48 protein-coding genes (1 of these 48 cut by a window edge) are annotated in these 45,374 nt (G+C 66.3%); 28 read left to right on the plus strand and 20 right to left on the minus strand.

The window, feature by feature from the left end:
• The 3 genes from VCS63_RS27180 to VCS63_RS27190 all read left to right on the plus strand — a co-directional run.
• On the plus strand, positions 1–1,471 hold the 3' portion of the coding sequence (locus VCS63_RS27180; RefSeq protein WP_323881568.1) for a PepSY-associated TM helix domain-containing protein. 59 nt of this gene lie to the left of the window's left edge; the window shows 1,471 of its 1,530 coding nt (coding positions 60–1,530); the start codon falls outside the window, past its left edge; it ends in the stop codon at positions 1,469–1,471.
• A 65-nt stretch (positions 1,472–1,536) separates the two neighbouring features.
• Positions 1,537–1,965, plus strand: a complete 429-nt coding sequence (arsC, locus tag VCS63_RS27185) for an arsenate reductase (glutaredoxin) (protein ID WP_063962234.1) — start codon at positions 1,537–1,539, stop codon at positions 1,963–1,965.
• A gap of 91 nt (positions 1,966–2,056) precedes the next feature.
• Positions 2,057–2,662 (plus strand): phosphatase PAP2 family protein, encoded by a 606-nt coding sequence (locus VCS63_RS27190; protein WP_063962233.1) that lies wholly within the window; start codon positions 2,057–2,059, stop codon positions 2,660–2,662.
• Positions 2,663–2,673: 11 nt separating this feature from the next.
• Here VCS63_RS27190 and VCS63_RS27195 read toward each other — a convergent pair whose 3' ends face one another.
• The 4 genes from VCS63_RS27195 to ogt all read right to left on the minus strand — a co-directional run bounded on the left by VCS63_RS27195 (position 2,674) and on the right by ogt (position 6,630).
• Positions 2,674–3,654: a Bug family tripartite tricarboxylate transporter substrate binding protein gene (locus VCS63_RS27195; RefSeq protein WP_042794870.1), complete on the minus strand. Its 981-nt coding sequence runs from the start codon at positions 3,652–3,654 to the stop codon at positions 2,674–2,676.
• A 96-nt stretch (positions 3,655–3,750) separates the two neighbouring features.
• Complete coding sequence (locus tag VCS63_RS27200) at positions 3,751–4,836, minus strand: tartrate dehydrogenase (protein ID WP_323881570.1); 1,086 nt, start codon at positions 4,834–4,836, stop codon at positions 3,751–3,753.
• A gap of 206 nt (positions 4,837–5,042) precedes the next feature.
• Positions 5,043–6,008: a DUF3829 domain-containing protein gene (locus tag VCS63_RS27205; protein ID WP_164793154.1), complete on the minus strand. Its 966-nt coding sequence runs from the start codon at positions 6,006–6,008 to the stop codon at positions 5,043–5,045.
• A gap of 73 nt (positions 6,009–6,081) precedes the next feature.
• On the minus strand, positions 6,082–6,630 hold the full coding sequence (gene ogt / locus VCS63_RS27210) for a methylated-DNA--[protein]-cysteine S-methyltransferase (RefSeq protein ID WP_076815177.1): 549 nt from the start codon (positions 6,628–6,630) through the stop codon (positions 6,082–6,084).
• A 150-nt stretch (positions 6,631–6,780) separates the two neighbouring features.
• Between ogt and VCS63_RS27215 the strand changes: the two genes are divergently transcribed.
• Positions 6,781–8,226, plus strand: a complete 1,446-nt coding sequence (locus VCS63_RS27215) for an AlkA N-terminal domain-containing protein (RefSeq protein ID WP_112966150.1) — start codon at positions 6,781–6,783, stop codon at positions 8,224–8,226.
• 12 nt (positions 8,227–8,238) lie between these two features.
• On the opposite strand, the gene VCS63_RS27220 is transcribed toward VCS63_RS27215, so the two are convergent.
• The 9 genes from VCS63_RS27220 to VCS63_RS27260 form a co-directional block, all read right to left on the minus strand.
• Entirely contained in the window at positions 8,239–9,144 is a 906-nt protein-coding gene (locus VCS63_RS27220) for a LysR family transcriptional regulator (RefSeq protein WP_323881572.1), read from the minus strand.
• Between the two features lie 48 nt (positions 9,145–9,192).
• A complete protein-coding gene (locus tag VCS63_RS27225) occupies positions 9,193–9,675 on the minus strand; it encodes a YajQ family cyclic di-GMP-binding protein (RefSeq protein WP_042794875.1) in 483 nt (160 codons plus the stop codon).
• Between the two features lie 68 nt (positions 9,676–9,743).
• Positions 9,744–10,532 (minus strand): heme ABC transporter ATP-binding protein, encoded by a 789-nt coding sequence (locus VCS63_RS27230; RefSeq protein ID WP_323881574.1) that lies wholly within the window; start codon positions 10,530–10,532, stop codon positions 9,744–9,746.
• Positions 10,529–11,503 (minus strand): FecCD family ABC transporter permease, encoded by a 975-nt coding sequence (locus VCS63_RS27235; RefSeq protein WP_254604472.1) that lies wholly within the window; start codon positions 11,501–11,503, stop codon positions 10,529–10,531. Before VCS63_RS27235 ends, VCS63_RS27230 begins: the two co-directional genes overlap by 4 nt.
• 22 nt (positions 11,504–11,525) lie before the next feature.
• Positions 11,526–12,359 (minus strand): hemin ABC transporter substrate-binding protein, encoded by an 834-nt coding sequence (locus tag VCS63_RS27240; protein WP_323881575.1) that lies wholly within the window; start codon positions 12,357–12,359, stop codon positions 11,526–11,528.
• A gap of 10 nt (positions 12,360–12,369) precedes the next feature.
• Entirely contained in the window at positions 12,370–13,416 is a 1,047-nt protein-coding gene (locus tag VCS63_RS27245; protein ID WP_063643464.1) for a hemin-degrading factor, read from the minus strand.
• 79 nt (positions 13,417–13,495) lie between these two features.
• Positions 13,496–16,051 (minus strand): TonB-dependent receptor, encoded by a 2,556-nt coding sequence (locus VCS63_RS27250; RefSeq protein WP_323881576.1) that lies wholly within the window; start codon positions 16,049–16,051, stop codon positions 13,496–13,498.
• A 175-nt stretch (positions 16,052–16,226) separates the two neighbouring features.
• On the minus strand, positions 16,227–17,240 hold the full coding sequence (locus VCS63_RS27255) for a FecR domain-containing protein (RefSeq protein ID WP_175200242.1): 1,014 nt from the start codon (positions 17,238–17,240) through the stop codon (positions 16,227–16,229).
• Positions 17,219–17,728, minus strand: coding sequence for a sigma-70 family RNA polymerase sigma factor (locus VCS63_RS27260; RefSeq protein ID WP_323881578.1), 510 nt, complete (start codon positions 17,726–17,728; stop codon positions 17,219–17,221). The genes VCS63_RS27255 and VCS63_RS27260 overlap by 22 nt, the downstream gene beginning before the upstream one ends.
• Before the next feature lie 136 nt (positions 17,729–17,864).
• Here VCS63_RS27260 and VCS63_RS27265 point away from each other — a divergent pair, with 136 nt between their 5' ends.
• Both VCS63_RS27265 and VCS63_RS27270 read left to right on the plus strand, forming a co-directional pair.
• A complete protein-coding gene (locus VCS63_RS27265; RefSeq protein ID WP_063643467.1) occupies positions 17,865–18,332 on the plus strand; it encodes a CopD family protein in 468 nt (155 codons plus the stop codon).
• A 143-nt stretch (positions 18,333–18,475) separates the two neighbouring features.
• Positions 18,476–19,330: a hypothetical protein gene (locus tag VCS63_RS27270; protein ID WP_253636717.1), complete on the plus strand. Its 855-nt coding sequence runs from the start codon at positions 18,476–18,478 to the stop codon at positions 19,328–19,330.
• Here VCS63_RS27270 and VCS63_RS27275 read toward each other — a convergent pair.
• Positions 19,327–20,283: a LysR family transcriptional regulator gene (locus VCS63_RS27275; protein WP_253636716.1), complete on the minus strand. Its 957-nt coding sequence runs from the start codon at positions 20,281–20,283 to the stop codon at positions 19,327–19,329. The genes VCS63_RS27270 and VCS63_RS27275 overlap by 4 nt on opposite strands.
• A gap of 163 nt (positions 20,284–20,446) precedes the next feature.
• Here VCS63_RS27275 and VCS63_RS27280 point away from each other — a divergent pair, with 163 nt between their 5' ends.
• The 4 genes from VCS63_RS27280 (at position 20,447) to VCS63_RS27295 (ending at position 23,689) form a co-directional block, all read left to right on the plus strand.
• On the plus strand, positions 20,447–21,460 hold the full coding sequence (locus tag VCS63_RS27280; protein ID WP_084738595.1) for a tripartite tricarboxylate transporter substrate binding protein: 1,014 nt from the start codon (positions 20,447–20,449) through the stop codon (positions 21,458–21,460).
• A 59-nt stretch (positions 21,461–21,519) separates the two neighbouring features.
• On the plus strand, positions 21,520–22,428 hold the full coding sequence (locus tag VCS63_RS27285) for a hypothetical protein (RefSeq protein WP_323881581.1): 909 nt from the start codon (positions 21,520–21,522) through the stop codon (positions 22,426–22,428).
• Between the two features lie 88 nt (positions 22,429–22,516).
• Positions 22,517–23,206 carry a helix-turn-helix transcriptional regulator gene (locus tag VCS63_RS27290; RefSeq protein ID WP_042794885.1) on the plus strand — a complete coding sequence of 230 codons (690 nt, stop codon included), beginning with the start codon at positions 22,517–22,519 and terminating at the stop codon, positions 23,204–23,206.
• Positions 23,207–23,275: 69 nt separating this feature from the next.
• Positions 23,276–23,689 (plus strand): VOC family protein, encoded by a 414-nt coding sequence (locus VCS63_RS27295; RefSeq protein WP_042794886.1) that lies wholly within the window; start codon positions 23,276–23,278, stop codon positions 23,687–23,689.
• 16 nt (positions 23,690–23,705) lie between these two features.
• On the opposite strand, the gene VCS63_RS27300 is transcribed toward VCS63_RS27295, so the two are convergent.
• Both VCS63_RS27300 and kynU read right to left on the minus strand, forming a co-directional pair.
• Positions 23,706–25,112 carry an amino acid permease gene (locus tag VCS63_RS27300; protein WP_323881584.1) on the minus strand — a complete coding sequence of 469 codons (1,407 nt, stop codon included), beginning with the start codon at positions 25,110–25,112 and terminating at the stop codon, positions 23,706–23,708.
• Between the two features lie 83 nt (positions 25,113–25,195).
• Positions 25,196–26,446 (minus strand): kynureninase, encoded by a 1,251-nt coding sequence (gene kynU / locus VCS63_RS27305; protein ID WP_323881586.1) that lies wholly within the window; start codon positions 26,444–26,446, stop codon positions 25,196–25,198.
• Positions 26,447–26,584: 138 nt separating this feature from the next.
• On the opposite strand from kynU, the gene VCS63_RS27310 reads away from it, so the two are divergent.
• A complete protein-coding gene (locus tag VCS63_RS27310; RefSeq protein ID WP_042797301.1) occupies positions 26,585–27,058 on the plus strand; it encodes an Lrp/AsnC family transcriptional regulator in 474 nt (157 codons plus the stop codon).
• Positions 27,059–27,070: 12 nt separating this feature from the next.
• On the opposite strand, the gene trhA is transcribed toward VCS63_RS27310, so the two are convergent.
• Both trhA and VCS63_RS27320 read right to left on the minus strand, forming a co-directional pair.
• On the minus strand, positions 27,071–27,700 hold the full coding sequence (trhA, locus tag VCS63_RS27315) for a PAQR family membrane homeostasis protein TrhA (RefSeq protein ID WP_042794888.1): 630 nt from the start codon (positions 27,698–27,700) through the stop codon (positions 27,071–27,073).
• An 85-nt stretch (positions 27,701–27,785) separates the two neighbouring features.
• A complete protein-coding gene (locus VCS63_RS27320) occupies positions 27,786–28,871 on the minus strand; it encodes a P1 family peptidase (RefSeq protein WP_175200251.1) in 1,086 nt (361 codons plus the stop codon).
• Between the two features lie 194 nt (positions 28,872–29,065).
• Here VCS63_RS27320 and VCS63_RS27325 point away from each other — a divergent pair, with 194 nt between their 5' ends.
• The 3 genes from VCS63_RS27325 to VCS63_RS27335 all read left to right on the plus strand — a co-directional run bounded on the left by VCS63_RS27325 (position 29,066) and on the right by VCS63_RS27335 (position 31,365).
• Positions 29,066–29,848 carry an amino acid ABC transporter substrate-binding protein gene (locus VCS63_RS27325; RefSeq protein WP_076815199.1) on the plus strand — a complete coding sequence of 261 codons (783 nt, stop codon included), beginning with the start codon at positions 29,066–29,068 and terminating at the stop codon, positions 29,846–29,848.
• Positions 29,849–29,932: 84 nt separating this feature from the next.
• Positions 29,933–30,613 carry an ABC transporter permease subunit gene (locus VCS63_RS27330; protein WP_042797302.1) on the plus strand — a complete coding sequence of 227 codons (681 nt, stop codon included), beginning with the start codon at positions 29,933–29,935 and terminating at the stop codon, positions 30,611–30,613.
• On the plus strand, positions 30,610–31,365 hold the full coding sequence (locus tag VCS63_RS27335) for an amino acid ABC transporter ATP-binding protein (protein WP_042794891.1): 756 nt from the start codon (positions 30,610–30,612) through the stop codon (positions 31,363–31,365). Before VCS63_RS27330 ends, VCS63_RS27335 begins: the two co-directional genes overlap by 4 nt.
• Positions 31,366–31,417: 52 nt before the next feature.
• Here VCS63_RS27335 and VCS63_RS27340 read toward each other — a convergent pair whose 3' ends face one another.
• The gene (locus VCS63_RS27340) at positions 31,418–32,095 is read right to left on the minus strand and encodes a M23 family metallopeptidase (protein ID WP_042794892.1); all 678 of its coding nucleotides are present in this window, start codon (positions 32,093–32,095) and stop codon (positions 31,418–31,420) included.
• A 221-nt stretch (positions 32,096–32,316) separates the two neighbouring features.
• On the opposite strand from VCS63_RS27340, the gene VCS63_RS27345 reads away from it, so the two are divergent.
• The 11 genes from VCS63_RS27345 (at position 32,317) to VCS63_RS27395 (ending at position 41,495) form a co-directional block, all read left to right on the plus strand.
• Positions 32,317–32,742, plus strand: a complete 426-nt coding sequence (locus tag VCS63_RS27345) for a DUF2946 family protein (RefSeq protein WP_323881589.1) — start codon at positions 32,317–32,319, stop codon at positions 32,740–32,742.
• A gap of 62 nt (positions 32,743–32,804) precedes the next feature.
• On the plus strand, positions 32,805–33,428 hold the full coding sequence (locus VCS63_RS27350; RefSeq protein WP_323881591.1) for an SCO family protein: 624 nt from the start codon (positions 32,805–32,807) through the stop codon (positions 33,426–33,428).
• A gap of 26 nt (positions 33,429–33,454) precedes the next feature.
• On the plus strand, positions 33,455–33,955 hold the full coding sequence (locus VCS63_RS27355) for a copper chaperone PCu(A)C (RefSeq protein WP_063643475.1): 501 nt from the start codon (positions 33,455–33,457) through the stop codon (positions 33,953–33,955).
• Positions 33,956–34,206: 251 nt separating this feature from the next.
• Entirely contained in the window at positions 34,207–34,566 is a 360-nt protein-coding gene (locus VCS63_RS27360; protein ID WP_063643476.1) for a DUF4148 domain-containing protein, read from the plus strand.
• Between the two features lie 234 nt (positions 34,567–34,800).
• A complete protein-coding gene (locus VCS63_RS27365) occupies positions 34,801–36,003 on the plus strand; it encodes a HAMP domain-containing histidine kinase (RefSeq protein ID WP_042794893.1) in 1,203 nt (400 codons plus the stop codon).
• Between the two features lie 5 nt (positions 36,004–36,008).
• A complete protein-coding gene (locus VCS63_RS27370) occupies positions 36,009–36,560 on the plus strand; it encodes a response regulator transcription factor (protein ID WP_042794894.1) in 552 nt (183 codons plus the stop codon).
• Positions 36,561–36,818: 258 nt separating this feature from the next.
• Entirely contained in the window at positions 36,819–37,727 is a 909-nt protein-coding gene (cyoA, locus tag VCS63_RS27375) for a ubiquinol oxidase subunit II (RefSeq protein WP_042794895.1), read from the plus strand.
• Between the two features lie 2 nt (positions 37,728–37,729).
• A complete protein-coding gene (gene cyoB / locus VCS63_RS27380; protein ID WP_042794896.1) occupies positions 37,730–39,706 on the plus strand; it encodes a cytochrome o ubiquinol oxidase subunit I in 1,977 nt (658 codons plus the stop codon).
• 3 nt (positions 39,707–39,709) lie between these two features.
• Positions 39,710–40,324, plus strand: a complete 615-nt coding sequence (gene cyoC / locus VCS63_RS27385; RefSeq protein ID WP_042794897.1) for a cytochrome o ubiquinol oxidase subunit III — start codon at positions 39,710–39,712, stop codon at positions 40,322–40,324.
• On the plus strand, positions 40,324–40,674 hold the full coding sequence (gene cyoD, locus VCS63_RS27390; RefSeq protein ID WP_042794898.1) for a cytochrome o ubiquinol oxidase subunit IV: 351 nt from the start codon (positions 40,324–40,326) through the stop codon (positions 40,672–40,674). The genes cyoC and cyoD overlap by 1 nt, the downstream gene beginning before the upstream one ends.
• Before the next feature lie 188 nt (positions 40,675–40,862).
• Complete coding sequence (locus tag VCS63_RS27395; RefSeq protein ID WP_063643477.1) at positions 40,863–41,495, plus strand: nitrogen fixation protein NifQ; 633 nt, start codon at positions 40,863–40,865, stop codon at positions 41,493–41,495.
• 9 nt (positions 41,496–41,504) lie between these two features.
• On the opposite strand, the gene VCS63_RS27400 is transcribed toward VCS63_RS27395, so the two are convergent.
• Entirely contained in the window at positions 41,505–43,589 is a 2,085-nt protein-coding gene (locus VCS63_RS27400) for a TonB-dependent receptor (protein ID WP_063962493.1), read from the minus strand.
• A 78-nt stretch (positions 43,590–43,667) separates the two neighbouring features.
• Here VCS63_RS27400 and VCS63_RS27405 point away from each other — a divergent pair, with 78 nt between their 5' ends.
• From VCS63_RS27405 to VCS63_RS27415, 3 genes are all read left to right on the plus strand, one after another.
• Positions 43,668–43,883 (plus strand): SlyX family protein, encoded by a 216-nt coding sequence (locus VCS63_RS27405; RefSeq protein ID WP_059377677.1) that lies wholly within the window; start codon positions 43,668–43,670, stop codon positions 43,881–43,883.
• 283 nt (positions 43,884–44,166) lie between these two features.
• Positions 44,167–44,523 carry a DUF4148 domain-containing protein gene (locus VCS63_RS27410; protein ID WP_042794901.1) on the plus strand — a complete coding sequence of 119 codons (357 nt, stop codon included), beginning with the start codon at positions 44,167–44,169 and terminating at the stop codon, positions 44,521–44,523.
• Between the two features lie 237 nt (positions 44,524–44,760).
• Positions 44,761–45,141 (plus strand): hypothetical protein, encoded by a 381-nt coding sequence (locus tag VCS63_RS27415; RefSeq protein WP_082884790.1) that lies wholly within the window; start codon positions 44,761–44,763, stop codon positions 45,139–45,141.
• The last annotated feature ends 233 nt before the right edge of the window (positions 45,142–45,374 follow it).

The following is a 45,374-nucleotide window of genomic DNA, read 5'->3' on the forward strand; positions in this document are numbered from 1 at the left end:
CGCCAAGCGCTGGCTGTACTTGATCCATCGCTGGGCAGGAATAGTGCTGTGCCTGTTCTTCGCCATGTGGTTCATCTCCGGCGTGGTGATGATGTACGTGGGCTATCCCAAGCTCACGCCGCAGGAACGCCTGGCGCACCTGCCCGCGCTGGATTCCGCGGCGATCACCATCACGCCCGCGCAGGCGCTGGCCGCGGCAGGCGTCCAGGACTCCGCCGGCATGATCCTGGCCGCCGCCCGCGGCGGCGCGCCGGTCTACCTGGTGCCGGGCGAGGCTCGCCGCGCTCCAAAGGTGGTGGACGCCGCCAGCGGCGTCCTGCTCCCTTCGGCCGATGCCGCGACCGCGCTGGCTACCGCGCGCGCCTGGTCCGGCGGCCAATACACCGCCCGCTACCAGGGCACGGTGGAGGAAGACGCCTACACCCATTCGCGCGCGCTCGGCCCCGACCGGCCGCTGCACCGGGTGGACCTGGACGATCCCGCGCAGACGCGGCTCTACATCTCGTCCGCCACGGGCATGGTGGTGCTGGACGCCACGCGCGCCGAACGCGTGTGGAACTATGCGGGCGCCTGGATCCACTGGCTGTATCCCTTCCGCGGCAACGCGCTGGACGGCTGGTGGCACGACATCGTGGTATGGCTGTCGGTGGCGGGCGTGCTGCTGGCGCTGACGGGCACGGTGGTCGGGATCCTGCGCTGGCGCTTCTCGCGGCCCTACGCCAGCGGCAGCCGCTCGCCCTATCGCGAGAACATGATGCGCTGGCACCACCTCAGCGGCCTGCTGTTTGCCGCCATCACGATCACCTGGATCTTCAGCGGGCTGATGTCGATGAACCCCTGGAAGGTCTTCGCAAGCGGCGCGCCGCCCTTGGCCCAGGCAGCTTATGCAGGCAAGCCCGGGACGACGCTGGCCCCGCCCCGGGACCTGATCGCGGCCTTGCCCGCCCCGCCACGCGAATTGCGCTGGGCTCGTGCCGACGGCCATGATGTGGTGCTGGCGCGCAGCGCGGCGGGCGCGCCCGGGGTGTTGTCCGCCCGCGATGCCCGCCCTCATGCCTACGACCCGGCAGCGCTGCGCGCCGCCGCGGCCCGCCTGGTTCCCGGCGCGCGGCTCGCCAGGATCGAAACACTGGACGCCTACGACTTTTATTACTACGCCCGCGATGAGCATGCGATGCTGGGCCATGTCGAAAAGCCCTTGCCGGCATGGCGGCTGATCTATGACGACCCGCACTCGACCTGGGTCTACCTGGATCCCCGCACCGGACAGATCCTGAGCCGGCAGGACAGCGGATCGCGCGCCAGCCGCTGGCTGTTCGCCTTCCTGCACAGTTGGGACTGGACCGGACTGCTGTCGCGCCGCCCGCTCTGGGACGCCCTGCTCGTGTTCCTGAGCCTGGGAGGCGCGGCGCTCAGCCTAACCGGCGCGGTGATAGGCTGGCGGCGGCTGGGCAGGAAGCTGCGCGCCTGAACCGCCGGCGCGGATGCACTATGCTCACAGCCTTGCATGACGATCTACCGGAAAGAGGAGCTTCCATGTCCGACGTAACCATTTACCACAACCCCAAGTGCGGCACGTCCCGCAATACCCTGGCGATGATCCGCAACGCCGGCATCGAACCCGAGGTCGTGCTGTACCTGGAAACGCCGCCCTCGCGCGCCACCCTGAAGGCGCTGTTCAAGAAAGCGGGCATCAGCGTGCGCGACGCCCTGCGCGAGAAGGGCACGCCCTACCAGGAACTGGGGCTGGACGACGCGTCCCTCACGGACGAGGCGCTACTGGATGCGATCGAGCAGCATCCCATCCTGCTGAACCGTCCCTTTGTCTCCACGCCCCTGGGCGCGCGCCTGTGCCGCCCGTCGGAGCTGGTGCTGGACATCCTGCCGGCCCCGCAGCAAGGCGCGTTCAGCAAGGAAGATGGCGAAGCCGTGATCGACGCGCAAGGCAAACGCATCCAGAAGTAAAAGAGCGCGCGCCGGCGCCTTTTGTAAGCGGACTGACGGCTGGGGTCATTACCATCGCGGCAATTGCTTTATTACGCGGTGATGACAAGCCATGAATTCCCTGGAAAGCCTCAACCAGTCCCTTTTTCTGCTGATCAACGCTGATCCGGCCACCCCGGTCTGGCGCATCCACGCCGCCATGCTGGTGGCCAACCGCTTGATCCTGCTGGTGCCGGCGGTGCTGGCCGCCCTGTGGCTGTGGGGGGGCCGGCCGCAGCGCGATCTGGCGCTCAAAGCGCTGGCCAGCATCGCCGTGGCGCTCTTCGCCAGCTATCTGTGCGGCGCGCTGTGGCCACATGCCCGGCCCTTCGTTCTGGGCCTGGGACAGGCGTTCTTCCCGCACAAGGCGACATCGTCGTTCCCCAGTAACCACACCATCATCATCGCCACATTCGCGTTCGCGTTGGTGTTCGACCGGCGCTGGGCGGGCTGGGGCTGGCTGGCGCTGGCCACCTCCGCCATCGTCGGCGCCTCCCGGGTCTACCTGGGCGTGCACTTTCCCATGGATATCCTGGGCGGACTCCTGCTGGCGCCCCTGGCCGCGGCCCTGACCGCCACGGCATGGCGCCGTTGCGGCGAGCCCCTGACTGGCATGGCCCAGGGCCTGTACCGCAAGATACTGGCCCTGCCCATCGCGCGCGGCTGGATCCGCGCCTGACCGCGCAGCGCTCAGTTGATCGCGACCTTGGCGTCCTTGACCAGCTTGGCGTAGTTTTCGGTGTCGGCGCCGATACGCGCCTTCATCTCGGCCGGAGTATCTCCGATCGGCACCGCGCCGATCTCCGCCATCCGCCGCGAGAAGTCGGGCGAATGGATGATCTTCACCATCTCTGCGTTCAGGCGCTGCACGACGTCCTTGGGCGTGGCCGCGGGCGCCAGCACGCCGAACCAGGTTCCCATGTTGAAGGACTTGAGGCCGGCCTCCTCCATCGTGGGCACGTCCGGCAGCGCGGCCGAGCGTTGATTGGTGGTGACGGCCAATGCGCGCAGCTTGCCGCTCTGGATATGGGCCAGCACCGGCGTCACAGTATCGAACGACATGTCGATCTGCCCGCCCAGCAGGTCGGTGGTCAATGGGCCGCTACCCTTGTAGGGCACGTGCAATAGCTGCACATGCCCTTCTTTTTCGAACTGCGCGCCGATCAGGTGCTGGCCCGTGCCCATGCCGTTCGAACCATAGGTCAGCTTGCCCGGCGCGGCCTGCGCCAGTTTCAGCAACGACTTCACGTCCTGGGCCGGCAGCTTGGGATTGACCACCAGCACATTGGGCACCAGCGCCACCGTGGTCACGGGCGCGAAATCCTTCTGGAAGTCGTAATGCAGGCTCTTATAGACGCTGGTGGCGATGGTGTGGTGCACGGCGCCCATCAGCAGCGTGTAACCGTCAGGCGCCGCCTTGGCTACGTAGTCCGCGCCCAGCGTCGAGCCCGCGCCCGGCTTGTTTTCAACCACCACCGGCTGGCCCAGGCTCTTCGCCAGTTCTTGCCCCAGCGCCCGCGCCAGCACGTCGGTGGTGCCGCCCGCCGGAAACGGCACCACCAGGTTCACCGGCCGCGCGGGATAGGTCTGCGCCAACGCGCCGCCGGCGAAGGACAGGCCCAGCAGGCCGGCAACTGCCAGTACGCGCGCGGATGTTGTTCTCTTGTGCATGCTTGTCTCCTCGGTACGAATGGAATTCGCTTCTTGTCGTCGAGCCCGCCACAGGCCGGGAGTCTGTGCCCCGGTCCTGCCACGCGCCTGCTTCGCCTAGGCGGCCTTGGCTCTCGCCGAGGCTGCCAGCTTCGCGCACACCGCCGCCGTCACCTGTTCCGTCGTGGCGTTGCCGCCCAAGTCCCTGGTGTGCAGCGAAGGATCGGCCGTCACGCTTTCGATGGCCTGCATGAGGCGCGCGGCGGCCTGGATCTCACCCAGATGCTCCAGCAGCATGACCACCGACCAGAACGTACCCACCGGGTTCGCCAGTCCTTTGCCCATGATGTCGAAGGCGGATCCGTGGATGGGCTCGAACATGGACGGATAGCGGCGTTCGGGATCGATGTTTCCCGTGGGCGCAATGCCCAGGCTGCCAGCCAGGGCGGCCGCCAGGTCGCTCAGGATATCGGCGTGCAGATTGGTGGCGACGATGGTGTCCAGGGTCGCCGGGCGGTTGACCATCCGGGCGGTAGCCGCATCGACCAGTTCCTTGTCCCAGGTAACGTCCGGGAACTCGCGGCTGACCTCCAGGGCGATCTCGTCCCACATCACCATGGCATGGCGCTGCGCATTCGACTTGGTCACTACCGTGAGCAGCTTGCGCGGGCGGGATTGCGCCAGCTTGAAGGCAAAGCGCAGGATGCGCTCCACGCCGGCCCGGGTCATCATGGACACGTCCGTCGCGGCTTCCAGCGGATGCCCCTGGTGCACCCGGCCACCCACGCCGGAGTACTCGCCTTCCGAGTTCTCGCGCACGATGACCCAGTCCAGCTGGCCCGGCGCGCAACGCTTGAGCGGTGCGTCGATGCCCGGCAGGATGCGCGTGGGACGCACGTTGGCGTACTGATCGAAGCCCTGGCAGATCTTCAGCCGCAGGCCCCACAGCGTAATGTGGTCGGGAATGTCCGGATCGCCCGCGGAACCGAACAGGATGGCATCCTTGCCGCGCAGCGCGTCCAGGCCGTCGGCCGGCATCATTCCGCCATGCCTGCGGTAATAGTCACCGCCCCAATCGAAATCCTCGAACTCGAAGCTCAGGCCGCCGTCCCGCGCCAGCTCCTGCATGATGCGCTGTCCTGCGGGGATCACTTCCTTGCCGATGCCGTCGCCAGGAATGGTTGCGATGCGATAGGTCTTCATGTGCCGACTGGCTCCTTGCTGATGAAAGTCTGTCGGCACTGTACTGACGCCCCCAAGCCGCGGGCGCAATGGAATTCAAAACATTTTTTACCTGGAGTTGAAGGTGGCGCATCCTGGCGCTACCCCGGCCGAGCATGAAAAACAGCGCCCGCATGGGGCGCTGTTTCAGGTCGCGGCCATGAACCGGCCGCAGGCGCGCGCTGGGATCAGCAGCGGCCGATGTTCAAGTCGGAGATCAGGTTGTTGAAGTTCTGGCGCAGGCTGTTGGCGTCGTCTTCGATGGTGGGACGCATCATCTTGAACGCGCCGGTGCGCGCCGCATCTTCCTTATAGCGGCCATTATCGGTGTGCTCCAGGATCTTGCGGCCGGAGGCCAGGAAGCCGTTGACGTTCATCATCATGCCCGTGCAGCCCTTGGGATCGGCTTCGCGCGTCTTCTTGTCAAAGCCCAGTGCCATTTCGTTCATCTTGTCCAGTTGCTGCTTGAACGCCTCCTGGTCGGCGCCCAGGCCCTTGCCGTCGAACACGCCCGACGCCTTGTCCATCGTGGCCTTGCCGTAATAGACCATGCCCGCGCGGTAGTAGGCGACCGTGTCCTTCTTGGCCTTCTCAAAGGCTTCCTTGGTGTTGGCCGTGTCCTTGATGGAGATGCCGCGATAGAAGCCGTTTTCCGCCTTCACGACCTCCGTCAGCGCCGCCACGTAGGCCGGGCTTTTCTCGCGCGCCAACGCGCCGTTGTCCGACAGGAAGGTCTTGGCGGCCGAATAGTTCTGCAGTTCGTTGCTCAGCGGCGCCAGCTTGCCCAGCGCATCCGAGAACTCCTTGGCCGGCGCGTCGATCTCGGCGATGGGCGTGGTCATCGCCAGCGCGCGGTCGAGTTTCTCTTTGGTGCGCAGGATCGCCGTGTCATTGCTGATGACGAAGTCCTTGAGCGGCTTGTCGCTCTTGAGCGCCGGGACGGCATAGGTTTCGTAGCGGTCCAGCGCCTGCTCGAAAGTGGTGGAGATGCTGTTGGCGGTATCGACGTACTGGTTGTACTTGACGATCTCGGCCTGGGCCGTGGTCGGCTCGGGCGCCTTCGCTTCCTTCTTGGCGCTATCGTCGCCGCACGCGGCGAGCGCCAGCGTGAAGGCCAGAACTGCGGACATGCGCAAGGGGCGCGGCATAAACATCTTTATTTCCTGTTGCGGGTTGCTCTGAAGGGGACGCATGATATGCCCTTCAGTTGCTTAACACGCTACAAAGTCATACTGCGCTGTCACAAGAGTTTTCAAGCCATCTCTGCTCGTGATCCAGCAGCCAACGCTTGCGATGCAAGCCGCCGCCGTAGCCGGTCAAGGACGCGTCCGCGCCCACGACCCGGTGGCAAGGCACGACGATGCCTATGGGATTCGCGCCATTGGCCATGCCCACGGCCCGCACCGCGGCGGGACGCGCGATGCGGTTCGCCAGCGTGCCATAGCTGATCGGCTGGCCGCCCGAGATGCCTCGCAAGGCCCGCCACACTTCGCGCTGGAAATCGGTGCCGCCGGTGGCTACGTCGAGGGTATCGATAGCGCGCACATCGCCATCGAAGTAATCCAGCAGCGCTCGCCGCGCGGGCGAGGACCGGCTCGCGTCGCGCAGTTCGACCTGCCGGCCGCGGTACTGCCTGCGCAGCAGCAGGTGCATGCGCGGCTCGAAATCCTCCCAGTCGACCGCCCGCAATCGCTGCTGCTCGTCGCTCAAGACCAGCATCAGCCCGAGGGGCGTGGGAACGCGTTCAAGAAAGAATGCCTGGGTTCGGGCGGACATGGGGAAAAGCTCCAGGGGATGTGATCGACGCCAGCAATATAGGCGGGGAAGCTGGCCTGGCGCTGGCGGTTTTCGGACAGGGATGCCGCATCCACAACACTGTCCGAAAACCGCTAGATCCGACGCCCGCCGCAGCGGTAGCATCACCCCATGGAACTGAACCACGACGCCTGCTACAGCGCCATCCAGGTGCGCGACGCCCGTTACGACGGCCGCTTCTTCACCGCCGTGAAGACCACGCGCATCTATTGCCGTCCGGTCTGCCCAGCCCGCACGCCGCTATCCAAGAACGTGACGTTCTACACCACCGCCGCGGCGGCGCAGGAGGCGGGCTATCACCCCTGCCTGCGTTGCCGGCCCGAGACCGCGCCGGAAGTGGGCCCGGGACACGAACTGCCCGACAGCGTAACCCGCGCGCTGCAGCTGATCGAGCTGGGCGCGCTGGACGAGGACGGCGTCGACGGACTGGCGCAGCGCCTGGGGGTGGGCGAACGCCAGCTGCGACGCCAGTTCCGCCAGCACCTGGGGGCCTCGCCCGTGGCCGTGGCCCAGACCCGGCGCGTGCTGCTGGCCAAGCAACTGATCCACGAAACCCGGCTGCCGATGGCGGAGATCGCCTTCGCATCGGGTTTTGGCAGCATCCGCCGCTTCAATGAAATTTTCCACGACCTGTTCGCCCGCGCCCCTGGCGAACTGCGTCGCACCGGAAAGCCTGACGTGTCCGCAGCGCAGGAAGGCGAAATCAAACTGCTATTGCGCTACCGCCCGCCCTACGACTGGACGGCCATGCTGGACTTCCTGCGGTTGCGCGCGATTCCCGGCATCGAGCAGGTCACGGACGGCTGCTATGCGCGCACGGTCCTGCTGGACGGTCATCAGGGCACGGTGACGGTCCGCCCGGCGCGCGGCGATGCGCTGGAGGCCACGGTCCGCTTTCCGCGGTTGCAGGCGCTGCCGGCCATCATCGCGCGCCTGCGCCGCGTGTTCGACCTGGCCAGCGATCCGGTCGCCATTGCCGCGCAGTTTTCCAGCGATCCCGTCATGACCGAACTGATCCGGGCCCGGCCCGGCCTGCGCGTGCCTGGCGCGTGGGACGGCTTCGAGCTGGCCATGCGCGCCGTGCTGGGGCAGCAGATCACGGTGGCGGCGGCCATCCGCCTGGCCGGCAAGCTGGTGGCGGCGCACGGCGCGCCCATGGCAAGCCCGGAAGGTCCGTTGACGCATGTGTTTCCCCTGCCCGAGGCCGTGGCTGCTGCCGAACTGGCGTCGCTGGGCATGCCTCGCAGCCGCGCGGCGACCCTCTCCGCGGTCGCCGCGGCCGCGGTCGCGGACAAGCATCTGTTCGACGCCGCCGGCGGTCTGGAGGATGCGGTGCGGCGCCTGCGCGCGATACGGGGCATCGGCGAATGGACGGCGCAGTACATTGCCCTGCGGCAATTGCGCGAGCCGGATGCGTTTCCTTGCGCGGACATCGGCTTGATACGCGCGCTGGAGCGGCTGGAATCGCGCGCCTACACGCCTGCGCAATTGCTGGCACGCGCCGAAACGTGGCGGCCCTGGCGCGCCTACGCCGCCCAGCATCTCTGGACGGCCTGAGCTACGCGGCCCTTACCACTGGCCTTCCTCACCCCGCTGGAAATAGGCGACCAGGAAATCCACGAACACCCGCACCTTGGCCGACAGGTGGTGGCGCTCCGGAAACACCGCATAGATGTCGGCCTGCGGCAAGGCATAGTCCTCCAGCACGCGCACCAGGCGTCCGCTGCGCAGATAGCGGGCCAGGTCCCATTCGGCGCGCTGCAGGATACCCAGGCCCGCCAGTCCCCAGGTCAGCGTCACTTCGCCGTCATTGCTGCTGAGGTTGCCTCGCACCTTGACGGTTTCGCTGCGTTGCCCTTTGGTAAAGCGCCATAGCCCGTACGTGGCTTCGTTCTGGCGCAGCACGATGCACTGGTGCCGCGTCAGGTCGTGCGGCGTGGCGGGAATTCCATGGATTTTGAGATAGCCCGGCGATGCGCAGACCAGGCGCCGGTTGGGCGCGATCTTGCGGGCGATCAGGCGGGTGTCGGGCAGGTCGCCGAAGCGCACTGCCACATCGAACGCGTTCTGCACGAAGTCGGCGGGGCTGTCCGTCAGCTGCAGTTGCAACGAAACTTCGGGATACTTCTGCGCGAATTCCGCGATGGCCGGCGCGATATAGCTGCGGCCGAAGCCCAATGGCGCATTGACCTTGAGCAGGCCGCGCGGGCTGTCCTGGCGGCTGGCGATGAGCTGGTCCAGGTCTTCGATTTCGCCCAGGATGCGGCGGGCGTTTTCCAGGTAGACCTCGCCTTCCGCCGTCAGGCTCAAGCGCCGTGTGCTGCGGTTGACCAATCGAACGCCCAGCCGCGCCTCGATCTGGGCCAGCCGCTTGCTGACCGCGGCCGGGGTGACGCCCAGTTCGCGCGCGGCCGCTGACATGCCGCCGGCGCGCACCAGTTCCACAACCAGCTGCAACTCATTGGAATGTCCCATGGCCCCCTCGAGATCCGCTGGGTGCCAGGCACCTTGGCGCGGAGCCGCTCAGTCGCGGAAGTTCTCGAACTGCAGGGGCAGGTCGACGTCGGTCTTCTTGAGCAGGGCGATGGCGGTCTGCAGGTCGTCGCGCTTTTTTCCGCTGATGCGCAGCTTGTCGCCGTTGATCTGCGACTCCACCTTGAGCTTCGCGTTTTTGATGGCGGCGATGAGCTTCTTGGCCACCGGTTGTTCGATGCCCTGCTTGATGGTGATCTTCTGGCGGGCGCCGCCCAGGTTTTCAAGCGGATCGGCCACGTCCAGGCAGCGCACATCGATGCCGCGCGCCGACAGGCGACCGCGCAGGATGTCCAGCATCTGCTTGAGCTGGAACGCGCTGGAGGCGACCTGGGTCACGACAAAGCCTTCCAGCTCGAACTTGGCGTCCGAACCCTTGAAATCGAAGCGGGTGGCCAGTTCGCGGTTGGCCTGGTCGACAGCGTTGGAGAGTTCGTGTTTGTCGACTTCGGAGACGACGTCAAAAGTAGGCATGACACGGGGTCCTGTAATGGATGGGAAAAATGCTTATCGACGCCATTTTACCGACCCCGCGCCCAGCGTCACGTCGTCACCACCAGCAACCGGTCCGGCCGCAGCGGATGCGCGATGACCTGCGCGTCGATCCCGTAGGCCAGATACAGATTGGCGGGTGTGAGGACCTGCTCAGGGGTGCCCGCAGCAATGGCGCGGCCCGCGCACAGCAGCAGCAGGCGGTCGCACCAGCGGGCGGCCAGGTTCATGTCGTGCAGGATCACCAGTACGCCCGTATCGCCAGCATGCGCCAGCTCCGCCGCCACCCGCAACAGGTCGCCCTGATGCTTGGGATCGAGGCTGGCGGTGGGCTCGTCCAGCAGCAGGTAGCGCGGCTCGCCCGGCGCGCGCGCCGCCTTGCATTGCACCAGCACCCGCGCGAATTGCACGCGCTGTTGCTCGCCGCCCGACAGTTCGGGATAACGCCGCGCCCGCAGATGGAATACCTCGGCCCAGCCCAGCGCCTGGTCCACCAGCGCATCCACCTCGGCTGGCGACAGCTCCGGAAAGGGATAGGCGCCCATCGCCACTACCTCGCGCACATCCAGGTCGAAGGTCAGGCCGGGCTTTTGCGGCAGCACGGCGCGCTGCCGGGCCTGCTGCCAGTGCGGCAACCGCGCCAGCGCCACGCCGTCCAGCCGCAGTTCGCCGGCATCGGCTGCCAGTTCGGCGGACAGTGCGCCCAGCAGCGTGGACTTGCCCGCGCCATTGGCGCCCAACAGCCCCACGACTTCGCCGGGCCGCAGGGCGAGCGACACGCGGTCCAGGATGCGGTTGCCGCCGCGCGTCAGTATCAGGTCGTCGGCTGCCAGCATCACCCATGCCTCCGGCCGCGCGCGAGCAGCCACAGGAAGAACGGCCCGCCCACCAGGCTCGTGACCAGTCCGATGGGCAATTCGGCCGGCACCACCGCGACGCGCGACAGCCAGTCCGCCAGGACCAGCGCCAGCGCCCCGCCCAACACGCACGCCGGCAACAGCCAGCGGTGATTCGCCCCTAACGTCATGCGAACCAGATGCGGCACCACCAGGCCCACGAACGCGATTCCGCCCGTCGCGGCCACCAGCGGACCTATCATCAGCGCGCAAGCCAGGACCAGCTGGGCGCGCACGCGCTTGAGCGCGTAGCCCAGGTGCTGGGCCTCGCGTTCGCCCAGCAACAAGGCATTCATGACCCGCCACTGCCCCATCAGCCACAACGACATCAGCAGCACCCACGGCCCAAGGAACGCCAGCAGCGTCCAGTTCGCGCCCGCCAGGCTGCCCATGCTCCAGAAAGTCAGGTCGCGTAGCTGGGCGTCGTTGGCCACGAAGGTGAACAGGCCGATCAGGGAGCCCGCCACCGCGTTGATCGCGATGCCCGCCAGCAGCAGCCCCGCCACCCCGGGCACCCTGCGGCCCAGGGCGTAGGCGCAAAAGGTGGCCAGCAGGCTGCCGGCGAAAGCCGCGGGCGCCAATATCCAGAACCCGCCCGACGTCAGGACGATGGCCCCCACCGCCCCCAACGCGCCGCCCGCGGAAATGCCGATCAGGCCGGGTTCGGCCAGGGGGTTGCGGAACAGCGCCTGCATGGAGGCGCCCGAGACCGCCAGCGCCGCGCCGGCCACCAGCGCGAACAGCACCCGCGGCAGGCGGATGTCGATCAGTACGTTGCGCCAGAGTTCATTGCCTGGAGCCGGCTGCCCCCATAGCAGGGAAGGCAGTTCGCCCAGCGGAATGCGCACCGCGCCGCTGCTGCTGGCGGCCAACGCGGCAGCCGCGAGGGCCGCGCCCAACAGCAGCAAGGCCAGCGGCGCGGCCGTGCGGCCCGCGCTAGCGCGCCATGACACCGGCTGCCTCCCGCTTGAGTTCCGTGAGCGCCTGCGGCAGCCGCGGCCCCATGCCCAGCAGCAGCAGGTCGTCCATGACGATCACGCGCTTTTGGGCGGCGGCGGGCGTGGAGGCCAGGCCCGGCAAGGCCAGCAGCTTGTCCAGGCCGCCCGAGGCTTCCAGCGACGTCTTGGTCACGACGATCACATCGGGCGCCAGCGCGCTGACGGCTTCGGCGGACAAAGGCTTGTAACCCTGCTGCTCCTTCAGCACGTTGACCAGACCCGCCATCGACATCACTTCATTGGCAGCCGTGCCGCGCCCCGCGCCTTGCATGGCACCAGTGCGGTTGAGCAGCAGGATGGCGCGGGCATTCGTGACTGGAATGGCCTCCACGGCCTTGAGCTCGCGCGCGATGCGCTCCACCAGGCGTTCGCCCGCGGGCGCCACGTCCAGCGCCTCGGCAATGTTGCGGATGCGCGCCTTGAGCGAATCGACCGAAGGCGAATCCGGCACCGTCACCACGCGCACGCCGACATCGCCCAGGCGCTTGAGGGCGTCAGGAGGCCCCGCCTGTTCGGAGGCCAGCACCAGGTCTGGCTTGAGCTCCAGCACGCCTTCAACAGGCACCGAGCGGTAGTAGCCCACGCGCGGCAGCCGGGTCGCCGCGTCGGGGTACAGGCTGGAAAGATCGTCTCCCACCAATCGCGCGCCCTGCTCCAGCTGGTAGACGATCTCGGTCACGCTGCCACCCAGCGTCACCACCCTTTCGGGCGGCGCCGCCTGGGCAGCGGCCGCCAGCGTCCATCCGATAACCACTGCCAACCATCTCTTCATCGCATCGTCCTCAGGCGGCCAGCGGCACGCTGCACAGGCTGGCCATCAGTTCGCGCCATTGCGCCAGCTCCGGCTTGCCCGGCTTGCGCTCGCCGAAGAACTGCGCAATCAGGTCGCCCGTGGAGGAATACAGCTCCAGCGACGTGACCCAGCCATCGGACGTGGGCTTGTTCACCACCCAGGCCGACGCGATGGCAGTGGTATCCAGGTGCAGGTTGAACTTCGGATCCAGCACGTTGTACCAGGGACCGGTGCGGCGCAGCTGCTGCACGGGGCCGGTGTGGATCTGGATCATGCCGCGGTTGCCCACGAAGCACATGATCGACAGCCCCGATCGGGCGGCCGATTCCAGCATGCGTTCGACGGATTCGGCAGGCACCGGCTGCGCCAGGTCTTCGCCCGCAGCGGCCAGGGCGGCCAGGCGCGACACCTTGAATTTGCGCAGCAGGGGGAAGAACTCGTGCGTATCCTGCATTCCCAGCCAGGCTTCGCGCCAGAGTGCGCTGTCCTCGACCTTGTCAGCGTCGGCCGCAGGTGCGTAGGGCTGGGTTTCGGGCCACTGCGCCTCTCCCGCGAATTTGGCTACCAGGGCGTCGTAGGCGGCCGTGTCGGTGGCCTCGGTGCGGTAGACCTTGTGCACCGCCACGCCCGCGCCATCGAAGAACTGCAAGCTGTGGCGGCCATCCTGCTCGACCGCCCAGGCCGACTTCCATGCCGTGAAAAAGACCCGCAGGTCGATGTCCGGGCCCAATACCAGGCCTACCGGACCCTCGGCCTGGATGTCCTCATACACGCCATGGCGTTCGTGCACACACCAGTCGTTGCGGGTCAACGCCATGACGTGCCCCAGCGTGCCCAGCTCGCGGAAGATCTCCTGCGGCGTGCCGTGCAGGGCCGTGGCTTTCAGGCCGCTGCATTCGGCCGCCACCCATTCGGCTTCGGACACGCCGAGCGCCTGGGCCAGGTTGCGGGCGCGCAGCTTGGGTTGCGTAGCGGCCAGGGCATCGTTGCGGGCGCGCAGTTCCTGGGCGCGGGACGTGAAATCGGTGTTGCTCATCGTGGGCCCTCCGGCCATTGCTAAAGTTCGCGTGGAACGCCGCCGCCCCGGCATGAGCCGGACCGGCGGCGGGTCTGGATCAATACTGGTATGTCAGTGAGACGCGCAGACTGCGCCCCGGTTCCGTGTACCAATCGACCGGACGCGGAATCGCTATCGCGCCGGCGGTCGGCACATTGATGGCCTCCCAATACTTCTTGTCGAACAGGTTGAACACGCCTGCCTGTAGTTGCAGCCCCTTTACGGCGGCCGGACGCCAATAGCCCATCAGGTCCACCACGCCGTAGCCCGGGGCCTGGAAATCCGCATTGGGGGCCGTGGCGCTGGCTTCCGGGTATTCGACCTTGTTGCGCTTCAGCGCGGTGGTCAGCAGCGCATCCACGCCCCACACGTCGCGGCTGTAGCCCACGCCCAGCACCGCCTTCAGCGGCGCCACCGAGTTCAGGTACTGCCCCGTGCCTTCGTCCTTGCCCACTGCCCACGCGAGCGACCCCCAGGTCCGCCAGCCAGGCGAAAACTTCCAGTGCGCGCTGGCCTCCGCGCCGTAGATGCGCACCTTGGCGCGGTTGACGTTGCCCGTCACGCCCAGCGGATACTGGCCTGTCCAGCCCGGTTGCCACTGCGGCGAAGACGCGTTGAGCGGCACGTCGCCATCGATGAAGTTCTGATAGCGGTTGTCGAACAACGATACCGCGCCGCCCAGGGAATCGGAACCGATCTTGGCCCCCAGTTCCCAGCCCTTGCTGGATTCCGGCTTCAGGTATGGGTTGCCCACGCGCAGGTAGGTGCCCGGGCCGCCATAGTTGGTATAGAGCTGGGTCGGGCTGGGCGCCTTGAAGCCGTAGGCGTACTGCGCATAGAGGCTGAGTTCGTCCGCGGCCTTCCAGGTCGCCAGCAGCTTGGGCGAAAAGCGGCTGCCGCTATTGGTCGGCGGCAACGGCCCCGCGTTCGGGTTGCTTTCGTAGCCGGGCGTGGACTGCGGCTTCTGTTCGTAGTGGTCGTAACGCAGCGCCGGCATGATGGTGTAGCGGCCATCGGCGAAGCTGAATTCGTCCTGCACCCACAGGGCCCATTGGTTGCCCTTGGACTGCGGTACGTCGGCCTGGTTGGTGTGCAGCATGTCGCAAGCGCGCGGGCCCATCGGCGCCCGTGTGCCCGGCGGAATCACCGGGCAATTGTCGTAGCCGCTGGAGTACTGCTCGGTCTTGTTGCCGTACCACTCCCCGCCCACGGTCCACAGTTGCGACACCGTTGCGCCCGTCAGGCGCCTGGTAATTTCGGCATTGGCGCCGAACATGGTCTGCCGGATGGAGTTGCTACGGCCATAAGGCCCGCTGGGATAGCCGTAACGGAACGGATCGCCCGGTATGGCGTAGGCACGGGAATCCACGCTGCGCACGCCGCTCAGCGAGCTGTCCAGCTGCAGGCGCTGCCAGTAAATGACCGCGCTGGCCGTGTCGATCAGGCTGTCTGCGTCTGGCGCCTTGTACGAATAATCGAAGGACACGCGCTCGCGCTCGGTTTCCTTGCGGGTGCTGTTTTCGCCGTAGAGATAGCTGGTGCCGGCACCCTGTTCGAACATGCTGTCGATGTCGGCGTTGCGCTTGAAGTACTCGCCCGTGAGGCCAAAACGGTGGCCGCCTTCGACGCGTTGCTGCAGCTTGAGCAGGAAACTGCGCTGATCGTAGTCTTCCGGACTGGGCTCGCTGCGCTTGGACCCATAACCGCCCACGTCACCGCGGTTGTCCAGGGCATGGCCATTGCGCACGCCGGCCTGCACCAGCCAGAACGTATTGCTGTGGATCTGGCCGGCCAGCGCCGCGTTGGCGCCCCAGCTGGAATCGGCCGTGTCGTAGTCGGTCTTGGCCAGCGCGCCGAAGGTCTTGCCATCGGTCAGCAGGTCCGACGGTTGCAGCGTGTACAGGTCGGCAATGCCGGAAATCGCGCCCGAGCCGCCGCCGCTGGCGTCCGCCCCGCGCACAATGTCCAGCCGCGACAGGCTGTTGAAATCCACCGCTTCCAGGCCGCCCTTCAGACCGCGCGCGCCGTCGTCCAGCCACGGCAAGCGGATGCCGTCCACGCGCGTCAGCACGCGGTCCTGGTCCAGGCCGCGGATGTTGATGCTGTTGGTCGTGCGGTTAAAGCTCACGCCCGGTTCAGCGCGTTTACCCAAGTCGCTCCAGTTCCTGACTTGCAGCTCATCCAGACGCTTGCGGTCGGTGCTGGTTTGCCACGCCGGCGTGACCGCCGCGCCCTCTCCTTCCACCTGGACGGGCGCCAACTGCGTGACGTCCGGGGCCGTCACTGCATGCAGCACGTAGACCCGCGGACTGCGCTCCTGCACGCCCAGGCCGCTGCCCGCCAGCAATCGCGCGAATCCCTCATGCACGGAATAGGTCCCCTGGAGTCCCGCCGTGCGGCGCTGCCCCACCAGCGCGGCATCGAACAGCACCGTCACGCCCGCGCTGTCGGCAAAGCGCGGCAACGCCTCGGCCAACGTGCCCGCCGGGATGCGGTAGCCGCGGGCCTGCGCCTGCTCCGCAGGCTGCGCCCAGGCGCCGCTTGCGGGCAGCAGGGCGGCAGGCAGGGCGGCCAGCATCAGCGCCGCATGCACGGCGGCGGCAAGGCGGGTCATTCGGCATTGCGGGCCTCGAGCGGGTCGGGAGCCGCTTGCGCGGCCGGCGGAAAAGTAAGCCATGGTCGTCCTTTCGATCCAAAAGGTGTCGGCATTCGTGTGCCTCTACTGACCATGACCCTCGTGAAATCCGAATCGGACAGCTGACCCTCCGGTTTTTTGTAACAGCGCGGATTCAGGCCTCGGCGGGCGCGCGCAAGGCGATCGTGACCCAATACGGCGTGCGGTAGCGCACCTGCACCGGCAAAGTCGCGGGCAAGGCTGCGAGCACGGCATCGGTATCGCGCACCTGGAACGCGCCGGATATGCGCAGGTGCGCGGCTTCGGGATCGCAGCGCAGGATGCCCGGCCGGTAACGGCCCAGCTCTGCCGCGAAGGCGGTCAGCGGCATGCGATTGGCGTACAGCACGCCGCGCTGCCAGTCGCTCGCATGCGGATCGGCGGCGGATGGCGCCGACGCGCCCTCGTCCATCAGGCTGCTCTGTTCGCCCGCCGCCAGGCTGACGGGGCTGCGCGGATGCGCGGCGCTGCTGACCCGCACCCGCCCTTCCTGCACGCTGACCCGGCACAACCCGCCTTCCTGCCGCACGCAGAAGCGCGACGCCTGCGCCTCGATGTCTCCCAGGCTCGTGCGCACCACGAAGGGACGCGGCTGCGGCGCCGTGTCGGCCACCGCGTGCACGGCGATCTCGCCTGCGCGTAAGCGCAGCAGGCGGACCGTGGAGCCAAACATCACATCGACCGCGCTGGCCGTGTTCAGAAGCAGCGTGGAACCGTCGGCCAGCGCCACCTCGCGCCGTTCGCCCGGCGCGCTGCGATAGTCCGCGGTCCAGTCCAACGGGTCGACGCGCCAGGCAGCCCATGCGGCAGGCCCCGCCACGACCAGCGCGATCAGCGTCTTCAGCGCGGCGCGGCGGCTGTTGAGCTCGGGGCGATTCAGCGTCGCCATCCCCAGCGCCGCCGGGATCAGGCCGAATCGTTCATTCACCCGTTGCGCGCGCTGCCAGGCGTGCTCGTGTTCGGCCTTGCTGGCGCGCCATCGTTCACAGGCGCGCAGGTCGGCGTCCGTGGCGCGGCCCGAGCCCAGCCGCAGCAGCCAGCGCGCGGCTTCGCGCGCCACGCTGCGCTCGACGGGCGGCAATTCGGGCATCGCCTCGCCCGCTCCCCTCAGATCGACGCCATGATGCATTGCTCGTATCCCTTGGCGATGTAGCGGTGCACCGTGCGCAGCGACACGTTCAACCGGGCGGCGATCTCGCCATGGCTCAGGCCTTCCAGTTGCGCCATCAGGAATGCCTGACGGGCCGGCAGGGACAGCCCCGCCAGCATCTCATCGATTTCCTGCAGCGTTTCCAGGATGATCAGGCGCTGCTCGGCCGACAGGGCCATGGCCTCCGGAACCAGGGCCAAGGCTTCCAGATAGGCCTGCTCCACCGAGCGCCGCCGGTGGTGATTCAGCAGCAGGCGCTTGGCGATGGTAGTGAGATAGGCGCGGGGTTCACGCAGGGCGTCGAGTTCATGGCGGTGCCGCAACACCCGCACGAAGGTGTCCTGCGCCAGGTCGGCCGCATCGAAGCTATTGCCCAGCTTGGCGCGCAACCAGCCATGCAGCCATCCGTGGTGAGCGCGATACAGCAGATGGACGTTGTCGCTGGCGGCGACCGCGGGATTCGGCACGGAAGGCTCCCTGTACTTTCAATCACAAATAGAAATCAATCTCATTCTAAATGCAAAACCATGATCCCGGTCAAGCCCGCGCGCAACACTTGACGGCGATATGATGGGGACGGATTCCTCCCTACAGGCCTGCCCCATGTTCTATGCCGCGCTCAAATTCATCCACGTGATGGCCGTGATCCTCTGGGTCGGGGGCATGTTGTTCGCCCACTGTTTCCTGCGGCCCGCGGCCGCCCAATTGGAACCACCGGTCCGTCTGCGGCTGATGGCGTCGGTGCTGGGCCCGTTCTTGAACGCCGTGCTGGCGGCCATCCTGCTGATCCTGGCGAGCGGCGCGGTGATGATCGGCCAGGAAGCCAGCCAGGCGGCGCAGACGGGTGGCGCCTTTTTCATGCCTCGCAGCTGGACCCTCATGGTCTCCGGCGGCCTGGTCATGACAGCCATCTATGCCTACATCCGGTTCCTGCTCTACCCGCAATTGAGAGCCGCGGTCTCCGCGTCCGACTGGCCCCGCGGCGGGCAGGCCATGGGCGGCATCCGCCGCTGGGTGGGTGTGAACCTGCTGCTGGGCATCGCCATCGTGGCCATCGTCTTTCTGGGGTAGGCGGATGCCAGCCGGCCCGTGCCAGGTATCGGGCATGCGCAGGCTGGTATCGGAATTCTTTTGCTTGGTGCAATACGCAGTACATCCGTGCTCGCCACACTGCGGATGACTTTCGCGGGCCTACACAAACAAAAGGAATTTCCATGATCAAGCGTGTCTTCCAATTGGCCGCCCTCGGCCTGTTCGCCTCCGCAGCGCATGCCGCGGGCCCCATCGACAACAGCGCCCTGGACAAGGCGGAATTCCGCGAACACAAGGCCACTTACGGCGTGGTCTACCGCCTGCCCCAGGACGTCAACGCCATCCTGGATGCCAAGGTCAACGGCACGCTGAAGGCCGACCTGCTCAAGCTCGGCCTGAAGACCGAGGCCGAAACGCCCAACATGCCGCACGTGACGGTGGTGCACATCCACAGCGCCGACCCCGAAACGCCGGCCCGCATGCTCAAGGCCCTGCCCAAGCCGCCGGCCCCGCTGCAGGTCACCCTGAAGAATTTCTATCCCACCGAGGCCGCCAAGGGCGCGGGCCATCCGTGGTGGCTGGACCTGGGCGTGGTCAAGAGCGGCCAGGGATTCGAGGACATGATGCGCTACAACACCGTGGCCACCGCCGCCCTGGCGCCGTTGCGCGACGGTCCGCTGCCGCGCGTCACCGGCCCTGTCTACGCCAAGATGGCCGATGCCGGGCGCGACCTGGTCAAGACCATGGGCGTGAGCGGCGTGAACGTCATGCAGGACGGCAAGGAAGTTCGCGCACACAATCCGCACACCACGCTGGTCTACAGCATGGCGATGTACGACGCTCGCCTGCAGGACGCCATGAAGCAGGAAGCCGACAAGTTCAACGCCGTGCTGCCCGAAGGCATCAACACCACCTTCAAGGACGTGTCCATCGTCGAGATCGGATTCGCCGGCAACGTGGTGCGCGAGATCTACCGCGTCAGCCTGGAAGACGGCTCGGCCATCGACGTGGCCAGCGGCAAGAAGGTCGGCTCCTAAGCGTCCGGCGCTGCAGGATCGCCCGCGCGCTCTTGCAGCACTTCGCGGATCTGCCCGCGCAGCCACGCCTGCAGCGGCGACGTGTGCAGACGCCGCGGCCAGACCATCACCAGCTCGATCTTGCGCAAGCTGGCGGGCAGTTCCAGGGTGGCCAGCGGGAAATGCTGGCCATGCACGCGCGCGACGCTGGCGGGCATGGTCGTGGCGTAATCGGTATCCAGCAATACATACGGCGTGATGCCGAACCCCGACAGGTAGGCCGAAAACTCCAATCGGCTGGCGTCCGGCTTCAGCGCGCGGTCGAAGTTGGTCTCCCGCCCGTACATGTGCGCGAAGGCAAACCATTTGATGGACGGCAGATCGGCCAGCGATAGCGCGCCCCGTCCGGCCCATGGATGCCTGGCCGACACCACGCACACGCGCCGGTCTTTGAGCAGCGTATCGCGGTGAAAGCGCGCCGGCACCTTGCCAAAAAGGCCGATGGCCAAGTCCAGGCGTTCCGCATCGAGATCATCCGGCATGAAATCTCCGTGCACGGACTGAAAGCGCAGGGTAATGCCCGGCGCGGTACGGTGCAGCCGTTCGATCAGCGGCGCAGCCAGCAGGATTTCGCTATGCGCGCCGGTGCCGATATTGACCACGCCGCTGGCCTTGACCGGATCAAAGGCTTCGGGCGGACGCAAGGCGGATTCGATTTGCGATAACGCGTCGTGCACCGCCGAATGCAGTTCCAGCGCGCGCTCGGTCGGAATGAAGCGGCCCTTGACCACCACCAGCAACGGGTCTTCCAGCCGGCGCCGCAAGCGCGCCAGATCGCGGCTGATGGCCGGCTGCGTCTTGTGCAGCAGGGCCGAGCTGGCCGTGGCGCTGCGGGTGCGCATCAGGACGTCGAACGTCAGCAGCAGGTTCATGTCCAGCCGGCGCAGATAGGGCAAGGGTTGGGAGTCGCTCATGCGGGCAATACTATGCCTGAAATGCATGCATCGAAAACTTCATATCGTTTTTGACATATCGCCCTTGCGCAACCGGCATTGGGCAAGGCGGCCGGCCTTGGCTACAGTCCGCGGCAGATCGGGACCTTTCGCACCCGACCCCGACTTTCCGGAGACTGCCGCAATGAACCCCTTGGGCCCGAACGCCGCGCGCTGGCGCGCCTACTCCCGCCGCTGGACGGCGGCCGCGTTGGCAGGCGCCGCGCTGTTCCTGGGTGCAGCCCAGCCGGCCGCGGCCGCCGGCTTTCCCGACCGCCCCGTCACGCTGGTGGTGCCCTTCCCTGCTGGCGGCACACCCGATATCCTGGCCCGCATTCTCAGCGACAGCCTGGCCAAACGCCTGGGCCAGCCGCTGATCGTGGAGAACCGGGCGGGCGCCGGCGGCAATATCGGCGCGCAGGCCGTGGCCCGCGCCGCGCCCGACGGCTACACGCTGCTGATGTGCGCCTTCGGCTGCACGGTCGCGCCGTCGCTCTACCAGCCCGCGCCCTACGACATCGTCAAGGACTTCGCGCCCGTCGCCATGGTCGGCACGGTTCCCAGCGTGCTGGTCGTCAACCCGAAAGTGCCGGCACGGACGGTGGCCGAACTGCTGGCCTACGCCCGCGCCAATCCGGGCAAGCTGAACTCGGCCTCGTCGGGCGTGGGCGGCTCTGCCCACCTGGCCACGGAACTGCTCAAACTGCGCACCGGCATCGATGTGGCGCACATCCCCTACAAGGGCGCCGGACAGGTCGCCGCGGACCTCCTGGGCGGCCAGGTCGACATGTACTTCGACAACCTGCCGGCGTCGCTGGCCAACATCCGCGCGGGCAAGCTGCGGGCGCTGGCCGTGGCCAGCGACAAGCGCGCGCCGGCCATTCCGGACGTGCCGACCTTCGCGCAAGCCGGGGTCCCCGACTTCCTGATCACGCCCTGGTTCGGCATCATGGCGCCGGCCCGCACGCCGGATGCCACGCTTGCCACGCTGCACGGCGCCTTCAACGAGGCCTTGCAGGCGCCCGAGGTCGCAGCCAAGATGCGCGAGCTGGGCGTGGAAACCGCGGCCGGCCCGCGCCAGGCGCTGGGCGATTTCGTGGTGGCCGAGACCGCGCGCTGGAAAGACGTGATCCAGGCCAACCATATCCGGGCCGAATGATGGCGGACGATTCCGGCCACGCCTCAGCCGACGCGCGCGCGCCCATTCGGTTGCGGGACATGGGATCCTTCCATGTGGGCGGCCGCGACGCGCGCCTGTCCGGCCTGCCGCGGCGCGAAGTGGTCATGGCCGAGGGCGGCCAACCCGTGGCCCTGGATCCCAACGGCACCTACCGCGTCGAGCAGATGTACGCGCAGTATTTCCTGGCCGAACCCGCCAGCGGCAGACCGCCACTGGCCTTCTGGCACGGCGGCGGCATGACGGGCGCCGCGTGGGAAACCACTCCCGACGGCCGCCAGGGCTGGCTGCATGCTTTCTTGCGCCGCGGCTGGGATGCCTATCTGTGCGACGCCGTGGAACGGGGCCGCTCGGGCTTTGCGCCGGTCCCCGAGATCTGGCGGGAAGCTCCCATCGTGCAGGCGCAGGAAGACTGCTACACGCGCTTTCGCATCGGACGCCCCGGCACCCGGCCCGGCCCCGACAGCGCCTATGCCAATACGCAGTTCCCGCTGGAGGCGTTCGGCGAACTGGCGGCGCAGATGGTCCCGCGCTGGGTGCATACCGACGCCGCCATTCTCCGCGGCTATCTGGCCCTGCTGGAGCGGGTCGGCCGCATGATCGTCATCTGCCACTCGCAAGCGGGGGTGTTCGGCATACGCGCGGCCGCGGCGCGGCCCGACCACGTACGCGCCGTCGTCGCGCTGGAACCGGCCAGCATCCCGGAACTGGACACCGATTACCGCACGCCCACCCTGATCCTCATGGGCGACAACATGGACACGGACCCGCGCTGGCCGCGCATGCGCGAGCGGGCCCGCGACTTCGCGCGGCGGCATCCCTGCGTCACCCTGCTGTCGCTGCCGGAACTGGGCATCGCGGGCAATTCCCACATGCTGATGATGGATCGCAACAGCCTGGACCTGGCTGCGCGCGTGCATGACTGGCTGATCGCTCTGCCCCCGGCCTGAACGACCTGCGGCGGAGCCGGCTGGGCGCCCCCCCGAATGCTGCCATTTCGTGGCAGCATTATGGATCCGCCATTCCCTGCCCCGCCCCATGTCCCGCACCGAACGCCTCCTGGGCCTGATGCAGACCTTGCGCTGCCATCGCCGCCCCGTCAGCGGCCGCCAGCTGGCCGCCGACCTTGGCGTCAGCATACGCACGCTGTATCGCGACATCGCCACCCTGCAGTCGCAGGGCGCCGAGATCGAAGGCGAGCCAGGCGTGGGCTACGTCCTGCGGCCTGGCTTCATGTTGCCGCCGCTGATGTTCAGCACCGAGGAAATCGAAGCGCTGGTGCTGGGCACCCGCTGGGTGGCGGACCGCGCCGATCCGCGCCTGGCGCAGGCTGCGAGCAACGCGCTGGCCAAGATCGGGGCCGTGCTGCCCACGGAACTGCGCGACGGGCTGGATGCGATACCGCTGCTGGTCGGCCCCAGCGCGATGCGGGTGATCGACCGCGTGGACCTGTCGCTGATCCGCCAGGCCATACGCAATGAACTGAAGATCGACATTACCTACCGGGATGACAAGGGTGCCGATTCCGCGCGCGTGATCTGGCCATTTGCATTGGGGTTTTTCGACAGTGTGCGCATCGTCATGGCCTGGTGCGAACTGCGGCAGGATTTCCGCCATTTCCGCACCGACCGCATCGCCACGCTCACGCCCGGCCCACGCTATCCCAAGCGTCGTCATGCGCTGCTCAAGGAGTGGCGCGCAATCGCCCATGCGCCCCAAAAAAACTGATGCAGGCTACTGCCAAAAACTGACAGCACCCCTGTCTAAGATGAGCGCGTCAACCACCCGGAGCGCATCATGTCAGACACCAATTTCGTCATTTTCTACGTCGAAAAGCCCGCAGCAAGCGCCGCCTTCTACAGCGCGCTGCTGCAGCGCCCGCCTCTCGAAAGCTCCCCCACCTTCGCGCTTTTCAGGCTGGATTCCGGCCTGATGCTGGGTCTGTGGTCGCGTTACACCGTGGAACCGGCCGCCGCCGGCCGCGGCGGCGCGACCGAGCTGGCCTTCACCGTCCCCGATGCCCAGGCACTGGACCGCCGCCACCTGGACTGGAGCCTGCGCGGCCTGCCCATCCTGCAGGCACCCACCGACATGGATTTCGGCCGCACCTTCGTGGCGCTGGACCCCGACGGCCACCGGCTGCGCGTGTTTGCGCCGGCGCCGCAGGAACAGTCCATCGAGCAGTCCGCGCCGGCCGTGGCCAGCGCTTGATCGCAGTCCGCCGGAATCAGGAGCGCTGACTGCGCGGGGTCAGCGCCACGGTTTCCCCACGCCGGCGAAACAGCAACTGGTACAGCGCAGCCAGCACCAGCAGGAACGGCACGCCGAACACCAGCGTCATCTTGAAGACGCTGGTGAAATAGGTCGTGGCCAGAATAGCCAGCATCGCGCCCGCGCCCAATAGCGTCAGCACCGGAAACCCCGGCATGCGGAATGACAAGTGCCCGCCGCCTTCGCGCGCCCAGCGGCGACGGAAGCAATAGTGGGTCACGAAGATCATCATCCACGTAAACAGCGCGCCAAACATCGAAATCGCCATCATCAGCGTGAACGAGGTTTCGGGATAAAGCACGTTCAGCACCGCGGCGATGGCGATGCCGCTGGTCGACAGCAGCAGCGCATTCAAGGGCGTGCCATTGCGGCTCAGCCGGCCAAGCGCGGACGGCGCATGGCCTGCGCGTGACAGGCTGAACATCATGCGCGTAGTGATGTAGAGCTGGCTGTTCATGGCCGACAGCGCCGCCACCAGCACAATGAAGTTGATAACACCGGCCGCGCCGGGAATCTCCAGCGCCTGCATCACTTTGACGAAGGGGCTGCCGCCCTTGCCCGCCTCGTCCCAGGGCACGATGGCCAGGATCAGCGCCAGCGTCAGCAGGTAGAACACCACCAGCCGCACAATGGTGGCGCGAAAGGCCTGCTTGACCGCGCGCTCTGGGTCTTCGGCCTCGCCCGCCGCCACCGCGATCATCTCCACGCTGAGATAGCTGAAGATCGAGATGACCACCGCGATCCACATGCCCCAGACGCCGTTCGGGAAGAACCCGCCGTGCGAGGTGTACAGCGCCGTGCCGTATTGCGGGTTGCCCCAGACCACGTAGGCGCCCAGGACGATGAAGGCCACGATCGCGGTGATCTTAATGGTGGAGAACCAGTATTCAACCGTACCGAATGTCTTGACGCTCATCGCGTTGATGAAGATCAGCGCCGCCGAGAACAGGCAGACCCATTGCCAGCCTGGCACGTCCGGAAACCAGAACTTCATGTATTCGGCCACGGCGGTGACCTCGGTACCCACTGCCAGCACCACGCAAGACCAGTACGCATAGCGCACCAGAAAACCCGCCAGCGGACCGACATAGTGTTCGGCATAGGCGCCGAAGGAACCCGAGGTGGAGTGCGCCACCGTCATTTCCGCCAGGCAGCCCATCAGCAATAGCGTGATCAGGCCGCCGATGGCATAGCTGATGATCACGCTGGGCCCGGCAAAGCCGATGGCGAACTTGCTGCCCAGGAACAGGCCCGTGCCAATGGCGCCCCCGATGGCGATCATGCTCATCTGTCCCGAGGTCAGCCGTCGTTTCAGGCCCTGCTCACGTTCGGCGATCTGGCCGAATCCTTTCTGTTGTTGCATTGTCTCCTCCAGGTCCTGCGCTCTCTTCTTTTATGGATATAGGGCCGTTATGGCCCGCGCAATATCGCTGTGTCGCGGCCCGCTCAGGTCACGGCGGCGCGATGCCTGAATTCCGGCTTGTCCCAGGCACGCGTGTCCAGCACGTCCTTGAGGATGTCGACGGCATCCCACACATCGGCATAGCCGAAATACAACGGCGTCAGGCCAAAGCGCAGCACCTCGGGTTCGCGGTAGTCGCCGATCACGCCGCGCGCGATCAACGCCTGCATCACTTCGAAGCCGTTGGGGTGACGGAAGCTGACGTGGCTGCCGCGGTCCGCGTGGTTGCGCGGCGTCACCAGCGTGAGCGGATGGCCCTCACAACGCTCCTCGACCAGCGCGATGAACAGGTCACCCAGCGCCAGCGACTTCTTGCGCACTTCGGCCATGTCGGCGGCATGCGCCACGTCCAATCCGCATTCCACCAGCGACAGCGACACGATGGGCTGGGTACCGCACAGGTAGCGGCGCACGCCGCCCGCCGGCTCGTAGGCCACGGCCATGTCGAACGGCCGCGAGTGGCCCCACCAGCCCGACAACGGCTGCCAGAAGTCCTTGCTGTGGCGCGGCGCCACCCAGATGAAGGCGGGCGAACCCGGGCCGCCGTTCAGGTACTTATAGGTGCAGCCCACGGCAAAGTCGGCGTCGGCGCCATTCAGGTCGACCGGCACCGCGCCCGCGGCGTGCGCCAGATCCCAGATGGCCAACGCGCCGCGCTCATGCGCGAGCGCCGTCACGGCGGCCATGTCGTGCATCTGGCCGCTGCGGTAGTTCACGTGCGACAGCAGCATGACCGCCACGGACTCGTCCAGCGCCTTGTCCAGGGGCAGGTCATCGTCGATCAGGCGCATTTCATAGCCCTGCTGCAGCAGGTCGATCATGCCCTGGATCATGTAGAGGTCAGTGGGGAAATTGTCGCGCTCGGACAGGATGACGCGGCGCTCGGGATGCTGGTGTTGCTGGATGCGCAGGGCCGCGGCCAATGCCTTGAAAATGTTCAACGAGGTCGTGTCGGTCACGACCAGCTCGCCTTCGCGCGCGCCCAGCAGGCGGCCCAGCTTGTCGCCCAGGCGGCTGGGCAAGTCGAACCAGCCAGCGGTGTTCCAGCTGCGGATCAGTCCCGTGCCCCATTCCTGGCCGATCACCGAAGCGGCGCGGGCGGCGGCGGCCTTGGGCAGCACGCCCAGCGAATTGCCGTCCATGTAGAGGACGCCCGGCGGCAGATCGAAGCGGTCCTTGAGGGTCGCCAGAGGGTCTAGGCGGTCTGCGTCCACGCAGGCTTCACGGGTGTTCATTTCCAGCTCCTTGAGGCTATATTCCGGATACATACTATCAGCGTGATCAGGCTGATAAATTGCAAATTCAGGCGCGGATTACCCTAGGTTTTCGCATTGGATTGCACATGATTAATTTTTTTGGAATTTGATTGCATCATGCAGATCGACGCGATAGACCAGCGCATTCTTTACCGGTTGCAGGAAAACGGCCACCTCAGCAACCAGGACCTGGCCGAGCAGGTGGCGCTGTCGCCCTCGGCCTGCCTGCGGCGGGTCCGCGCACTGGAAGACAGCGGCTTGATCCGCAGCTACCGCGCCGTGCTGGACGCCGAAAAGCTGGGTTTCGAACTGGAGGCCATCGTCCACGTGTCGCTGGACCAGTCACGTCCCGGCTGGCACGAGGAATTCCTGGCAGGGATCGCGCTGCATGATGAAATCACCGAGGCCAGCATCGTGACCGGCGCGTCCAACTACATTCTGATGGTGCGCACGCGCAACCTGACGGCGTTCTCGCAATTCGTCGAGGACAAGCTCAGCAAGATCCCCGGCGTGCGCGACCTCTGTTCGCATATCGTCATGCGCAAAGTGAAAAACCGCGGCGGCATGCTGCCACTGGCAAGCTGGCGCTAGGAACGGCGGCGCTCAGGCCGGGCTCAGCCGCAGGAAGCCGAATACCGTCACGAAGTGGCAGGCCGTGCCGCCCATGACGAACAGATGCCAGATGCCGTGCGCGTGGGGCCAGCGCTTGTCATTCACGTAGAAGAGCGTGCCGGCGGTGTAGACCGCCGCCCCCGCCAGCAGCCAGGCCAGCCCGGCCGCGGACAACGCGCCCGCGATCGGCGCGGCAAACATCACGCCCAGCCATCCCATCGCCAGGTACAAAGGCAATGCCGGCGCCGCGCCGCGCGCCCACCACAGTTCGCGGCTGATGCCGACCGCGGCCAGCAGCCAGATCGCCACGCCCATGGCGGCGCCCCAGCCATGTTCCACCGGCCCGTAGGCCAGCGGCGTATACGTGCCTGCGATCAACAGGTAGATGGCGCAGTGGTCAGCCTTGGCCCACGTCGCCTTGCGGCGCCCCCTTGTGCAATGGAACAGCACCGACGACGCATAGACCGCGATCATCGACGCGGCGAACACGGCGCAGGCGATGACCTGCCGCGTATCAACTTTCAGCTCCGCCGCGCGGGCAATCAGGGCGCCCGAGGCGGCCACGGCGAGGGCCAGGCCGGCCAGGTGCGTCGCGCCATTGAATCGTTCGCCCTTGTACATGCACGCCCTCCGCCCGCCGGCCACGCGCCGGCGCCCCCCATGATGGCGCCGTTGTGTGACAGTCCGAGGTCAGGACGCGAAGCCGTCAGGCGACGAAATCCACTGCGGCGGGATAGCCTTCCAGCGCGCGCGCCGACAGGATGGCGCGCTGCACCGCAATTGCCATCGCCTCCGCCGCCATGACGCCCAGCAGCATTACGTTGCCCGGCTTGCCAGAGGTGCCTGTGCCCAGCGCGAAGATGGTGTCGCCGTCCAGCATCGTGTGAATGGGATTGATGGTGCGCGCCAGCCCATCATGCGCCATGCCCGCGATCTTCTGCGCCTGCGCCTTGGTGAGCTTGGCATCCGTGGCGACCAGGCCGATGGTGGTGGCGGTGCCGGGGCGCATGGACTTGGGCAGGTCGCCCGCCAGGATGGCCGCGCGGGTATCCAGCAGCATTTTGCCGTCCGCGCTGCGGGCGCCGGCCAGGATGCGTCCGGTGGCCGGATCGACCACATCGCCCACGGCATTGACCGCGACGATGGCGCCCACCGTCACGCCCGCCACGGTCAGCGACGCGCTGCCGATGCCGCCCTTCATGGCACGCTTGGGGCCGTACAGCTTGCCCACCGTCGCGCCCGCTCCCGCGCCCACATTGCCCTCTTGCGGCGCGGCGTCCGTGGCCGACTTGCAGGCCTGATAGCCCGCGGCCGCGTCCGGCCGGATGGAGGCGTCGCCCACGCCCAGATCGAACAGAATGGCCGATGGCACGATGGGCACGTGCGCCACGCCCACGTCGAAGCCGATCTTCTTTTCCTCCAAATAGCGCATGACGCCGGAGGCCGCGTCCAGGCCAAAGGCGCTGCCGCCCGACAACACCACGGCGTGCACCTTCTCCACCATGTTCACCGGATTGAGCAGGTCGGTTTCCCGCGTGCCGGGCGCCGCGCCGCGGACGTCGACTCCGGCGGTCGCGCCGGCCTCGGCGATGATGACCGTACAGCCCGTGGGGCGGCGCGTGTCGGTGTAGTGCCCCACCCGCAACCCCGCCACCTGCGTGATGCTGCCGCTGCCCGGCATCAGCCGCGAGGCGTCCGCCGCCTGGGCGGGCATTGCGCTTGCTGCTGCCGCGCCTGCCGCAGCCATCATGAAAGCCCGCCTATTCCATTGCTGTTCCACACCGATCTCCATTGAAGTCCTGCCTGGGTGCACCCCGACGGCATCGCGCCGGAGCAGGGGTATAGCCATATGACTTGCCGCTATATTTTTACTATTCCTTATGCTTTGTGGAAAAATAGGCGCGTTGTTAGAGTGCGGCTACGCCGGAGGGCATCGCAGGCACGGATGCTCTCCCCCGAGATATCTGCCATCCGTGGAGCACCGCCATGAAACTCTTCCGTACGCTGTTCGTCGCCGGCCTCGTCCAGGTCGCCGCATTGTCCGCGGCTCATGCCCAATCCGGACTGGACCAGATCAAATCCGCCGGCGTATTCAAGATCGGCACCGAAGGCACCTACGCCCCTTTCACTTTCCATGACGCATCCGGCCAGCTTACCGGGTTTGACGTCGACATCGGCCGCGCGATCGCCGAGCGCCTGGGCGTCAAGGCGCAATTCGTCGAAGGCAAATGGGACGGCCTCATCGCCGGGCTGGACGCCAAGCGGTACGACGCGGTGATCAACCAGGTCGGCATCACCGACGCGCGGCGCGCCAAATACGATTTTTCGGATCCCTACATCTCCTCGGCCGCCGTGCTGATCGTGCGCGACGACAACACCAGCATCAAGTCCTTCGACGACCTGAAGGGCAAGAAGTCGGCCAACACGCTGACCAGCAACTTCGGCAAGCTGGCGCAAAGCCATGGCGCCGAAGTGATCGCGGTACAGGGCTTTAACGAAGCCATCGACCTGCTGACCTCGGGCCGCGTCGAAGCCACGGTGAACGACAACCTGTCGTTCCTGGACTTCAAAAAGCAAAAGCCCAACGCCCGCGTGAAAATCGCCGCCACCGACAAGACCGCCGAGTTCAGCAACTCGGGCGTGCTTATCCGCAAGGGCAATCCCGAGCTGCAGGCCGCCATCAACAAGGCGTTGGCGGACATCAAGGCGGACGGCACCTACAAGACCATCTCGGTCAAATATTTCGGCACGGACCTGTCGGCGCAATAAGCGAGCGGAGCGCACATGACGCTACCCCCCTGGCTGCAATCCGTCCTGCCTGACTGGCTGCTGGCGCAACTTGGCAACTGGGCGGTGCCTGCCTGGGTGCAGTTGATGGTGGATTCGTTCTGGCCCCTGCTGCATGCGGGGCTGATGTTCACGGTCCCCCTGACGCTGATGTCGTTCGCGCTAGGGCTGGCGCTGGCCTTCGTGGTGGCGCTGATCCGGCTGTTCGGCCCCGCCCCGCTGGTGGCGGTTGTGCGCTTCTACGTCTGGCTGATCCGCGGCACGCCGCTGCTCGTGCAGCTATTCGTGATCTTCTACGGCCTGCCCAGCGCCGGCATCGTGCTCGACCCGCTGCCCGCCGCGCTGATCGGTTTCACTCTCAATGTGGGCGCCTACAACTCGGAAGTGATACGCGGCGCCATCGAGTCCATTACCAAGGGCCAATGGGAAGCCGCCTATTCGCTCAGCATGACGCGCGCGCAGGCGCTGCGCCGTACCATCCTGCCGCAGGCGGCGCGCGTGGCGGTGCCGCCCTTGTCCAACTCCTTCATCGCGCTGGTCAAGGACACCTCGCTGGCGGCGGTGCTGACCGTGCCCGAAATCTTCCAGGCGGCGCAACGCATCGCTGCGGTCACCTATGAACCGCTGATCCTGTACACCGAGGCAGCGCTGATCTACCTGGTGTTCAGCTCCGTCCTGTCCGCCGCGCAGGTCCGCCTGGAACGGCGCTTTGGCCAGCACGCGGTCTTTAACGAGAAGAACCGATGATCCGCCTGGAAAAAATAGAGAAGGCATTCGGCGGCAACCCCGTGCTCAAGCAGGTGGACGTAAGCATCGCCGAAGGCAGCGTCACGGCCTTGATCGGGCCGTCCGGCAGCGGCAAGAGCACCTTGCTGCGCTGTGTGAACCTGCTGGAAGTACCCGATCGCGGCACGCTGGAGATCGGACCGGAAACGGTCGAATTCGAACCTGGCCGAAAGCTCTCTCGCGACCAGGTCCAGCGCGTGCGCAAGCAGACCGGCATGGTGTTCCAGAACTTCCAGCTGTTCCCGCACCAGACCGTGATCGGCAATGTCATGGAAGGCCTCTTGACCGTGCAGAAGTGGCCCCAGGACCGCGCGCGCGCCCGCGCCGAGGAACTGCTGCGCAAGGTCGGCATGCTGGAAAAGGCGGACGCCTGGCCCGCCAACCTGTCGGGCGGCCAGCAGCAGCGCGTGGCCATCGCCCGGGCGCTGGCGCCGGCGCCGCGCGTGCTGCTGTGCGACGAACCCACCTCGGCCCTGGATCCGGGCCTTGCGGCCGAAGTGGTCGACGTGCTGCGCCAGCTGGCGGCCGAAGGCATGACCATGCTGATGGCCACCCACGATCTGCGGCTGGCCGCCAGCGTCTCGCGCGAAGTGGTGTTCCTGCTGGATGGCAGCGTGGTCGAATCCGGCGATTCGCGCACCCTGTTCGGCCAGCCCGCCGATCCGCGCACGGCCGCCTTCATCTCGACGCTGACGCAGGAAACCCCACGCTAGGACGACGGCAGCCGCTGGCGCGCACCCAGGGCCGGCAACTGCCCGGGGACTCCTACTTCGGCGGCAAGGATCCCGCGGGATCGACCGCCTGGCCGTCATAGCGCAGCTCAAAGTACAGGCCGACCTGCTTGCTGTCGCTATTGCCCATCTCGGCGATCTTCTGGCCCTGGCTGACGCGCTGCCCTTCCTTGACCAGCAGCTTGCTGTTGTGGGCGTAGATGCTCAGGAAGCTGGCGTTGTGCTTGACGATGACCAGATGGCCGTAGCCGCGCAGGCCGCTGCCGGAATAGGCCACCGTGCCCTGCGCGGCGGCCACGACCGGCGTGCCCGAGGAATTGCTGATGACGATGCCGTTGGAACCCGATCCGTCGTAGCCGCGCGTGACCTTGCCCTGAGCGGGCCAGACCAGCGAGATCGCGCCCGGCGGAGCCGTGCGCCGCCGCGCGCTGGAAGTGGAGGACTTGGGCGCCGGCTTGCTGCCCGCCTTGCTGGGCGGCGGGGAGGTGCGAGCCTGTCCGGCCGGCGGCTCGACCCGCAGCAACTGCCCGACTTCGATCGAATTGGAATTCGAGAGTTTGTTCCAGCGCACCAGGTTGCTCACGCTGGTGCCCTGCTTGCGCGCAATCTGGGTCAGCGTGTCGCCCGACTGCACGCGGTAGTACCCAGGCTGGACCTTGGTGGTGCCGCAGGCGGACAGCAAGGCCAGCAACGCCACCGCCAGCACGCACATCCACAAGCGGAAGGATCGCCTGTCCTGGCGCGCGTCGGCAGACGCCGCGGCAGCGGGCAAGGCGGAAATGGGCAAGGTCGAGGCGGACGGGGAAAGCACTGAAACCTGGGGCACTGAGTGGGATGTCGGGATCTGAGTGCGTTAAAGGGTACCAAGATTTTGACGCGCCATGGGCGCTGGGGCCAGATGCTTGCGTCGGCGGCGCGGGATAGAATGCCGCCATGTCCCGCCTGACCCGCCTCCAGTCTCTCGGCAGCGCCGCGCGCGCGCGGGGCGTGCTTTGGCTGGCGCTCCTGGCCCTGGTGCTGCGCGCGCTGGTGCCCACAGGCTACATGCCCGACACCCGGGCGCTGCATGACGGCCGGCTGGAGGTCACGTTCTGCTCGGCCGCCGGCGATGTATCGGCGCTGACCCTCGCTTTGTCGCCCGAAGACAAAAGCAAGACCGCGCATGACACCGCCGATGTCGGCGCCCTATGCCCCTTCGGCCTGCTGGCGCACGTGGCGCCGGCTCCCGCCCCGGCGCTGACTCCCCTGTTGCTGGCAGCCGGCCTTCCCGCGCTGCCCGCCCCCGCCGGCAATGCCCCGGCCGCGCGAACCGCCTCGGGTCCGCCGCTAGGCTCCCGCGCACCGCCACTCGCCGCCTGACTCCGCCTGAACGCGCGGCCCTCGCCGCGCCCCTGGACGACACGTCAACCGACGAGGTTTTCATGCATTCCCCCCTTCCGCGCGCGCGCTTCGGCGCGACGCACTCCCACGCGCCCGATCCGCGGCGCCGCCTGCTGCTGTCCTCAATCGCCCTTTTGGCCCTGACGGGCTGCGGCCCCGATGCGCCCAAGCTGCACGGCATGGATCTTTCCGGCATGCCGTCCGGCGACTTCCATCTGCAGGACACCGATGGCCGTGAACGCAAGCTTGCCGACTACGTCGGCCAGCCGGTGATGCTGTTCTTCGGCTTCACGCAATGCCCGGATATCTGCCCCACGGCGCTGACCCGCGCGGTCGAGATCAAGACCCTGCTGGGCGCGGACGCCAACAAGCTGCGGGTCCTGTTCATTACGGTCGACCCCGAACGCGACACGCCGGAGATCCTGCGTGCCTACACCCAAGCCTTCGATCCGGACTTCGTGGGCCTGCGCGGCAATGCCGAGCAGACCCGCGCGGCCGCCCAATCGTTCAAGGTTTTCTATCAGAAGGTCGCCACCGGCTCGTCCTACACCATGGACCACACCGCGCTGACCTATGTCATCGACGCGAACGGCAAGCTGCGCATCGCCCTGCGCCACCAGCAGAGCGCGCAGGAATGCGTGGACGATCTGCGCACCGTGCTCTGACCCAAACTCTCAAAGAGACCTGTCTCATGAAAAAAATCGCGATCAAGTCCCTGGCGGCCGCCGCCTTTGCTTTCTGCGCCCTGGCCGGCGCCAACCATGTCGCGCTCGCCCAGGACGCCGGCCTCAAGGTCGATGACGCCTGGGTGCGCGCCACCGTGCCCAGCCAGCATGCCACGGGCGTCTTCATGCGCCTGACGTCCAACGCCGCGGGCCGCCTGGTCGGTGTGGAATCGCAAGCCGCCAAGCACGTCGAAATCCATGAAATGGCGATGCAGGACAACGTCATGAAGATGCGCCAGGTGCCAGGCATCGATCTGCCCGCGGGCCAGCCCGTTGAGCTCAAGCCCGGCGGCTACCACGTCATGCTGATCGATCTGGCCGGCCAGATCGCGGCGGGCGATCACGTCGCCCTGACGCTGATCGTCGAAGATGCCGCCAGGAACCAGCGGCGCGTGCCGGTCGATGCGGTAGCGCGTCCGCTGAACGCGGGGGCAGCCCCGGCCGCCGGCCATGGCCATGGCCATTGATGCCCGGCCCGCAACGTCCCCATGAAAGTGGCTTGACAGCTGTGCTGCACGGCTGAAACAGCTTCCTTGCAACAAGGCCGCCTGGCGTGCAACGCCGCGCCGCGCGCCGGGTCGAATTGAAAAAGGTCCGGCGCGCGCCCTTGCGGCGCCGCCGGCCAGGCTTTTCCGCATCCAGGAATCGTCCGCCGACAGCATCGTGGACGTAGGCGCGGCCGCCCTCGGCCGCAAGCTTTGATTGCCAGGAGCGTTTCATGAAGACCTACAGCAAGACCTTATTGCTATGCGCCGGCTTGGCCGCCGCGGGCGCCGTCCAGGCCCAGACCACGCAGTATTCTCGCGACCTCTACGGCGACTGGCGCGTCACCTACGCCGCCCCCGCCGCCAAGACGGCGGGCCAGGTCAGCGCCGAACTGGCCGAGGCCAAGGCCAATGGCCAATACACCTTCGGCCAGGAAGACTATCCTCCCCCCGTCGTCTCCCGCCAGAGCGAAACCCGCGCGCAGGTCGAGCAGGAGCTGCAGCAGGCGCAGGTCCAGGGCCAGATGGCGTCCGACCAGGAAGACTACCCTCCTGCCGCGATGGCGCACAGCGGCACCTCTGATATCCATTAATACAGAGGCAGGCGCGACGGCGGACCGGCACTGCCGGCCGAAATTAGGGGACATATAAGCCGGCGGCCGGCCGGCGGCGGTTGCTGATTCACCATACAATGCCAGCACATCCACCGTCCGCGTCCTTGCCGGCGCGGCGGCAGCCGGCTCCCCCCGCCGCGCCCGGATGCCAGCGTTCCGCGCAGCCGGGCGCCCGTACCCGCCGGCAGCCAGCCGGCACCTCTGTGTCTGGATATGCCCGGTAGTTCCGCCTTTTCCTTCCTGCGTACCCTCTGCAGCCTGCGCTGGCTCGCCATCGCGGGCCAAGCCGCCACCATCCTGCTGGCCAGCAGCGTGCTGGGCCTGGCCCTGCCGCTGGAGCCGCTGTGGATCGGCGTCGGCGCGCTGATCGGCTTCAACGTCTACGCAAGCCTGCGCCTGCGGCACCGCCGTGACCTGTCCCATGCCACGGCATTCGGCCATCTGTTCGTGGACATGGCGGTGCTGGCATGGATGGTGGGCTGGAGCGGCGGAATCAGCAATCCGTTCGGCATGATGTTCCTGATCCTGACCGCGCTGGCGGCCCTGGCCTTGCCGCGCAACTGGGCGCTGGCCGCGGCGGTGGCGGGCATCTCGGGCTATGCGGCGGCGGCGATCTTCGGCCAGCCGCTGCGCGGCGAGGTCGACACCCACACGCTGCTGCTATGGGGCATGGGCGCCAATTTCCTCATTTCCGTGGTGGTGGTGCTGGTGTTTTCGACCCGCCTGGCCTCGGACCTGCGCGACCGCGAACGCGAACTGGCGCGGCTGCGCGAACGCTTCACCCGCAACGAAGGCATCGTCGCCCTGGCCACTCACGCCGCGGCGATGGCGCATGAACTGAACACCCCGCTGGCGACCATGACGCTGCTGGCCGACGAGATCGCCGCCGAGGTCAAGGACGACGACCTGCGCGCCGACGTCTCCACGCTCAGCCAGCTGCTGGCCCTGTGCCGGGAACGTATCCGCAATCTGGCGGTCCCAACCGCGGTGGACCTGGTCCGGGTGGTGGGACAGTGGCGCCTGATCCGGCCGACCATCGACCTGCAGCGCTCGGGCAGCCTGCCTGGCAGCCTGCGGGTGGATCCGGCCATCGCCCACCTGCTGCAGGCCCTCTTGAACAACGCGGCCGATGCCGGCGAAGCCGCCGGCGCCCCTCGCGTGGATCTGCATCTGGAGTACGGTTATGGCGCCCTGCGCGGCGAAGTCAGGGACTACGGCCGGGGTTTCGATCCCGACCAGACCCTGTTGCCGGCGACCAGCCTGTTCAACAGCGGCAAGCCGGGAGGGCTAGGCGTGGGCCTGGCGCTATCGCACGCCACGGTGGAACAGATGGGCGGCGAAATGACCATGACCGCCGCCGAAGATGGCGGCACGCGTATTCGTTTTTACCTCCCGCTAGGGAACCCCGGGACTTGAGTGCAATGAACCCAACCGATCTTGGCCTGCTGATCGACGACGACGAGCTGTATGTGCGCACCTTGCAGCGCAGCCTGTCGCGCCGCGGCCTGGAAACCCGAACCGCCACCGGCATCGCCGAAGCACTGCGCGTGGCCGAGGAAATCCGCCCCGCCTTCGCCCTGGTGGACTTGCGCCTGGGCGAAGACTCCGGCCTGACCTTGATCCGGCCGCTGCGCGCCCTGCGCGCCGACATGCGGATCCTGCTGGTCACCGGCTACGCCAGCGTGGCCACCGCCGTCGAGGCCATCAAGCGCGGCGCGGACGACTACCTGCCCAAGCCCGCCACGGCGCCGATGATCCTGCGCACGCTGGGCCTGGTGAAGCCGGAAAACGTTACGATCGAAACCACCATGACACCGTTGCACCGCCTAGAATGGGAGCACATCCACCAGGCCCTGCACGAAACCGGCGGCAATGTTTCGGCGGCCGCCCGCCTGTTGGGCATGCACCGGCGGTCCCTGCAGCGCAAACTGGCCAAGAAACCGGGGCCGGAACGCGAAGTGCTCATCGACTGATTTGTGCAGATGCGACATATCGTCGCATATCCCGCATGTGCAGGTGCGACATATCGTCGCACCCTGGAACCCTGCAGCAGGCCCCTGCCCCCCTAGGAAAACCCTAAATCTGTTTCCCTTGGGGCGGAATCCCCCCAGGCAATGCGACCATTCGTCGCATGCTTGACCCATATCAAGCCGATAGGATGGACGTTGCTGCCTAGCAGCACTTCCGCTTGCTGCTACGCAGCATTTTCCACCTTCCATCCAAGGCTGTACGTGAAACACCCCCTCCTTGCGACCCTTACGCGCATTCTTAGCGTCGGCGCGGTCATGCTGCTTGGCGGCTGCAACATGGAAATCCTCTCCCCCAAGGGAGATATCGGCATCCAGGAAAGGACTTTGCTGTTCACGACGACCGGGCTGATGCTCATCGTCGTGATTCCAGTCATCGTCATGATCCTGGCTTTTGCCTGGAAATACCGCGCCTCCAACACCAAAGCTGACTACCAGCCCAAGTGGGCCCACTCCACGGCGATCGAAGTCGTAGTCTGGACCATCCCTTGTATCATCGTGGCCATTCTGGCCGTGATCACCTGGCGCTCGACGCATGCGCTGGATCCCTACAAGCCGCTCGTGTCCGAACACAAGCCGGTGACCATCGAGGTGGTTTCGCTGGATTGGAAGTGGCTGTTCATCTACCCCGAGTACGACATCGCCACGGTCAACGAGATCGCGTTCCCCGTCGATGTGCCGGTCAACTTCCGGATCACCTCGGCCACGGTCATGAACTCGTTCTTCATCCCCCAGCTGGGCAGCCAGATCTACTCGATGGCTGGCATGGAGACCAAGCTGCACCTGAACGCGCGCGAAGCCGGCACCTATGCGGGCATCTCGGCCAACTACAGCGGCGCCGGCTTCTCCGGCATGCGCTTCAAGGCCATCGCCATGCCGCAGGAAGGGTTCGACAACTGGATCAAGGAAGCCAAGGCCGCCCCGGCCGCGCTGACCCCCGAGGTCTATGCGGAGCTGACCAAGCGCAGCGAGCACAACCCGGTCGTCAAGTACTCCTCGGCGCCCCCCGCCATGTTTGATTTCATTCTTGGCAGCACCATGACCAAGATGGCCGGCGTGGACTCCGCCACGTGCACCCCCACGTCGAACAATCTGATCGCAGGAATTAACTAACAATGCTCGGGAAACTCACCCTCGAGGCCATTCCGTACCATGAACCCATCGTCATGGTTACGCTGGCCGCCGTGTGCCTGGGAGGCCTAGCGGTCTTCGGCGCCATCACCTACTTCCAGAAGTGGAAGTATCTCTGGACGGAGTGGCTGACCACGGTCGACCACAAGCGTATCGGCGTGATGTACATCATCGTCGCCCTGATCATGCTGCTGCGCGGCTTCGCCGACGCCATCATGATGCGTACCCAGCTGGCGGTCGCGTCCGCCGACTCGGCGGGCTTCCTGCCGCCGCACCACTACGACCAGATCTTCACCGCCCACGGCGTCATCATGATTTTCTTCATGGCGATGCCCTTCATCACCGGGCTGATGAACCTTGTCGTGCCGCTGCAGATCGGCGCTCGCGACGTGGCCTACCCGTTCTTGAACTCGCTGAGCTTCTGGCTGTTCGGCGCCGGCGTCGCGCTGATGATGATCTCGCTGTTCGTGGGCGAATTCGCCGCGACCGGCTGGCTCGCCTATCCGCCGCTCTCCGGGCTGGACTACAGTCCGAGCGTGGGGGTGGATTACTACATCTGGGCGCTCCAGATATCCGGGCTGGGCACCACGCTTAGCGGTATCAACTTCATCGTGACCATCCTGCGCATGCGCGCGCCGGGCATGAGCCTGATGAAGATGCCGATCTTCACCTGGACCTCGCTGGTCACCAACGTCCTGATCGTCGCTGCCTTCCCCGTGCTGGCCGCAACGCTCGCGCTGCTGACGATGGACCGCTACCTGGGCACGCACTTCTTCACGAACGACATGGGCGGCAACGTCATGATGTACGTGAACCTGATCTGGATCTGGGGCCACCCCGAGGTCTACATCCTGGTGCTGCCGGCGTTCGGGGTGTATTCGGAAATCGTTGCCACCTACGCCCGCAAGACCCTGTTCGGCTACAAATCCATGGTTTACGCCACGGCCGCCATCGGCGTGCTGTCGTTCCTGGTCTGGCTGCACCACTTCTTCACCATGGGCGCGGGGGCCAACGTCAATGCCTTCTTCGGCATAGCGACGATGATCATCTCGATCCCGACGGGCGCGAAGATCTTCAACTGGCTGTTCACCATCTACCGCGGCCGCCTGCGCATCACCACGCCGGTGCTGTGGACGCTGGGCTTCATGATCGTCTTCGTCATCGGCGGCATGACCGGCGTGATGCTGGCCATCCCCGGCGTGTCTTTCGTGCTGCACAACAGCCTGTTCCTGATCGCCCACTTCCACAACACCATCATCGGTGGCGTGGTGTTCGGTTGCATCGCCGGCATGACCTACTGGTTCCCCAAGGCTTTCGGCTTCAAGCTGAACGAACGCCTGGGCCGCTATTCGTTCTACTGCTGGTTCGTCGGCTTCTTCCTGGCCTTCATGCCCCTGTACATCCTGGGCTTCAAGGGCATGACCCGTCGCCTGAACCACTACGACAACCCCGAATGGCAGCCCTACCTGCTGGTCGCCCTGGCCGGCGCCGCGCTGATCATGCTGGGCATCTGGTTCCTGCTGCAGCAAGTTTTCGTGTCGGTTCGCCAGCGCAAGCAGAACCAGGACATCACCGGCGATCCCTGGGATGGCCGCACGCTGGAATGGTCGATCTCTTCGCCCGCTCCTTTCTACAACTTCGCCCACGTGCCGCACGTTGACTCGCTGGACCAGTTCTGGGAAGACAAGCAGAACGGCAAGGCTTACAAGCGCCCGGCCAAGTACGAAGACATCCACATGCCGAAGAACACCGCCGCCGGCGTATTCATCGGCGCCTTTGGCCTGGTCATGTGCTTTGCCCTGATCTGGCACATCTGGTGGCTGTCCATCGTCGGTTTCGTCGGCATGATCGGTTCGTTCATCGTCCGCGCCTATGACCGCGACGTCGACTACTGGGTCCCGGCCGCGGAAGTCGAACGCATCGAAAACGCTCACTTTGACAAAATGCAGAAGGCCGCCTGAGCCATGATTCAAGCCGTAGCCACTCACCCCCACGCGGGTCACGACGATCACGCGCATCACGACGATGGATCCAAGACCGTTTTCGGTTTCTGGGTCTATCTGATGAGCGACTTGCTGATCTTCTCGGTGCTGTTCGCCACGTTCGCGGTGTTGTTCAACGCCACCGCGGGCGGTCCGACGGGCAAGGAACTGTTCGATCTGAAGTTCGTGCTGGTCGAAACGCTGTTGCTGCTGTTCTCCAGCTTCACGTTCGGCATGGCCAACCTGAACGTGCACGCCAACAACAAGAGCCGCGCCATGGGCTGGTTGATGGTGACGTTCCTGTTCGGCGCGGGCTTCATCGCGATGGAAGTCTATGAATTCCATCACCTGATCTCGATCGGCGCCGGCCCCGGCCGCAGCGCGTACCTGTCGGCGTTCTTCACGCTGATCGGCACGCACGGCCTGCACGTCACCTTCGGCCTGATCTGGATCATCGTCCTGCTGGACATGATCCGCCGCCATGGCCTGGATTCGATCAACAAGCGTCGTCTGGCGTGCCTGAGCCTGTTCTGGCACTTCCTGGACATTGTCTGGATCTGCGTCTTCACCTTCGTCTATCTCATGGGAGCCATCTGATGTCGCACTCCGCTGCGGCCGCACACGGCCACGACGACCACGCCGCCGACCACGGCAGCCTGAAGTCCTACATCATCGGTTTCGTGCTCTCGCTGCTTCTCACCTTCGGCTCTTTCGGCCTGGTGATGAACGGCGGACTGTCCCACACCATCACCATCATCGGTGTGGTGGCGCTGTGCGTGATCCAGCTGCTGGTGCAGCTGGTGTACTTCCTGCACATGGGCGCATCGAAGTCGGCCCGCGACAACCTGGCCACGTTCCTGTTCACCGTCATGATCATCGCCATCATCGTTGGCGGTTCGGCATGGGTGCTCTACAACATGAACGTCAACATGGGTCACGCCATGTAATGACGGCCTGCCGTTGAAACAAAAAACAGGCGCCTGCGGGCGCCTGTTTTTTTTGCCCGGCGATACGCCGATCGCGCGGCCCCGGAACCATGCCAGGCAACACGGACGCAGCGCGGGTTTCGTTATATATTCAACACCATAACGATTTGGTTAACAGTTTAATCATCGGCAACCACCGCCTTCCGACCATGAACGCCGTCTCCATCGCTCCCGTAGCAACCCCGGCCGACAGGACCGACCTCGCCTCGCGGTTCTGCGGCGCGCTGCTGCGCCATGCCCCACCGGGCCATCCGGACGCAGGCTTCTTCGCCACCGTCATCGGCAAGAGCCTGGCCGGCGGCGACCTGGGCCGCTGCGGCCTGGCGCCGCGCGAACTGGAAAGCCTCGCGGCGTGCCTCTTCCCCGGCGCACTGACGGGCCACGACCCGGCGTTGGCGAGCCTGCGCGAGCAGGCCGCCATCTACCCGGCCCGCCGCGCAGATACGGCCCAGACGGAATTCATGCGCCTGATGCGCGCGCTGCTGGACACCTGGGCAGCGCCCGGCGCGGGCACGACACCCTGGGTCACCAGCGTGCTGGCGCATGCCTGTCTCCGGCCCGACCATCTGTGGCGGGACCTGGGCCTGTCGGGCCGCGAGGACGTGACCTTCCTGCTGGCGCGGCACTATCCCGGCCTGGTGGTGCGCAATGTGCGCAACCTGCGGTGGAAGCAGTTCCTGGCCTATTCCGCCTGCGAGCAGGCGGGCCTGCCGCCAACCGCCGCGCCGGGCTGCCCGGCCTGCGAAGACTATGGTTTCTGCTATTCGGACATGCCGGACTGAGGACCGTTCTCAGAACCGGTATGTCGCGCCCACGCCCGCTCCCAGGCTGCGCCCGGCAGCGGGTTCGTAGTAGCGTCCGTTGGTCTCGTTGACGATCACGGATCCGGCGTAGCGCCGGTCGAACAGGTTGTCCACACGCCCGTAGGCGTTCAGCTCCCAGGCCCCCGCCTTCAATACATACCCCGCGCTAAGTGCCGCCACGAAGTAGGCAGGCGCGTCGCCGTCGTTGGCATCGTTCACGTAGATCTTGCTGAGAAAACGCCCTTCCATCGATGCCTGCCAACCCTCCGGCGGCGCCCAGGCCAGCGAGGCATAGGCTGCCTGGCGCGCGATGCCGGGGATCTTGTTGCCGGCGCGGATGTCGCCTGGCCCGTCGTCGGCATACCGCGCATTCAACCAGGTGTAGGAGAGTTGCGCGCGCCCATGTCTGGCGAACTCGCCGGACCAGCCCAGCTCCATGCCATCGCGCCGCGTGCGGCCGGCGTTCTGGTACGTGGTCCGTCCGCCGGAGCTGCCCGCGGACACGATCTCGTCGTCGGTGCCGGTATGGAACACCGCGGCCGTCAGCAAGCCGCCCGCCAGGTTCGCCTTCACGCCCGCCTCCAGGTTGGTGCTGAGCGCCGGCGCCAGCCCGAAGTTCAGGCCGGGCTGGCCGCCGGGACGGTAAGAGATCTCGTTGAGCGTCGGCGTCTCGAATCCCCGCCCATACGACGCGTAAAAGCTCAGATCCGGATTCGGCGCATAACGGACGGCCGCGACCGGCAAGGCCTTGCGATAGCGCGCGTCGCCACTGTCGTCGACATTGCCGGCCGCAATGTAATGATCGTTGGAATCGAAGCCGACCGTGCTGTAACGCAGGCCGGCATCCAGCGTCCAGCGCTCCGTCACCTGCCACGATGCCTGCAGGTAAGGATCCGCGTTGTAGACGGTATTGGTCTCGTCGCGCCGCAGCGCGCCCTGCACGCCCAGTTGCCGGCTGGCGCCCTCACCCGTGTAGTTCTGGTAGCCCTTGCGGTCTTCGCGCATGGAGTCATAGGAAAAGCCGCCGATCAACGTCAATGGCCGGCCCGCCATCGTCTGCTCGGAGGTCCAGCGCAGATCGGCGCCGCCGTACTGACGCTTCAGGTCTATCACCCCGCCAGCCTGGGTGGGCGCCATCTGCGCGGCCGGGGGAATGGCCTGGTATTGCGTAGTGTCCCGCTGGCCGTAATAAACCATCACGCGCAAGGTATTGCGGCCGTCCACCTGGCGCTCGTAGACCGCGCCGCCCTGGGTCTGCCTGACCGTCTTGCGGGTGTCGTACTGCCGGGCCAGTGGAGCCGCGCGCGGATCGTCCTGGAACTGCTGGTAGGTCAGGCCCAGCGGATCCTGCGCCTTGAGGTCCACGCTGTTGGCCACGATGGTCAGGCGGCTGGCGTCGTCCAGTTGCAGGCCGAGCTTGGCATTGCCCAGGTTCTTGCGGGCGGCGCTGTGGTCGCGATAGCCGTCGGTGGTGAAACGGGTCAGGTCCAGCACGTAGTCCAGCGCGCCGGCTGCGCCGTTGGCGCGGGCGCCGTAACGCCAGGTGCCGTAGCTGCCGCCCCAGCCGCTGGTCGCGAGCGAGGGCGGCGCCGCGCCATCCTCGGTAAACACCTGGATCACGCCGCCCGAGGAATTGCCGTACAGCGCGGAAAATGGTCCGCGCAGCACTTCGACATGGCCGATGGACCCGATATCGATGTTCGACGTCTGCCCCTGTCCGTCCGGCATGGTGGCCGGAATGCCGTCCACGTACAGGCGCACGCCGCGCACGCCGAAAGTGGAGCGGGCGCCAAAGCCGCGGCTGGATATCTGCAGATCCTGGGCGTAGTTCTGGCGGTTCTGGATCTGCAGGCCCGGCACGCCGGCCAAGCCCTCGGACAGGTTGATGCCCGGCTGGTTCAGGCGCATGGCCGCGCCTTCCACCACGTTGACCGAGGCCGGAGTATCCAGCACCGTGGTGTCCAGGCGCGTGCCCGTCACAACGACGGCAGGCAAAAGCGGTTCCGCTTCCTGCGCCCAGGCGGTCCCAGCCGGAAACGACGCCAGCAGGCCATGCACGGCCCAATGCCCCACGCCCGTACGCCACCATTGCCGCTGCGTCAAACACGCCTCCTGTAGGGGCCGCGGCGGGAATCGGTTCTAATACCCGCCATGGATAACTTGCAAGACATCGAACGCCGCCTGCTGGAGCTGGAGGTCAAGGCCAGCTTTTCGGACGACATGCTGGAACAGCTCAACCAGATCATCGTGCGCCAGCAACAGCAGATAGACCGGCTGATGCGCGAAGTGGCCGACCTGCGCCAGCAGGCGCCCGAGGGCGGCGCCCCCTTCCGCAGCCTGCGCGACGAGATACCGCCGCACTACTGATACGGGCCGCGCCTCTTCGCCGCCCTTCCCGCCTGCGCCCAGTACTTCATGGAATCGCCGTATTCCAGGCATTCCTGCGCCTGAAAATCCGTCCCCGATTCCATCAATGGAAAATACATCCTAAGAAATTGCCTATCTTTCCACTGATGGGAATATCTTTTACCAATATACGGGTTTATCCCTAGTCCGATTCAGCGCACTATTGAGCCATCGGGAAACAGCAACGAACCAGACGGATAGGCCGCCGATTCGCTCCCAAAGCTCTTGAAATCGGAGATTTACCATGAAGACCCTCGCTACCGCTTTGATGATGTCCCTGGCCGCGCTAAGCGCCGGCGCCTACGCCGCCTCGCCCAACATCGAACCCAACAACGTTCCGTTCCAAGGTGTCTACGGCACCCCCTACGAAGGCCCGACCCGCGCCCAGGTGCAGGCTGAACTGGCCGCCGCCAAGGCTGCCGGCCAGATGGCTGAAGTGGAACCGAACAACGTGCCCTTCCAAGGTGTGTACGGCACGCCCCACACCGGCAAGACCCGCGCCGAAGTGCGCGCTGAATTGGCGGCAGCCCGCGCCGCCGGCCAGATGGCCGATGTGGAACCGAACAACGTGCCCTTCCAAGGCGTCTACCACGCCAACTGAGCGCACGCGGATTTACCCCTCCCCTTGTTGTACCTTGGCCGCCAGTCTCTGGCGGCTTTTTTTCGCCTATGCGGAAAGCGCCAGCCGCGCTTCTTGTGACCGGACGCTTCGGGCCCAGGTGTGGCCTCCAGGCAAAAACCGCTGGTTTCAGCGCGCCGCGCAGAGCATTGTTCCATCCGTTCGCGTACTATCGCCCCAAGATCAGGCATAACACTACGACTCAACAGGGAGCCCATCTTGAAACACACCCGCGTTCTCGCCTCTTTGCTCGTGGCTTGTGGCATGGCCGCGCCTGCGATCGCCGCGCCTCCGGTGATGCTGAACAATGCCATCATCACGCAAATCCCCAAGGGCGATCAGCCCTCGTTCCACGAAGCCGTGGCGCAGTCCCTGAACACGTCGGCCGACGGCCAGCGCACCCAGTGGAGCAGCACGCACCAGCCCAGGAAGGCTCCGCCCATCACCGTCCAGCTGACGCCTACGCAGACCAGCAAGGTCAAGGACGACCGCGTCTGCCGTTTCCTGGTTGGCGATTTCGCTCGCGGCGCCACCACCGAAAAATGGCAGTTCTGGTTCTGCAAGCAGCCTGACGGCACCTGGAAGGCCAGCCGCAACTAAGCTCAACTCCGCACTGGACTTCAGCGCAAAAAAGCCGCGCCATCCGGAGATGGCGCGGCTTTTTGTCTTTTTGCCCTGGTGTGGCCCGGCGGCAAATGCGCGCCGGGGCTGGATCAGGCCGAGGCTTCGACCCGGTTGGCGTCCAGCACCGTCATCGCAGTCATGTTGATGATGCGGCGCACGGTGGAGCTGGAGGTCAGAATGTGCACCGGCGCATTCGCGCCCAGCAGGAA

The organism is Achromobacter sp. D10, from assembly GCF_035282245.1.
Classification (GTDB): Bacteria; Pseudomonadota; Gammaproteobacteria; order Burkholderiales; family Burkholderiaceae_B; genus Achromobacter; species Achromobacter insolitus.

What these genes read in the sequence shown, in the direction of transcription:
- cyoD (WP_042794898.1), top strand. Translation starts at nt 40,324, where the DNA reads ATGTCGCACTCCGCTGCGGCCGCACACGGCCACGACGACCACGCCGCC.
- VCS63_RS27335 (WP_042794891.1), top strand. Translation starts at nt 30,610, where the DNA reads ATGATCCGCCTGGAAAAAATAGAGAAGGCATTCGGCGGCAACCCCGTG.
- VCS63_RS27265 (WP_063643467.1), top strand. Translation starts at nt 17,865, where the DNA reads ATGTTCTATGCCGCGCTCAAATTCATCCACGTGATGGCCGTGATCCTC.
- VCS63_RS27370 (WP_042794894.1), top strand. Translation starts at nt 36,009, where the DNA reads ATGAACCCAACCGATCTTGGCCTGCTGATCGACGACGACGAGCTGTAT.
- VCS63_RS27365 (WP_042794893.1), top strand. Translation starts at nt 34,801, where the DNA reads ATGCCCGGTAGTTCCGCCTTTTCCTTCCTGCGTACCCTCTGCAGCCTG.
- kynU (WP_323881586.1), bottom strand. Translation starts at nt 26,446, where the DNA reads ATGAACACCCGTGAAGCCTGCGTGGACGCAGACCGCCTAGACCCTCTG.
- VCS63_RS27190 (WP_063962233.1), top strand. Translation starts at nt 2,057, where the DNA reads ATGAATTCCCTGGAAAGCCTCAACCAGTCCCTTTTTCTGCTGATCAAC.
- VCS63_RS27255 (WP_175200242.1), bottom strand. Translation starts at nt 17,240, where the DNA reads ATGCATCATGGCGTCGATCTGAGGGGAGCGGGCGAGGCGATGCCCGAA.
- VCS63_RS27410 (WP_042794901.1), top strand. Translation starts at nt 44,167, where the DNA reads ATGAAGACCCTCGCTACCGCTTTGATGATGTCCCTGGCCGCGCTAAGC.
- VCS63_RS27200 (WP_323881570.1), bottom strand. Translation starts at nt 4,836, where the DNA reads ATGAAGACCTATCGCATCGCAACCATTCCTGGCGACGGCATCGGCAAG.
- VCS63_RS27295 (WP_042794886.1), top strand. Translation starts at nt 23,276, where the DNA reads ATGTCAGACACCAATTTCGTCATTTTCTACGTCGAAAAGCCCGCAGCA.
- VCS63_RS27275 (WP_253636716.1), bottom strand. Translation starts at nt 20,283, where the DNA reads ATGAGCGACTCCCAACCCTTGCCCTATCTGCGCCGGCTGGACATGAAC.
- VCS63_RS27250 (WP_323881576.1), bottom strand. Translation starts at nt 16,051, where the DNA reads ATGACCCGCCTTGCCGCCGCCGTGCATGCGGCGCTGATGCTGGCCGCC.
- VCS63_RS27320 (WP_175200251.1), bottom strand. Translation starts at nt 28,871, where the DNA reads ATGGAGATCGGTGTGGAACAGCAATGGAATAGGCGGGCTTTCATGATG.
- trhA (WP_042794888.1), bottom strand. Translation starts at nt 27,700, where the DNA reads ATGTACAAGGGCGAACGATTCAATGGCGCGACGCACCTGGCCGGCCTG.
- VCS63_RS27350 (WP_323881591.1), top strand. Translation starts at nt 32,805, where the DNA reads ATGCATTCCCCCCTTCCGCGCGCGCGCTTCGGCGCGACGCACTCCCAC.
- VCS63_RS27345 (WP_323881589.1), top strand. Translation starts at nt 32,317, where the DNA reads ATGTCCCGCCTGACCCGCCTCCAGTCTCTCGGCAGCGCCGCGCGCGCG.
- cyoC (WP_042794897.1), top strand. Translation starts at nt 39,710, where the DNA reads ATGATTCAAGCCGTAGCCACTCACCCCCACGCGGGTCACGACGATCAC.
- arsC (WP_063962234.1), top strand. Translation starts at nt 1,537, where the DNA reads ATGTCCGACGTAACCATTTACCACAACCCCAAGTGCGGCACGTCCCGC.
- VCS63_RS27215 (WP_112966150.1), top strand. Translation starts at nt 6,781, where the DNA reads ATGGAACTGAACCACGACGCCTGCTACAGCGCCATCCAGGTGCGCGAC.
- VCS63_RS27290 (WP_042794885.1), top strand. Translation starts at nt 22,517, where the DNA reads ATGTCCCGCACCGAACGCCTCCTGGGCCTGATGCAGACCTTGCGCTGC.
- VCS63_RS27220 (WP_323881572.1), bottom strand. Translation starts at nt 9,144, where the DNA reads ATGGGACATTCCAATGAGTTGCAGCTGGTTGTGGAACTGGTGCGCGCC.
- VCS63_RS27325 (WP_076815199.1), top strand. Translation starts at nt 29,066, where the DNA reads ATGAAACTCTTCCGTACGCTGTTCGTCGCCGGCCTCGTCCAGGTCGCC.
- VCS63_RS27395 (WP_063643477.1), top strand. Translation starts at nt 40,863, where the DNA reads ATGAACGCCGTCTCCATCGCTCCCGTAGCAACCCCGGCCGACAGGACC.
- VCS63_RS27300 (WP_323881584.1), bottom strand. Translation starts at nt 25,112, where the DNA reads ATGCAACAACAGAAAGGATTCGGCCAGATCGCCGAACGTGAGCAGGGC.
- VCS63_RS27195 (WP_042794870.1), bottom strand. Translation starts at nt 3,654, where the DNA reads ATGCACAAGAGAACAACATCCGCGCGCGTACTGGCAGTTGCCGGCCTG.
- VCS63_RS27240 (WP_323881575.1), bottom strand. Translation starts at nt 12,359, where the DNA reads ATGAAGAGATGGTTGGCAGTGGTTATCGGATGGACGCTGGCGGCCGCT.
- VCS63_RS27205 (WP_164793154.1), bottom strand. Translation starts at nt 6,008, where the DNA reads ATGTTTATGCCGCGCCCCTTGCGCATGTCCGCAGTTCTGGCCTTCACG.
- VCS63_RS27355 (WP_063643475.1), top strand. Translation starts at nt 33,455, where the DNA reads ATGAAAAAAATCGCGATCAAGTCCCTGGCGGCCGCCGCCTTTGCTTTC.
- cyoB (WP_042794896.1), top strand. Translation starts at nt 37,730, where the DNA reads ATGCTCGGGAAACTCACCCTCGAGGCCATTCCGTACCATGAACCCATC.
- ogt (WP_076815177.1), bottom strand. Translation starts at nt 6,630, where the DNA reads ATGTCCGCCCGAACCCAGGCATTCTTTCTTGAACGCGTTCCCACGCCC.
- VCS63_RS27225 (WP_042794875.1), bottom strand. Translation starts at nt 9,675, where the DNA reads ATGCCTACTTTTGACGTCGTCTCCGAAGTCGACAAACACGAACTCTCC.
- VCS63_RS27310 (WP_042797301.1), top strand. Translation starts at nt 26,585, where the DNA reads ATGCAGATCGACGCGATAGACCAGCGCATTCTTTACCGGTTGCAGGAA.
- VCS63_RS27280 (WP_084738595.1), top strand. Translation starts at nt 20,447, where the DNA reads ATGAACCCCTTGGGCCCGAACGCCGCGCGCTGGCGCGCCTACTCCCGC.
- VCS63_RS27360 (WP_063643476.1), top strand. Translation starts at nt 34,207, where the DNA reads ATGAAGACCTACAGCAAGACCTTATTGCTATGCGCCGGCTTGGCCGCC.
- VCS63_RS27405 (WP_059377677.1), top strand. Translation starts at nt 43,668, where the DNA reads ATGGATAACTTGCAAGACATCGAACGCCGCCTGCTGGAGCTGGAGGTC.
- VCS63_RS27270 (WP_253636717.1), top strand. Translation starts at nt 18,476, where the DNA reads ATGATCAAGCGTGTCTTCCAATTGGCCGCCCTCGGCCTGTTCGCCTCC.
- VCS63_RS27340 (WP_042794892.1), bottom strand. Translation starts at nt 32,095, where the DNA reads ATGTGCGTGCTGGCGGTGGCGTTGCTGGCCTTGCTGTCCGCCTGCGGC.
- VCS63_RS27245 (WP_063643464.1), bottom strand. Translation starts at nt 13,416, where the DNA reads ATGAGCAACACCGATTTCACGTCCCGCGCCCAGGAACTGCGCGCCCGC.
- VCS63_RS27285 (WP_323881581.1), top strand. Translation starts at nt 21,520, where the DNA reads ATGGGATCCTTCCATGTGGGCGGCCGCGACGCGCGCCTGTCCGGCCTG.